General features: G+C 49.5%; 58 protein-coding genes and 5 pseudogenes (2 of these 63 running past the window's edge). 47 read left to right on the top strand and 16 right to left on the bottom strand.

Annotated features, from left to right (window positions below):
• The 7 genes from AWJ19_RS10255 to AWJ19_RS10275 all read left to right on the top strand — a co-directional run.
• A protein-coding gene (locus tag AWJ19_RS10255; RefSeq protein ID WP_241781677.1) for a discoidin domain-containing protein crosses the window boundary here: on the top strand, positions 1–1,601 show its 3' portion. It extends 1,078 nt beyond the left edge of the window; the window shows 1,601 of its 2,679 coding nt (coding positions 1,079–2,679); its start codon lies off the left edge, out of view; the stop codon is at positions 1,599–1,601.
• Between the two features lie 88 nt (positions 1,602–1,689).
• Positions 1,690–2,088: a hypothetical protein gene (locus tag AWJ19_RS36440; protein WP_241781678.1), complete on the top strand. Its 399-nt coding sequence runs from the start codon at positions 1,690–1,692 to the stop codon at positions 2,086–2,088.
• Positions 2,085–2,795, top strand: a complete 711-nt coding sequence (locus AWJ19_RS36445) for a hypothetical protein (RefSeq protein ID WP_241781679.1) — start codon at positions 2,085–2,087, stop codon at positions 2,793–2,795. The genes AWJ19_RS36440 and AWJ19_RS36445 overlap by 4 nt, the downstream gene beginning before the upstream one ends.
• Positions 2,796–2,912: 117 nt before the next feature.
• Positions 2,913–3,854, top strand: coding sequence for an AraC family transcriptional regulator (locus AWJ19_RS10260; RefSeq protein WP_198536534.1), 942 nt, complete (start codon positions 2,913–2,915; stop codon positions 3,852–3,854).
• Positions 3,855–4,031: 177 nt separating this feature from the next.
• The gene (locus AWJ19_RS10265; RefSeq protein WP_068723454.1) at positions 4,032–4,907 is read left to right on the top strand and encodes a DMT family transporter; all 876 of its coding nucleotides are present in this window, start codon (positions 4,032–4,034) and stop codon (positions 4,905–4,907) included.
• Between the two features lie 116 nt (positions 4,908–5,023).
• A complete protein-coding gene (cysK, locus tag AWJ19_RS10270) occupies positions 5,024–5,944 on the top strand; it encodes a cysteine synthase A (protein WP_068723455.1) in 921 nt (306 codons plus the stop codon).
• A gap of 20 nt (positions 5,945–5,964) precedes the next feature.
• The gene (locus tag AWJ19_RS10275) at positions 5,965–7,011 is read left to right on the top strand and encodes a hypothetical protein (protein ID WP_068723456.1); all 1,047 of its coding nucleotides are present in this window, start codon (positions 5,965–5,967) and stop codon (positions 7,009–7,011) included.
• A 475-nt stretch (positions 7,012–7,486) separates the two neighbouring features.
• Here the strand turns inward: AWJ19_RS10275 and AWJ19_RS10280 are convergent, their stop codons facing one another.
• From AWJ19_RS10280 to AWJ19_RS10295, 4 genes and pseudogenes are all read right to left on the bottom strand, one after another.
• On the bottom strand, positions 7,487–8,041 hold the full coding sequence (locus AWJ19_RS10280) for a VanZ family protein (protein ID WP_082707814.1): 555 nt from the start codon (positions 8,039–8,041) through the stop codon (positions 7,487–7,489).
• A 48-nt stretch (positions 8,042–8,089) separates the two neighbouring features.
• Positions 8,090–8,952 (bottom strand): annotated as a pseudogene (locus AWJ19_RS10285) (M15 family metallopeptidase).
• Positions 8,953–9,065: 113 nt separating this feature from the next.
• On the bottom strand, positions 9,066–10,160 hold the full coding sequence (locus AWJ19_RS10290) for a HAMP domain-containing sensor histidine kinase (RefSeq protein WP_068723457.1): 1,095 nt from the start codon (positions 10,158–10,160) through the stop codon (positions 9,066–9,068).
• Positions 10,153–10,848 (bottom strand): response regulator transcription factor, encoded by a 696-nt coding sequence (locus AWJ19_RS10295; RefSeq protein WP_068723459.1) that lies wholly within the window; start codon positions 10,846–10,848, stop codon positions 10,153–10,155. The genes AWJ19_RS10290 and AWJ19_RS10295 overlap by 8 nt, the downstream gene beginning before the upstream one ends.
• A gap of 256 nt (positions 10,849–11,104) precedes the next feature.
• Here AWJ19_RS10295 and AWJ19_RS10300 point away from each other — a divergent pair, with 256 nt between their 5' ends.
• From AWJ19_RS10300 to AWJ19_RS10355, 11 genes are all read left to right on the top strand, one after another.
• Positions 11,105–11,977: a histidine kinase gene (locus AWJ19_RS10300; protein WP_241781680.1), complete on the top strand. Its 873-nt coding sequence runs from the start codon at positions 11,105–11,107 to the stop codon at positions 11,975–11,977.
• Positions 11,974–12,639, top strand: a complete 666-nt coding sequence (locus tag AWJ19_RS10305; RefSeq protein ID WP_068723461.1) for a response regulator transcription factor — start codon at positions 11,974–11,976, stop codon at positions 12,637–12,639. Before AWJ19_RS10300 ends, AWJ19_RS10305 begins: the two co-directional genes overlap by 4 nt.
• A gap of 43 nt (positions 12,640–12,682) precedes the next feature.
• Positions 12,683–13,339 (top strand): DUF1775 domain-containing protein, encoded by a 657-nt coding sequence (locus tag AWJ19_RS10310; protein ID WP_241781681.1) that lies wholly within the window; start codon positions 12,683–12,685, stop codon positions 13,337–13,339.
• 444 nt (positions 13,340–13,783) lie between these two features.
• A complete protein-coding gene (locus AWJ19_RS10315) occupies positions 13,784–14,236 on the top strand; it encodes a hypothetical protein (RefSeq protein ID WP_068723462.1) in 453 nt (150 codons plus the stop codon).
• Between the two features lie 331 nt (positions 14,237–14,567).
• The gene (locus AWJ19_RS10325; RefSeq protein ID WP_068723465.1) at positions 14,568–15,017 is read left to right on the top strand and encodes a hypothetical protein; all 450 of its coding nucleotides are present in this window, start codon (positions 14,568–14,570) and stop codon (positions 15,015–15,017) included.
• 31 nt (positions 15,018–15,048) lie between these two features.
• The gene (locus AWJ19_RS10330; RefSeq protein ID WP_068723467.1) at positions 15,049–15,474 is read left to right on the top strand and encodes a hypothetical protein; all 426 of its coding nucleotides are present in this window, start codon (positions 15,049–15,051) and stop codon (positions 15,472–15,474) included.
• 35 nt (positions 15,475–15,509) lie between these two features.
• Complete coding sequence (locus AWJ19_RS10335) at positions 15,510–16,163, top strand: hypothetical protein (protein ID WP_068723469.1); 654 nt, start codon at positions 15,510–15,512, stop codon at positions 16,161–16,163.
• Between the two features lie 27 nt (positions 16,164–16,190).
• The gene (locus AWJ19_RS10340; RefSeq protein ID WP_068723470.1) at positions 16,191–16,667 is read left to right on the top strand and encodes a hypothetical protein; all 477 of its coding nucleotides are present in this window, start codon (positions 16,191–16,193) and stop codon (positions 16,665–16,667) included.
• A gap of 48 nt (positions 16,668–16,715) precedes the next feature.
• Entirely contained in the window at positions 16,716–17,114 is a 399-nt protein-coding gene (locus AWJ19_RS10345; protein WP_068723472.1) for a hypothetical protein, read from the top strand.
• A gap of 127 nt (positions 17,115–17,241) precedes the next feature.
• Entirely contained in the window at positions 17,242–17,604 is a 363-nt protein-coding gene (locus tag AWJ19_RS10350) for a hypothetical protein (protein ID WP_068723474.1), read from the top strand.
• A gap of 66 nt (positions 17,605–17,670) precedes the next feature.
• Entirely contained in the window at positions 17,671–18,213 is a 543-nt protein-coding gene (locus AWJ19_RS10355) for a hypothetical protein (protein WP_068723476.1), read from the top strand.
• Between the two features lie 215 nt (positions 18,214–18,428).
• Here the strand turns inward: AWJ19_RS10355 and AWJ19_RS10360 are convergent, their stop codons facing one another.
• On the bottom strand, positions 18,429–19,532 hold the full coding sequence (locus AWJ19_RS10360; RefSeq protein WP_068723477.1) for a PRK06851 family protein: 1,104 nt from the start codon (positions 19,530–19,532) through the stop codon (positions 18,429–18,431).
• A gap of 259 nt (positions 19,533–19,791) precedes the next feature.
• On the opposite strand from AWJ19_RS10360, the gene AWJ19_RS10365 reads away from it, so the two are divergent.
• The 6 genes from AWJ19_RS10365 (at position 19,792) to AWJ19_RS36455 (ending at position 24,485) form a co-directional block, all read left to right on the top strand.
• On the top strand, positions 19,792–20,343 hold the full coding sequence (locus AWJ19_RS10365; RefSeq protein WP_068723479.1) for a redoxin domain-containing protein: 552 nt from the start codon (positions 19,792–19,794) through the stop codon (positions 20,341–20,343).
• A 64-nt stretch (positions 20,344–20,407) separates the two neighbouring features.
• The gene (locus AWJ19_RS10370; protein WP_128083562.1) at positions 20,408–20,638 is read left to right on the top strand and encodes a hypothetical protein; all 231 of its coding nucleotides are present in this window, start codon (positions 20,408–20,410) and stop codon (positions 20,636–20,638) included.
• Between the two features lie 160 nt (positions 20,639–20,798).
• Complete coding sequence (locus AWJ19_RS10375; protein WP_068723483.1) at positions 20,799–21,323, top strand: hypothetical protein; 525 nt, start codon at positions 20,799–20,801, stop codon at positions 21,321–21,323.
• 303 nt (positions 21,324–21,626) lie between these two features.
• Positions 21,627–22,115, top strand: a complete 489-nt coding sequence (locus AWJ19_RS10380) for a hypothetical protein (RefSeq protein WP_068723484.1) — start codon at positions 21,627–21,629, stop codon at positions 22,113–22,115.
• A 1,120-nt stretch (positions 22,116–23,235) separates the two neighbouring features.
• Entirely contained in the window at positions 23,236–23,880 is a 645-nt protein-coding gene (locus AWJ19_RS36450) for a fibronectin type III domain-containing protein (RefSeq protein ID WP_241781682.1), read from the top strand.
• Positions 23,784–24,485, top strand: a complete 702-nt coding sequence (locus AWJ19_RS36455; RefSeq protein ID WP_241781683.1) for a metallophosphoesterase — start codon at positions 23,784–23,786, stop codon at positions 24,483–24,485. Before AWJ19_RS36450 ends, AWJ19_RS36455 begins: the two co-directional genes overlap by 97 nt.
• Positions 24,486–24,568: 83 nt before the next feature.
• Here AWJ19_RS36455 and AWJ19_RS35770 read toward each other — a convergent pair whose 3' ends face one another.
• Positions 24,569–25,348 carry a hypothetical protein gene (locus AWJ19_RS35770; protein WP_128083563.1) on the bottom strand — a complete coding sequence of 260 codons (780 nt, stop codon included), beginning with the start codon at positions 25,346–25,348 and terminating at the stop codon, positions 24,569–24,571.
• A gap of 695 nt (positions 25,349–26,043) precedes the next feature.
• Between AWJ19_RS35770 and AWJ19_RS10400 the strand changes: the two genes are divergently transcribed.
• Positions 26,044–26,667 carry a hypothetical protein gene (locus AWJ19_RS10400; RefSeq protein WP_068723488.1) on the top strand — a complete coding sequence of 208 codons (624 nt, stop codon included), beginning with the start codon at positions 26,044–26,046 and terminating at the stop codon, positions 26,665–26,667.
• Between the two features lie 87 nt (positions 26,668–26,754).
• Here AWJ19_RS10400 and AWJ19_RS10405 read toward each other — a convergent pair whose 3' ends face one another.
• Together AWJ19_RS10405 and AWJ19_RS10410 are read right to left on the bottom strand one after the other, a co-directional pair.
• Complete coding sequence (locus AWJ19_RS10405; protein WP_068723490.1) at positions 26,755–27,207, bottom strand: DUF3888 domain-containing protein; 453 nt, start codon at positions 27,205–27,207, stop codon at positions 26,755–26,757.
• Positions 27,208–27,264: 57 nt separating this feature from the next.
• Positions 27,265–28,004: pseudogene (locus AWJ19_RS10410) on the bottom strand (SDR family oxidoreductase).
• A 124-nt stretch (positions 28,005–28,128) separates the two neighbouring features.
• Between AWJ19_RS10410 and AWJ19_RS10415 the strand changes: the two are divergent.
• The gene (locus tag AWJ19_RS10415; protein ID WP_068723491.1) at positions 28,129–28,971 is read left to right on the top strand and encodes a LysR family transcriptional regulator; all 843 of its coding nucleotides are present in this window, start codon (positions 28,129–28,131) and stop codon (positions 28,969–28,971) included.
• 75 nt (positions 28,972–29,046) lie between these two features.
• Here AWJ19_RS10415 and AWJ19_RS10420 read toward each other — a convergent pair whose 3' ends face one another.
• Positions 29,047–29,664 (bottom strand): nitroreductase family protein, encoded by a 618-nt coding sequence (locus AWJ19_RS10420; protein WP_068723493.1) that lies wholly within the window; start codon positions 29,662–29,664, stop codon positions 29,047–29,049.
• 322 nt (positions 29,665–29,986) lie between these two features.
• Between AWJ19_RS10420 and AWJ19_RS10425 the strand changes: the two genes are divergently transcribed.
• From AWJ19_RS10425 to AWJ19_RS10480, 12 genes and pseudogenes are all read left to right on the top strand, one after another.
• Complete coding sequence (locus AWJ19_RS10425; RefSeq protein WP_068723495.1) at positions 29,987–30,430, top strand: DUF1641 domain-containing protein; 444 nt, start codon at positions 29,987–29,989, stop codon at positions 30,428–30,430.
• 45 nt (positions 30,431–30,475) lie between these two features.
• Positions 30,476–31,653 (top strand): annotated as a pseudogene (locus tag AWJ19_RS10430) (NAD(P)/FAD-dependent oxidoreductase).
• 239 nt (positions 31,654–31,892) lie between these two features.
• Complete coding sequence (locus tag AWJ19_RS10435; protein WP_068723496.1) at positions 31,893–32,522, top strand: SGNH/GDSL hydrolase family protein; 630 nt, start codon at positions 31,893–31,895, stop codon at positions 32,520–32,522.
• Positions 32,523–32,809: 287 nt separating this feature from the next.
• Complete coding sequence (map, locus tag AWJ19_RS10440; protein WP_068723498.1) at positions 32,810–33,556, top strand: type I methionyl aminopeptidase; 747 nt, start codon at positions 32,810–32,812, stop codon at positions 33,554–33,556.
• Positions 33,557–33,714: 158 nt separating this feature from the next.
• On the top strand, positions 33,715–34,299 hold the full coding sequence (locus tag AWJ19_RS10445) for a DJ-1/PfpI family protein (protein ID WP_068723500.1): 585 nt from the start codon (positions 33,715–33,717) through the stop codon (positions 34,297–34,299).
• A 26-nt stretch (positions 34,300–34,325) separates the two neighbouring features.
• Positions 34,326–35,114 carry a hypothetical protein gene (locus AWJ19_RS10450; protein ID WP_068723502.1) on the top strand — a complete coding sequence of 263 codons (789 nt, stop codon included), beginning with the start codon at positions 34,326–34,328 and terminating at the stop codon, positions 35,112–35,114.
• A gap of 61 nt (positions 35,115–35,175) precedes the next feature.
• On the top strand, positions 35,176–35,598 hold the full coding sequence (locus AWJ19_RS10455; RefSeq protein WP_068723503.1) for an Rrf2 family transcriptional regulator: 423 nt from the start codon (positions 35,176–35,178) through the stop codon (positions 35,596–35,598).
• 456 nt (positions 35,599–36,054) lie between these two features.
• The gene (locus AWJ19_RS10460; RefSeq protein WP_068723505.1) at positions 36,055–36,432 is read left to right on the top strand and encodes a hypothetical protein; all 378 of its coding nucleotides are present in this window, start codon (positions 36,055–36,057) and stop codon (positions 36,430–36,432) included.
• 163 nt (positions 36,433–36,595) lie between these two features.
• Entirely contained in the window at positions 36,596–37,459 is an 864-nt protein-coding gene (locus tag AWJ19_RS10465) for a VOC family protein (RefSeq protein ID WP_068723507.1), read from the top strand.
• A 14-nt stretch (positions 37,460–37,473) separates the two neighbouring features.
• Positions 37,474–38,109: an NAD(P)-dependent oxidoreductase gene (locus AWJ19_RS10470; RefSeq protein ID WP_068723508.1), complete on the top strand. Its 636-nt coding sequence runs from the start codon at positions 37,474–37,476 to the stop codon at positions 38,107–38,109.
• A 116-nt stretch (positions 38,110–38,225) separates the two neighbouring features.
• Positions 38,226–40,249, top strand: a pseudogene (locus AWJ19_RS10475) (Na+/H+ antiporter).
• 2 nt (positions 40,250–40,251) lie between these two features.
• Complete coding sequence (locus AWJ19_RS10480) at positions 40,252–40,782, top strand: GNAT family N-acetyltransferase (protein ID WP_068723510.1); 531 nt, start codon at positions 40,252–40,254, stop codon at positions 40,780–40,782.
• Positions 40,783–40,880: 98 nt separating this feature from the next.
• Here AWJ19_RS10480 and AWJ19_RS10485 read toward each other — a convergent pair whose 3' ends face one another.
• The 4 genes from AWJ19_RS10485 to AWJ19_RS10500 form a co-directional block, all read right to left on the bottom strand.
• On the bottom strand, positions 40,881–41,303 hold the full coding sequence (locus tag AWJ19_RS10485; RefSeq protein WP_068723512.1) for a threonine/serine exporter family protein: 423 nt from the start codon (positions 41,301–41,303) through the stop codon (positions 40,881–40,883).
• Between the two features lie 30 nt (positions 41,304–41,333).
• Entirely contained in the window at positions 41,334–42,101 is a 768-nt protein-coding gene (locus AWJ19_RS10490) for a threonine/serine exporter family protein (protein ID WP_082707817.1), read from the bottom strand.
• Positions 42,102–42,244: 143 nt separating this feature from the next.
• Positions 42,245–42,826, bottom strand: coding sequence for a YitT family protein (locus AWJ19_RS10495; protein ID WP_198536535.1), 582 nt, complete (start codon positions 42,824–42,826; stop codon positions 42,245–42,247).
• Between the two features lie 116 nt (positions 42,827–42,942).
• Complete coding sequence (locus AWJ19_RS10500; RefSeq protein ID WP_068723514.1) at positions 42,943–43,464, bottom strand: DUF3231 family protein; 522 nt, start codon at positions 43,462–43,464, stop codon at positions 42,943–42,945.
• A gap of 179 nt (positions 43,465–43,643) precedes the next feature.
• Here AWJ19_RS10500 and AWJ19_RS10505 point away from each other — a divergent pair, with 179 nt between their 5' ends.
• Positions 43,644–43,868, top strand: a complete 225-nt coding sequence (locus tag AWJ19_RS10505; protein WP_068723516.1) for a hypothetical protein — start codon at positions 43,644–43,646, stop codon at positions 43,866–43,868.
• Positions 43,869–43,943: 75 nt separating this feature from the next.
• On the opposite strand, the gene AWJ19_RS10510 is transcribed toward AWJ19_RS10505, so the two are convergent.
• Positions 43,944–44,705: an AraC family transcriptional regulator gene (locus AWJ19_RS10510; RefSeq protein WP_128083564.1), complete on the bottom strand. Its 762-nt coding sequence runs from the start codon at positions 44,703–44,705 to the stop codon at positions 43,944–43,946.
• Between the two features lie 237 nt (positions 44,706–44,942).
• On the opposite strand from AWJ19_RS10510, the gene AWJ19_RS10515 reads away from it, so the two are divergent.
• Together AWJ19_RS10515 and AWJ19_RS10520 are read left to right on the top strand one after the other, a co-directional pair.
• Positions 44,943–46,895: a beta-L-arabinofuranosidase domain-containing protein gene (locus tag AWJ19_RS10515; protein WP_082707818.1), complete on the top strand. Its 1,953-nt coding sequence runs from the start codon at positions 44,943–44,945 to the stop codon at positions 46,893–46,895.
• A 185-nt stretch (positions 46,896–47,080) separates the two neighbouring features.
• Complete coding sequence (locus tag AWJ19_RS10520) at positions 47,081–47,581, top strand: hypothetical protein (protein WP_068723519.1); 501 nt, start codon at positions 47,081–47,083, stop codon at positions 47,579–47,581.
• 391 nt (positions 47,582–47,972) lie between these two features.
• Here the strand turns inward: AWJ19_RS10520 and AWJ19_RS10525 are convergent.
• Positions 47,973–50,407: pseudogene (locus tag AWJ19_RS10525) on the bottom strand (glycosyl transferase).
• Between the two features lie 105 nt (positions 50,408–50,512).
• Entirely contained in the window at positions 50,513–51,571 is a 1,059-nt protein-coding gene (locus AWJ19_RS10530; RefSeq protein WP_068723521.1) for a LacI family DNA-binding transcriptional regulator, read from the bottom strand.
• A gap of 193 nt (positions 51,572–51,764) precedes the next feature.
• Here AWJ19_RS10530 and AWJ19_RS35775 point away from each other — a divergent pair, with 193 nt between their 5' ends.
• The 6 genes from AWJ19_RS35775 to AWJ19_RS10555 form a co-directional block, all read left to right on the top strand.
• Complete coding sequence (locus AWJ19_RS35775) at positions 51,765–52,094, top strand: hypothetical protein (protein WP_198536536.1); 330 nt, start codon at positions 51,765–51,767, stop codon at positions 52,092–52,094.
• Positions 52,095–52,099: 5 nt separating this feature from the next.
• Positions 52,100–52,903: a LytTR family transcriptional regulator DNA-binding domain-containing protein gene (locus tag AWJ19_RS10535; RefSeq protein WP_198536537.1), complete on the top strand. Its 804-nt coding sequence runs from the start codon at positions 52,100–52,102 to the stop codon at positions 52,901–52,903.
• 130 nt (positions 52,904–53,033) lie between these two features.
• Positions 53,034–53,882 (top strand): ABC transporter ATP-binding protein, encoded by an 849-nt coding sequence (locus AWJ19_RS10540; RefSeq protein ID WP_068723523.1) that lies wholly within the window; start codon positions 53,034–53,036, stop codon positions 53,880–53,882.
• Positions 53,879–54,589, top strand: a complete 711-nt coding sequence (locus tag AWJ19_RS10545) for an ABC transporter permease (protein WP_068723525.1) — start codon at positions 53,879–53,881, stop codon at positions 54,587–54,589. The genes AWJ19_RS10540 and AWJ19_RS10545 overlap by 4 nt, the downstream gene beginning before the upstream one ends.
• Before the next feature lie 210 nt (positions 54,590–54,799).
• The gene (locus tag AWJ19_RS10550; protein ID WP_068723527.1) at positions 54,800–55,831 is read left to right on the top strand and encodes an ABC transporter substrate-binding protein; all 1,032 of its coding nucleotides are present in this window, start codon (positions 54,800–54,802) and stop codon (positions 55,829–55,831) included.
• Between the two features lie 130 nt (positions 55,832–55,961).
• Positions 55,962–57,333: the 5' portion of a helix-turn-helix domain-containing protein gene (locus AWJ19_RS10555; RefSeq protein WP_241781685.1), read on the top strand. 218 nt of this gene lie beyond the right edge of the window; only the first 1,372 of its 1,590 coding nucleotides appear in the window; its start codon is at positions 55,962–55,964; the stop codon falls past the right edge of the window.

Consider the following 57,333-nt stretch of genomic DNA (forward strand, 5'->3'; position numbering starts at 1 on the left):
CATCTTCCAATCTGGCCATCGGAAAAGCTGTGAATGCCTCATCGTCTGTCTTTACCTTTGTTCCGGCCAATGCCAATGACGGCGATGTGACTACTTACTGGGAAGGAGCAGGCGGGAGCTACCCGAATACACTGAGCGTGAACCTGGGCGCCAACGCCTATATCACCTCAGTCGTTGTAAAGCTGAATCCGGCTTCTGTCTGGGCAACCCGCACACAAACGATAGAGGTACTGGGCCATAATCAGAATAACACATCATTCTCCACACTCGTTCCCGCAGCAGCCTATACCTTCAACCCTGCCACTGGCAATTCAGTGACCATACCGGTTACGGCTACGGCCAGCGAGCTGCAGCTGAAGTTTACTGCCAATACCGGTTCTAGCGCCGGGCAGGTGGCCGAGTTCCAGATCTTCGGAACACCGGCGGCCAATCCGGATCTGACAATAACGGGAGTGTCCTGGAATCCGGCAGCTCCGGTAGAGACCGACAATATTACACTCAGTGCGGTCGTCAAAAACACAGGCACAACGGCATCTGCAGCGACGAATGTGAACTTCTATTTGGGAGCAGCGCTTGCGGGCACTGCACAGGTGGGTACGCTTGCCGCCGGTGCTTCAGGCAATGTATCGGTGAACATCGGGGCGAAGGATGCAGGGACTTATGCGGCAAGCGCCAAGGTGGACGAAAGCAACACCGTAATTGAGCTCAACGAAGCGAACAACAGCTACACAAGTCCTTCTTCACTGACTGTTGTGCCGGTGTCCAGCTCTGATCTGATTGCCGGAGCGGTCAGCTGGTCACCGGGGAATCCAGCCGGCGGCAATATCGTAACCTTCACCGCAGCGATTAAAAATCAGGGGACTACTGCATCATCAGGCGGTGCGCACAATATTACGCTGACTCTGACAGATGCTGCGACGAATGCAGTCATCAAAACGCTGACCGGCTCCTATAGCGGCGTTATCAATAGCGGTGTTACCACAGCACCTGTTACTCTGGGAACATGGACTGCGGTGAACGGAAAGTACAACGTGAAAACACAAATTGCCGTTGACGGAAATGAGCTGCCGGTCAAGCAGGCCAACAACACCGAGACACGCCCGCTGTTCATCGGCCGCGGCGCTAATATGCCGTATGACATGTATGAAGCGGAGGACGGCGTTACCGGCGGCGGAGCAGTGAAGCTGGCTGCAAACCGTAATATCGGCGATCTGGCCGGCGAAGCGTCCGGCAGAAGAGCGGTAACGCTCAATACAACCGGCAGCTATGTGGAATTTACAACCCGAGCAAGCACCAATACGCTGGTAACCCGGTTCTCAATTCCCGATTCAGCCAGCGGCGACGGCATCAATTCAACCTTGAACATTTATGTTAACGGGGTCTTTACGAAGTCGATTAACCTGACCTCCAAATATGCCTGGCTGTACGGCTCCGAGACCAGTCCGGGCAACTCGCCGGGAGCAGGCTCGCCGCGGCATATTTACGATGAGGCCAATATTATGTTCGACAGCACCATCCCGGCCGCAGCACGATCCGTCTGCAGAAGGATGCTGCCAATACGTCACAGTATGCCATCGACTTTATCAGTCTGGAGCAGGTAGCGCCTATAGCTAACCCTGATCGGCCAAATATGCCGTTCCGGCCGGTTACACCCACCAGGATGTACAAAATGCCCTGGACAAAGTCCGGATGGATACAACCGGCAAGCTTGAAGGGGTGTATCTGCCTGCAGGCAATTATGAGACCTCTAACAAATTCCAGGTGTACGGCAAAGCCGTTAAGGTAGTCGGTGCCGGCCCGTGGTATACGCGGTTTTATGCACCGGCCAGCCAGTCCAATACCGATGTCGGCTTCCGGGCAACGGACTCGGCCAATGGATCAACATTCTCCGGCTTTGCCTACTTTGGCAACTATACCTCGCGGATCGACGGTCCGGGCAAAGTCTTCGATTTCGCTAACGTTGCGAATATAACGATCGACAACATCTGGACGGAGCATATGGTGTGCATGTATTGGGGCGCGAATACCGATTACATGACCATCCGCAACTCCCGCATCCGCAACACCTTTGCCGACGCATCAACATGACCAACGGCAGCACCAATAATCTTGTGTCCAATAACGAAGCCCGGGCAACCGGGGATGACAGCTTTGCGCTCTTTTCGGCCATTGATGCCGGCGGCTCGGATATGAAGGACAATGTGTATGAGAACCTGACTTCCATTCTGACCTGGCGCGCAGCCGGTGTTGCGGTATACGGAGGTTATGCAAACACCTTCCGTAATATATATATCGCTGATACACTGTGCTACTCGGGCATTACAATCAGCTCGCTGGACTTCGGCTACCCGATGAACGGCTTCGGTGCTTCGCCGACGACTAACCTGCAGAATATCTCCATTGTCCGGGCCGGCGGGCACTTCTGGGGCTCGCAGACCTTCCCGGCGATCTGGGTGTTCTCGGCATCCAAGGTGTTCCAGGGCATCCGGGTCAGTGACGTGGATATCATTGATCCGACCTACCATGGCATCATGTTCCAGACCAATTATGTCGGTTCAGCACCTCAGTTCCCGGTTGCGGACACGGTCTTCACCAACATTACCATTACCGGTGCCCAAAAAAGCGGCGATGCCTTTGATGCCAAATCGGGCGTCGGCATTTGGGCAAACGAATCGGCAGAGCCCGGCCAGGGTCCGGCGGTCGGCTCCGTTGTATTCAATAATCTGAAGATTACTAATACCGTGACTCCGATTAAAAACAACACATCGACCTTTACGATCACGGTAAATCCGTAGGCTGATGTACTATGCCTTGCCGTTTCCCTGTCTTCCGGGGAACGGCTTTTTTATAGGCCTGAAAGATTGATCAGTCCATTGCATGTACCGGCAGATTCTTGCTATGCTGGAAAGCAGATGACAGAAAGTGAGGAGCACCTGGTGAACAACGATTACAAGCTCCGGATTGGGGCAGTCCTGCAATTTATTGAAGAAAATATCGGCGAGGACATCAAGCTGGACATGCTCGCAGAGGTTTCTGCCTTTTCCAAATTTCATTTTTCCAGAGTATTCACCGCAATTATACATAAGAGTCCAATGCATTATCTGACGGAAAGACGGTTGCATCATGCCGTTACCTATTTGAGGACAACGAACAAGACAATGCTGGATATTTCCTCCCAGTGCGGCTTCAGCTCACTCTCCAGCTTCAATGCCGCTTTTAAAAAAGCTTATGGTACGACGCCAAGCGCAATGCGAAAATCTGTGCAGGAACACAGCAACATTCCGTCAGACACCGGCAATAAACCGGAAGAATTGTCCCCTCCTAAAGCTTATGATTTAAACCGTACCAGCAATAATTTTATAAGGAGAGTATGGGATATGAACATTGAGCTAAAGGAACTTCCGGTCTGCAAGGTGGCCTATGTAAGGCATGTTGGCAGCTATCTTGAAACGTATAAGGCGTGGGAAACACTAGGCGCGTGGGTGCGGGGCAGCGGTCTGCCGCCAACGGAAACTTTTATCGGCATATCGCTGGATGATCCTGCTGTAACCGACGAGAACTCCTGCAGATATGATGCCTGCATAACGGTACCGGAAGGGTTTCCGGAAACGGGGGATGCAAACATTGCGTACAGAATCTTGCCCGGCGGGTTGTATGCACTATATAAGTTCTACGACACTATCGACAAGCTGGCTATAGCTTACCAGAGCGTGTACGGACAATGGCTGCCTTCAAGCTCCTATGAGCCTGATGACCGCCATGCACTTGAGTTTTGTATGAATGATCCTTACTCGGACCCGGAGGGCAAGGCCAAGGTTGACCTGTATGTCCCGGTAAAACGAACCCTATCTTAATTCATAGCTTTCCTGTAAAATGTAATGAAATTATTCTTTGGAAAGCGGGTTGATACGTATGATGGCTGCACCACGGTTTGAGCATGATGTACCAGCAGTTCTTCTTCCTTAACGGCAGAAAACTGCAACTCCGTTAAGGACAAACAAGAGCTTGTCTAACAAACGGAGGGTACACAAATGAATAAGACGAAGGTATTGGCATCATTGTATTTATCGCTGGCTGCCAGCATCTGGGGCGGAATGTATGTTGTTGTAAAGCATGTGGTGGACGTTGTGCCGCCGCTCGAAATCGTGTGGATCCGCTATATGATTGCGATTGTAGCACTGCTGATTATCGGGACTGCGACAAAGCAGTCGTGGCATATTGAGAAGCGGGATATGCTGCTGATTGTCATGATCGGCCTGATCGGCAACACGGTCTCTATCCTGACCCAGGAAGCGGGCACGATGCTGTCTACTGCACAGATGGGGGCCATCATTACTTCAACGACACCTGCATTTATGGTGCTGTTTGCCCGGATCATCCTTAAAGAGCGGATTACGCTCAAAAAAGCATTGTCAATCGTGCTGGCCACCGCCGGCGTAGGTGTTATCGTAGGGACAGGAAGCATTGACCCGTCGCTGCAGCTTGGGGGCATATCCCTGCTTGTTGCCGCGTTAACCTGGGCGCTCATGTCCGTTCTGATTAAAAAAGTGCCGGGACAGTATTCACAGATTGTTGTCACGTTCTACAGCATCCTCGTTGCCGTTGTTGTGCTTACTCCGTTTACGGTGAGCCGGCTCCCAAGGCTTGATGTCGAGGCTATGCTGCACCCGTCGATCTGGGGTGGTCTCCTGTATCTGGGGATTATTTCGACAGCCTGCGGCTTTCTGCTGTGGAACCGCGGACTGCAGATGCTGAATGCTTCAAGCGGCGGATTGTTTTTCTTTTTGCAGCCGATCGTCGGCACACTGCTGGGATGGCTGCTGCTTGGTGAACAGATCGGTTTGTCTTTTTGGACAGGTACTGCATTTATATTTATAGGCGTATTATTGGTTGTCCGGGAGAAATGAGTGATCCGGATATTTAACGGCTAAGCAAACGGCGCGGTCAGGGACTTGTTGTACAGGTCTCTGGCCGCCGTTAATTGTATAATGTAAAGGATGAAGGATAAGGGGAGGACATAAACATGAAATCGAAGGTAGTGAATAATATTGCGGAGCTGATCGGGGACACGCCGGCTGTACGGCTGAACAGGCTGACCGGACCAGAAGACGCCGAAGTATACGTGAAGCTGGAAATGTTCAACCCCAGCGGCAGTGTCAAAGACCGCGCGGCCTACAATCTGATCCTCCAGGCGGAGCTGGACGGAAGGCTGCAGCCCGGCGGAACAATTATCGAGCCGACCAGCGGAAATACCGGTATTGGCCTTGCGATGAATGCCGCTGCCAAAGGCTATAAAGCCATTCTTGTGATGCCGGACAACATGACGAAAGAGCGGATCAATATCCTGAAGGCATACGGTGCCGAAGTGGTGCTGACCCCGGCAGCAGAGCGGATGCCGGGGGCGATTGCCAAGGCGCTGGAGCTGGGGGCAGCCATTCCGGGCAGCTTCATCCCGCAGCAGTTCGAGAATGCTGCGAACCCGGATATTCACCGCACGACGACCGCCCCGGAAATACTGGAGCAGATGGAAGGGCGGCTTGATGTGTTTGTCGCCACCTCGGGAACGGGAGGGACGATTACCGGGACCGGTGAGGTGCTGCGCCGGGAGCTGCCCGACATCCGGATCGTCGTCGTTGAGCCGCACGGCTCGCCCGTGCTGTCCGGCGGCCAGCCCGGACCGCATAAGCTGGTCGGCACAAGCCCCGGCTTCATCCCAGCCATCCTCAATACGGAGGTTTATGACGAAATTGTACAGGTAGAGGATGAAGCTGCTCTAGAAACCGTGCGGGCGCTGGCCAGCCAGGAAGGGATTCTGATCGGTCCCTCCGGCGGCGCGGCGGTCTGGACTGCATTGCAGGAAGCCAGACGGCTTGGCCCCGGCAAGCGGGTGCTGTGTATTGCACCGGATACAGGGGAACGCTATCTGAGTATGGGCATATTCTAACTCTCTGAGGAGGGAATGGGATGAAACATCATGTGAGAGCATACCGTCGCATCAAGATAGTAAGCATGTCCCATAGATTGAGGCCGGCTGCCGTACTGCAGATTGTCTTGGCTGTTTCGCTGAGCCTGGCTGGTTGTGCAGGTTCTGGCGGAGATCAGAACACTGAGCAGGGAGGCGAAAGTCCGGCTCCGGCAACTACGGCTGCAGCTACTGCCGCAGGCGGCGGTAATGGCGGAGCAGCTTCTACTCCGGCGGCAACACAAACGCCCGGGCCTGCTGTAGCGCCTGTCCCTGCGGCGGTGCTTGATCCGGCTGCGCTGCAGCCGGTATTCGGGTTTGCCGGGGTAGCCGGCAAGCAAATTCTCGTATCCAGGGAGAACAATGACTGGGAAGAGCAGATGCAAGCACTGGATATAGCTATTGGCAGCGGCGGACAAGTGCTCAAGGTGCGGTTCGAGAGCTGGCAGCCGGGTAACGAGCAAAGCAACGGCCGGGAGCTGGCAGGTAATCTGCCCAACTTGTCCGGCTATGTGTTCAAGGTTGTTGGCGGAGCGGCAAAGCCGGATGAAACCTATTATCTGGCTGATTCCTCAGCCTTTAATCAAGCGGCTCTCGTAACAGTGGAACCTGCACCAGCAGAGGCTGAACAGCTGTCTGAAGCTGACCCGGTGCGCAGTAGCATAGCGGAAGCCAAGCAAAGACAAATCATGTCCGCCTGGAAGCTGGCCTCCTTGCCGCCGGGCCGTGAGCTGTACCTCGTCCAGTTCGTCAGACAGAACCAGGATATGCTGTTCAGTCTGGTACTGGAGGAGGAGGGTAAGCTCAGCTTCATGGATTATCCGGCCGAGATCACGGGCAACGAGTATTCCGTCTGGCGTGTGGATGACGGCGGTGAAGTCATTCCGCAGATGTTCTCGCTGCTGTACGCGGCCAGGACAGCTGACGGACTGCTGCTTGGCATCAACTGGCTCGGGGCAGAAGGAATCAACAGCTTCTTTCTGGCGCAGAGCGGAGAAAGCTTCAAGGAGCTGGATATCCAGTATAGTCGCTATACTTCGCCGATGTAGATGGAGGGTGCAGGCGGGCTCCAGTCTCAACCGCAGCCCTGGCAAAACCAGTAGTACTAGTAGTACCAACAGAATCAGTAAAAACAGCAGTACTCGCAGTACCCGCAACACCAACACCAGCAACACCAACACCAACACCAGCAGCCCCAAGTATTAGTTGGATTTTCGGCACCTAAATTCAGCGTTTCCCGGATTTCGAGACTATTAAGTGGAAAAATGCTGCTTATTTCAGTCCCAAGCCCCGTCTAGGCGCAAAAGTGGTGAAATTAAGTATCATTTTTCAACTAGTCTTGGCCTCCGGGCTATTTACCCGGAAATAGATAGCAAATTTCCACTTAGTTTAATCCGCAACAGTCTGCGGAGTTACTTCATTAACTTCCCGGCAGGCGCCTTGGTACATATTTCTGATGCTTCTATACTTGCCCGCCGTTACGTGATTGCACCGGCTGGTCATTTTGACCTGCCCGCCCCTACTTTACTGTGACGGACGGGCTTTTTGGCCTGCCCTCAAGAGCCTGAACAGGCAATAGCCCAGCACGCCGCCTAAAGTATTCAGGAGCAGATCATCGACATCGAAGGTTCCGATCGAAAATAGTCCCTGTGCACATTCAAGCACAGCGCTGAGCCCGAGGGAGCGTAACATTACCCCGAACCAGGTAATTTGCCGGTTGGAGGACAGCAGGGCCATAAATATGCCGAACGGGATAAATAACGCGATATTCCCGGTCAGGTTCACCAGCTTGGTTACAGTAACCGGATCAAACGTATTGTAGACCGTTTCCAGCGGAGTGAAGTTACCCAGCTGCAGCTGGCGCAGGGTGGTGTCCGGGCTGCGCTGCAGCTGGTGCCACAGAAACCGGAAGTCGATCGGACTGAACTTGAACAGGATGATTTTGAAAAGTACATAAATATAGACAGCGAATAAGGCTTGCAGACCGGCTGAACGGAGCTTGGCAAAAGCGGCCGGGTGCTGCGCTGCACGCTCTGCTGGAGCAGTCTTTTTTTCGCGCATTACTCTGGTGTGGTCCATGGGATGACTCTCCTTTGCAAGGTGACGGATTTCCGGTGAGACCGGATATTACGGGTGTGAGGTTACGATTACTCCATCCATGTTGTTACCGGATATATCATATTGCTGCCCGGCAGGTATAGGGATAAAGGTGCTGCTGCCGGTAACGGGATAATAGGAGATGTTGTATACGATCCCCTTCACTTTCAGCGTAACCGATTGCTGCTCCTTCAGATAATCAAGGTACTCCTCCAGCGTGTAATTTTTGTCGCGCATAATTATGCTGTGGGGTAAGCCGACATAGCGGAAATGCCAGGGCTCGTACTGGATGCCGGTGATGTCCGATTTGTCCTTGGGATAACGCAGGATGAAGCCATAATCCCAGGCGTTGGCCTCAAGCCAGCGTCCTTCAGGTGCGCGGCTCATCTCCATCTGCGAGGACCCGATGTCCAGGGACAGGCCGAGGTTATGCTCGCTGTGGCCTGGCGGGAGGGCATAGTCTGCTCCTTTTTCCTCATAGAGCTGTTTCTGTTTGTCCTTATCGCGGTAGCCGCTGCTGATCAAAAACTGGCTGACTCCGTCCCCGCCTGCTGCTTCTATCATCTTGGCGAACTGCGTGGCAACTGTTTTGGACAGCTGGATGCTGTTATCAAGCAGCGCGTAGCCGGCAGTCAGCTCCCCGTGCTCTACCAGGCTGATAATATCGGACGTATCCCCTCCGGGTGCAACGCATAATCCTTGTTCACCAGCAGCAGATTGCCCTGGTAGATCCGGCTTGCGGAAATAGCAGTCAGATCAGATCGGCTGTTGTCTCCATTCATGACCTGTACCGGTTGCAGCCTGTTTACCCGTTCATCAGCCCCCGTATATTGATGCAGCACCTCCCATCCCAGCAATGCAATCATAACCGCACAAAAAACCCGCTTCTTCATTCCGGCTTCCTCCTTGTCCTGATAACTCAAGAATAAGGAGCAGCGTTTAAAAAGAAGCGGGGGAAAAATAAATTTTTTCTTAAAAAAAGGGTAAGGCAAAGGCTGGAGTCTGCTTACAAACCAAGCGGCAGCTTGACTTCAAAGCTTGTACGAACAGGATCGCTGTGTACGGAAATGGTGCCTTTATGCTGCTCGACTATGTTTTTGGCGATAAACAGGCCTAGTCCCGTGCTGCCCTCCTGATGGCTGCGCGCCCGGTCGCCGGTATAAAACATATCAAAGACATAAGGCAAATCCGCAGGCAGGATACTGCCCCCGTAATTGGTTACCCGGACGACTGCCTGTCCGTCTTCAGCATTACAGCTGATATCCACGTACTGGCCGTCTTTGCCGTACCGGACCGCATTGGTCAGCAGATTCTCGAATACGCGGGCCAGCAGCTCCCCGTCGCCTTGAATCTCCATGGCGGGAGCCAGCTCCAGCCGGGCGGTCAGCCCGTTGTTGTCCAGCAGCGGGTACAGCTCTTCATGCAGCTGGACGAGCAGTTCACTCAAATCGAGCGGGCTGCTGTCCACCTTCAGCATGCCGTAGTTCATCCGGGTAAGCTCAAACAGCTCATCGATCAGCCGCTCCAGCCGCCGCGATTTGGTATAGGCAATCGAGGTATAATGCCGGACCTGCTCGGCAGTTAATTCCTCATCCTTCAGCACATAATCGAGATAGCCAAGCACTGAGGTCAGCGGGGTGCGCAGGTCATGCGCCAGATTGAGCACCAGCTGATCCTTGCTGTTCTCGGCAAAATCCCCGCGTTCCACGGCCTGCTGCAGCTTGCCGCTGGCCAGATTCAGGTCGGCGGCAATATCCCCGAACTCATCCTTCGAGGGGATGATGATCCGGCTGCTGAAGTTACCTTCGGCCAGCTGGCGGATCTGCTGCGAGATTTCACGGAAATAGCGGGCGTAGGGCTGTGTAAACAAGTAGAAGAAGACAAGGGCCAGCGGGACAAAAAAGATCAGAAAAAAATTCAGGTCCCCGATGTTGCCGATCATATAGCGGAAGCGGGCCAGCGGGTCCTCGGCCAAGACGTTAGCGGTATAATACTGCTGCAGCATCTTGTACAGCGCATAGGTCAAGATGCCGGAGCAGAGCATACTCAGCGTGAGCAGGAAAATCATCTGGAAGCGGAAGCTGCGAAACCGTCTAGCCATTGAATGTATAACCTACTCCCCATATGGTTTTGATCAGTTTATTCTTGTCCTGCTCCTCGCCCAGCTTCTTGCGCAGGGTGCGGATATGGACCATAACGGTATTTCCGCTCTCAAAATAAGCCTCGCCCCACACCTGCTGAAACAGATTCTCCGCGCTGAATACCTTTTTGGGGTAGCTGGCCAGCAGGTACAGAATATCGAATTCTTTGGGCGTCAGCTCAATGTTGTTGCCAAACAGCTCTACCGTCCTGCGGTCCGGGTCAATGACCAGCCCGCCAGATTCCAGCACCGGCTTGCGTTCTGCCTGCGGCTGGTTAAGCTGCATGAAGCGGCGCAGCTGCGCGTTTACCCGGGCGACCAGCTCCATCGGGTTAAACGGCTTGGTCATATAATCGTCGGCTCCGATGACGAGACCGGTGATTTTGTCGAGGTCCGAGGTCTTCGCGCTCAGAAAAATAATCGGCAACTGATGCTGCTCCCGGATCTGCCGGGTCACCTCATGCCCGTCCAGCCCGGGCATCATGATATCAAGCACCGCCAGATCAATATGGCGGGACTGCACGGCTTGGACTGCGGCTTTGCCATCGGTCACCCTGACCGTGTGATAGCCTTCTTTTTCCAGATGCAGAGCTACCAGATCGGCAATTTCCGCATCGTCATCGGCGATAAGGATCGTTATCCGTTTCATTTCGTATTCGCTCCTGTACAAATGAACTTGGGTACGCGCAATTACAGCGCTGTGCTCCTAGTGTACCTTATCGGAAGTTGTTTCGCGAACAGGAATCGTGAATAATAGAATAGGTGTGCGTAGAAAACACCGGATTTGCAGATGGCCAGACGGTCTGCAGAGTGTGTCAGAGTATTTTTGAAATACTTAATTTTGTAACATTTAATGTTAAGGTATAGCCCGAAAGAGTCATGCCGGGGACTGGCGGACAGTGATAGTGTTAGAAACAGGATTTGAGGAGGGGACGGCAACGTATACAAGAATTAAGCTGCTGATTCTGCTGATACCCACTTTAATGGTCGGGATCTGGGAGTTTGTGCGCCACCAGTTTCTGATGCCGTACATTTCCATGGATATGGGGAATTATTTAACGCCGGTGCTTGTATTTGTGTTCAGCATTGTTTTGCTGCTGCCGCTGTTCCGGATGATGGAGCGCAATCAGCTGGAGCTGGAGCAGAAGCGGGCGGCTACCTCGGCAATGGAGGCCAGGGAGGGGCTGGCGAAGGAGCTGCATGACGGGATGGCGCAGTCTTTGTTTCTGTTGTCCGTCCGGATTGACCGGCTGGAGCAGAATCATAAGAACGGCACAGTCAGTACAGAGAACGTGGATCAGATTAAAAAAACAGTGCATGAGGTCAACCGCTATGTGCGCCAGGCGATCGCCAGCCTGAAGGTGCCAGTCTCGGGCAGTGCGGATTTTTCATTGGAACGGTCCGTACAGGAGCAGCTGGGCAGAATCGCCGCAGAGGTGATGATTGATGTCTCGCTGGACTGGCATCTGCCGGAGGATGCACTGAACAGTAAAGAACAGGCCGAGCTGCTGTCCTGCATCCGCGAAGCCATTATCAATGTGCGCAAGCATACGCGTGCCGGCCGGGTTGTTGTTAGTGCTGCAGGCGATAAGGACAGCTGGAAGGTAAGTGTAGCCGATGACGGTGCCGGAATAGAGTATGAAGACCCTTTTAAGGTGGCCGGCAGCTATGGTCTGCAGATTATGCGGGAACGGGTGGAAAGTATGGGCTGGCATCTCAGCTTGAGGTCCGGCCGGACGGAACGACAGTGGAAATTGCGAAAGGGGGCTGGCAGATGAACCACTGCCGGGTGATGATCGTCGATGACCATGCGCATGCGCGTGAAGCGATGACAGAAATCGTATCGCTGGATGAACGTTTTGAAGTAATCGGGGCAGTGGGCAGCGGAGCTGAGGCCATTGTTATGACCGGGCAGTGGATGCCGGACCTGATCCTGATCGACATTGAAATGCCTGGAATGGACGGGCTGGAGACGACGAGGCGCATCAAGCTGGAATATCCGTATGTCCGGATCGTCATCGTTACCGTCTCGGACGAAATTTCTTATCTGTTCGAAGCGCTGAAGCAGGGCGCACAGGGATACTTGCTGAAGAATCTGGCCCCGTCAACCTGGATTGAATATTTGCTGGCGATTGTCAGCGAGGAGGTTCCGCTGAGCCGGGAGCTGGCTTTTCAGATTCTGAAGGAGTTTGCTGTAACCTCGGTCAAGGAGGAGCGGGAAGCATTAACGGCGCGCGAGAAGGAAATACTGGGCTGTGTATCCTCAGGCTCCACAAATAAGGAGATTGCAGCCACACTCGGGATCTCCGAGCACACGGTCAAAAACCATCTAAAAAATATTTTGCAGAAGCTGCAGCTCCAGAACCGCACGCAGCTGACCCGTTATGCCCTGGAGCAGGGACTGGCCCCGAGGGAGCGGGATTTTCCGCGCAAAAGATAAATCATAACAGAAGATAAAGAACATCCATTGAGGGGGAACCAACTTGAATAAACTGCTTCGTAAACTGCTTACACTCGCTGCCCCGATGGCAGCTGCACTATCACTATTCGCCGCGGTAGCCAGTGCTCATGTAACTGTATCACCAGCTGAATCCACCACAGGTGCGTGGGAGACCTATACGCTCAAGGTACCATCGGAAAAAGACATTGCCACCACACAAATCGACCTGCGCATGCCGGAAGGCGCCGAGTTCAAGCAATATGAAGCTGTGCCCGGCTGGACAGTAACCGTCGAAGGTAACAAAATCAGCTGGATCGCTTCCGGGGACGGCATTCTGGCCGGCCAGTTCCAGCGCTTCACCTTCACAGCCAAGAACCCGGATACCGCCGGCGATATCGCCTGGGATGCCTACCAGCATTATGCTGACGGCAGTCTGGTCCAGTGGTCCGGTGAAGAAGGCAGCGATACGCCACACTCTATCACAGAGATCGTCCAGGCCGCAGCCGGCGACGACAGCCATTCCCACAGGGGAACAGGTGCGGCACACTCCGGTTCCATGACGATGGATGAGCATGAGGCAATCATGGAGAACGCAGAAAAGTCAGGAAACACCTCGCCAATGGTGTATATTACCCTGGGGATCTCTCTGCTGGCCTTCCTGCTGTCGGCGGTTGCACTGCTGCGGGGGAAGAAGGAGTAAGGCGGTTTGAGAAAACCGGATAGACGAACTGTTGGGAAAAACAACGGAATAACAGTTAAAAGATAAGTAACTGCGGATGGCTTTGTCCTGTACTGGGATGGAGTGTCCGCAGTTTTTTGTTGTGTAAAGATCGGGGATTGGATACATTGGTAATATGTGGAGTGTGGTAGTGAAGCATGAGGGTGCTGGTTGTATTTTGTACAACAGAACCAGCTATGAGTGGACTTAAATCTCATTCTATTGTATTTCATACAATTGATTACAAGGGATCGAGACGAAAAAGCCAATAATGCAAGATTCTAATGTATAAAATGCAATAGATCGGTTTTATCATAGTGATTTTATTAAGTTCTATTGTATGAAGTGCAATTGGAGGTAAGAGTTTTGATGTGTGATGATTTTCGGTGAAATGTAAAAAGTTGAGGTGGATGAAGGAGCGTTTGAATGAATTCCATTATTTATCGATGCAGGTATGTCGGGATTCTAATTCTGCTGATATTATCTTTTAAATTACTCTCTGTTACGCAAACGGGGCCAGGCTGGGAAGTTCCGACTTTTGTCTTTGATGAGATCAGAAAAATTCAGAACAAAATGATCATTCTATTTTTAGTGGAAATTGTCTTAATCATTTACGATGCCGTTAAGAAAAATAAACCGGGTACCTTAAGCCTTTTGCTGTACATCCCGGCTGTTCTGTTTTCTTTTATCATTTATTCCTATGGTTCGGAGCAGGTGATCTTTAATCTGCAAGGAGATGCCCCTATTTTATCGGCGATCGTATCTAATTCTCTATTCATTGGCGTCCCGGTAGCATGTTTGTTGGCAGGTACACTAACGTATCTTGGTTGGAAGCAGCACTTGGAATATAGAACAGGAGATCAATATGAGCGAGGTTAAAGTATATTTTTAGAGGATACGGAACTTGTAGAGTATGAGGCTGTGAACAAGGGCTTCCGAAATGATGTCTATGTAAAATTAGCGGATGGGCTTTTTAATGTATTGTTCTATGATAGTGTTCGTCTTCAACAGGATTTTGAATCGGAAGTTGAGAATTACGGTTTCTATTCAATAGATCCAAATTTGATCCTGGTTAGTGCAGTGAATAAAGAGGAAATAGTATTTGTAATAGAAAATCTGTACCGGCAGCAGTACTTTGAGAAGTTAAAACCTGCTAGCAATTGAAGCTTAGTGAGTATTTTGGACTGTAAATTGGGATGGAGGATGGAACTTGTCCATATCCGCATGGATTGATATTCATTTAAGCAGTAACGCCAATTTATCAGCCGTGGACTTAATCCGGCAGTTTGCAAAAGAAGGCTGGGATTACACAGGCCGCAACGGGAAAGTCACATTTCTGCCTTTAGGTGATGGCGACAATTTTAACTGGCTGAGTGAAGCAGTGGATAGCGCCCATATCATGAATATCATTGAAACGAAGCAGGCACAACGAGAAATCGTGGGCATCCAGCTGTTACGGAGAGATTCTGAAATCGGATGCGATATGCTGATGTTTAGCACGAATCAGATCGGATTCAATCTGTCTATAGCCAGAAAAAGTATTGAAACTCAGGGTGATATAGATATTACTGATTTTAGCTGGTACTTGGAAAGAATATTGCCAGTCTTTAAACATGCAGGATTGCGGGTTGAGCGGGTACAGTGTGAACAATTGGATTAAGAACTTGCGATTGGTGAGGGTGGAGAGCCGAATGCCAAAATATTATCTGGATAATATTTTTACAGGACGTAGTTACGGTATGGATTTCCTGTTGAGTGTTGTATACGGCTTTCTTGAAGAAGGGGATAAGTTGTATTTCGAGTATGGTTATTCGTACATAAATTCATTTCCTTATAAGAACGTTGAGAACTTCGAAGACTCGGTTAACCGGATCTGGTATCGTCCCAAGGACAAAGAAGAAGCTAAATCGATTATAGGTAATAATTTTATGATTAATTGTATCGTACTGGAAAGAGATAGAGACATGGAATCATGCAAGTACAGGCTTCTGGTAGTGGAAAGCATGGAATCCATTGAATTAATGGTTACCGAGTATGAAGAGGGTAGCTTTCAGAAGCTGCTCAAAACAAAGCTCAAACCGTTTCTGGAACAGGGCGTTAAGGTTTTGATTGACTGATATGCGCGAGTAGAAGTAGCAAAGGGGATTTACAGATGAACATCCACAACATCAATTTTTCGAGTGAATTCCCAGAGTATAAGATAGCCAACGAGAAGAACACTTTTTTTGCAAATAGACCGTCAAAGGAAATCAATATCGAATTTCTTGACCAGCAATTAAAGCTGATGATTGAGACAAACGGAATCAGACATACCTTTGCTATCAAACTATGGAATTTTACTTTAATTGAGTTAATGAACAAAGAATACAGGGATGAGGATGTTGATAAAAGTATCTCTGTAAATAATCAGATTTATTTTGACATTACCGCCCTGCTGACAAATAAACTGAATGCAGAACAAGTATTAGGCTTTCCGTGGTGCATCCCTAATGAGAAAATAAATCAAATTATTGATGATAAGAGCTATAGATCAAACTGTTTTCAAGCCATTTTAAAATTTATACATACATATAAGGCCCGTCCAAGTGAAGAGGATTTAACATTATTTTTGCTGGGAACAACAGGTGGGTTGTTAGCTGGATTTCTGTATGAACAAGGGGTGGCTGATTATTCCCGTGAAAAATATGGATACGCGCTAACCTTCAGAAACAGTCAGATTGCTACTGATTATTTTATTATGGAACTGATTGAATGTATCTGTCGGTTAGGTTTTGCGTGCCAAGCATTGGCGCTTGATTATATGTGAAATATTAGTAAGAAGGGGAACGGGCTAATGAACGTTCATTATCTGAGTAATATTATTCCGGCGTCAGAAGATAGTTCGAGTTTCTTGATGGAGCTCGTGTTTGCTTTTGCAGGCAGGGATGAGTTTTTATATTTGGAATATAATCTTCATGAATCTGATCCGCAGTATTCGAACGCTATAGAAAAATTTATAGGGAAATATAAACATGAGTGGTTCCGCCCGAAAAGTGTTCAGGAGGCTTTAGAAATAGAATGGAGTTTCCTGATCGAAGCGCTAGTTTTGACGAAAAATAAAGATATAGACTCATGGAAATTCAAGCTTAGTGTAGTTGAAAGCCCAGAGACTATTGAATTAATGGTTACTGAGAATTTTGAGGGGGATTTTCAAAAGCTACTGGGGAGAAGCTTAAAGCCGTTTCTGGATCAGGGAGTCAAGGTGCTGACAGAGGAAATGTATAATGACATGATCAAAGCACAGTATTTGAAATGCGGGATTCATATTTAAAACAAAAAGCTGAAATCATCGCACCCAAGGCGATTAAGGAGCAAATAAATGAAAAAGCCGATCTATACTTCAATAATTACAGCGGTGCTCTATCCTGTTGCTTTTATGTTGTATATGGAATTATCTATGTATGCATATAACCACGATTACAAAACGTTAGGGCGAGTTGTTGATTATGGATATTTTAATCTGGATTTTCTATTGATTATATTATTATCAATTCCAATTACTATTCATCATAGAGAAAACCTGATCCGTCATTGTTTAATAGTATTTTTTGGAAATGTTGTTTTCTGGCTTATTGTCACTGTGATTTCTTGGATTATGGGTGAGACTATTGAGTTTGGATTTGTGATCAAGATGGTTTTTATTAACGATATGACTATAGGTTTGCTTCTCGGACTATTGGTGAATCAGTTCATTAATTTATTTAAGCGTAGAGTCTGATAGTCCGCTGATGTATTGAGATGGTCAAAAAGTACTATGAGAAAATCAGCGTGAAATTATGATCTATCAAGGTCCCTGATCTGTTTATACTGTTCATACTGCGAATAATTAAAGGAGAATATGTACAATGAACAAATACAAAGCTCTCATATCCGATTTTGATCAAGCAAAAAGGAACTTCGGTTATTTAACTTCATTTAATTTATCACGTGGTACAGAAATAGAAGGATTCCAGACGTCTCTACAAATTACTCTAGCCCAATCAACGTTTGATTATGATGAACAATTATCGATAACATTTACAGGAGTGGAGGATCTGAAAGTAGGGGATCTAACGGGATTGATATGCTGGTTATATCTTGATATCACAGATATTTCTGAAGACCAGCTGGAGGATCTAAGGTACAAGGTTGTTGAATATGAACATAATGTTTTTAGCTTGTATTGCAGTCAGATCGCATTTGAAATCATAGGCCAGGAGCTGATGTAACCTAGTTCAGTAAAGCTAATGGAATTACACATAATCAATAAAGAATTTATTTTCTGGAGGTAACTTGTGAAAAAAATAGGGATTATATTAAGTGCTGTAATAATTACCATACTTGCAGGAGTGATCATGACTCATACGGACGAAGATAATTCTATTTATGAACCTGATTACTTCACAAAGCTAGGGTTAAGCTATAAAAAGTATCATTATGAATATAAATACGAAACGATGATCAAAGAATTGGGAGAACCAGCAAAAACAGATGAACATGATCATTATGTGAAATATATATATCCGGGCCTTATCTTTAGGTATGAAATAAATAACTCATTGGTTCAGGATAGGGATGGCAACTATGATTACAGTGTTTCTCCAGCCGCTACATATGTTAAAATCACTTCTGATACATACCGATTTGGTAAACATAATATTGGTGTTGGCTCTACAAGAGAGGAAGTGGAAAAAGCCTACCGCAAATCTATATTTAAAATCGTTGAAGAAGATTCAAGCGGTTTCCGGGACGGGGATTCTAATGATGAGCAGTGGGTAGAATATTATTTTGATAAAAATAATAGAGTTCTAGCGGTCGAATTAGGTTTAACGAGATAAAATTTATAAAAGAAAGAAGGGAATCAAATGGGACTGGTATTCCATAATGGTATTATCTGATTCCCGGTCTCGTTTAGATCTCAGAATTACATATTGTTTTCTGTTTTACTTTCAGCATTTATAGGAATGTAGTTGGATCTTCATTAACTTCGTATCCTCTAAACCTAAAGTGGTATCCGTAAAAGACTTTTTGTTCAAGTACTGTTATCACCAATTCATCCTTCCCGTCTTTCAGACCACTCCAACAGCTCACTACGTACACGGTCCGTCAGCTCATCCACTACGCGGAAATCCATGGCGGTGACATAAATTTTTTCTAACTGATCCCGGTGTACCTTCGCCTCGGCCAGAGCGGCTATGGCATCCTTCATTTTGGCTTTATATTGGGTGCTCACTTCGGCTAGCGGTCCGGCATAACGCTCATCCGTTCCTTCTGCGACAACGGTTTCATACGTATCGATGATCACGTCTCCTTCCCGGTCCGGAAAATATTCATGCGGACTCGTGCTGTCGAAGATCGCAAAACCAAGTTCACGCACAATGACCATATCCAGACTATGGGGATCAAAGCCGCAATGGTAAATTTCTGTATCCAGGCCGCGTTTCTCCGCTTCGGCGGCGATTTTTTTAAGCATAGTGGATTTGCCTGTTCCTGCCCGGCCCTTAATGAAGAACCGTCTGGACAGCCCTTCGGTCAAATTAGGCACAAAATCAACCGCCCCGGCAGGTGTAGCTGCTCCCAGAAACCGGTGCTTAACGATAGCACTCTTAGGAATGCTCATTTCGCCAAAAAGCTGCTCCAGCAACCCGGCTGTTAATTGATTCGCCTTGTGAAAATCCATGTGCGCAAAATAAATCTTTTCCCACTTGTCATGAATCTTTAAAGCTTCTGCAAATCCGCTGTACGCTGCTTTATAGGAATCCGCAACCCTCTGATTGAGCTCACTGATGACTTCCCTTTGGGCGATGAGAGCTCTCGAGTCCCAGGCTTCTCCGAGATTCACATATTCCTCAACCGCTCCAGGAGACTTGGGTTCAATCACATGAGGGGCCGTGCCGTCTACAATGGCTACACTTAGTGCCGGGATAATAACCCCGTCAATTGAATCCTTATCGGATGAACAATGAATCAGCTCAATATCATAACCACGCTCAGCCCACTCCGAGCCGATTGTTTTCATCAAAGAGGATTTTCCGGTGCCGGGACCGCCTTTTAAAATGAAGATCCGCTGAAGTCCCTGAAGGTTCGATTCGAACAAATTATAGAAACCATGAGCCGTATTGCCGCCTGCAAAATATCTTAAAGTCCGTGCAACCACACATCCACTTCCTTTCACGTTGTCGCCCGGTAGGCTATACCCTACAGTATGCGTCAGGTATTTGTGAGGTGCCCAGAGGCTGGGCAGCAGTCAGAACTCTCTAGTAAGGAAGAGTAAGATATTAGTGCTGCACTAAGTTAACGAGCTGGTTTGATATATTTGTTTTTCCTATAGATATAATTGCATTTATATATTAGACCAATAAGATAATTCACCATACTATGTCACTATAGAATACTAACGCAGGGGGATGGTTCTGTTGTCTATTTATGATTTTAAAGTAAACACAATAGATGGTAAAACTGTTGAATTGTCAATGTACCACAAAAAAGTACTCCTTATCGTTAACACTGCCAGTATGTGTAGTTATTCTCGCCAATTCACTGAACTTCAGAAGCTTTATGAAAACCATACTAAACAGGGATTTGAAATACTCGGTTTTCCGTGTAACCAGTTTAATGAGAAAGAGCCCGGAAACAACTCGGAAGTGCAGGAATATTGTAAAAACAATTTTGGAGTGACTTTTCCGTTATTTGAGAAAGTGGAGGCTAGGGGACAGACTGCTCATCCATTATTTGAATTTTTAACGAAGCAAGCACCGTTTCAAGGTTTCGATACCCAGACACCGAACGGTGAATGGATGCAGAATTTCCTGCAAGAAAAGTATCCTGCCATATACGCGGGGGATGGGGTTAAGTGGAACTTCACGAAGTTTTTGATCGACCGGAACGGACAAGTATATAACCGATACGAAACAACTACGGAACCATTTGAAATACAGCCGGCAATTAAAGGGCTTCTGTTAGAGTAAATGAAGTGTTTTGGTCATTAAGGTAACGGGCAAGGTAAGAATTAGTGAGAATATGGATGAATACTTGAAAGCTTCATGGGATGAAGCGCCTTTTAAGATTTGGTTAGATATAATTAAAGGGTACCCTGATATGCGTAAATGGGTAGCACATAAAAAGTCAATTCCCGTTGAGATCATGGAAATTCTCGCTGGTGATGCAGACGATAGGGTAAGATTTATCGTTGCAGCCAAGAATCGACATCCCGGACAATTAAAACTAGCAAACGACTCAGGAAGCTCAGTTAGGATTGGCTAAGAACAGAATTGATGAAGGAAGATACAAGTAAGCATTATTATTACGCTAATTGAAAACTATAGTTGAACTGCCAAGGTGTTGTCCTTATTTTGTTAAAGTAACGGTTAGGGTTAAACAGGATGTTGTTGATTAATAAACTTGGAAGAATGGTAGTGCTCCTATGATTGATTGGCGTTGGGCTGAAGTTGATGCCTTAGAAAGTCAAGGTAAGTGGAATGAAGCAAAAGAATTACTAATTAATCACTGGTCTCTTAATCCCGATGTAAAAGCCACCATCCGTCTTGGCTTTTTTTGCTGGTATCTCCTTGTAGAAGATGGTCCTTTGGAATTAGGCATAGATATTGATTTTAATGGGTTAGAGAGTTTTTTGCATCAGGTCACGGCTTTTGGTTTAGCTAACTTTATGGATAAGGAAGATTTCCTGTGGTGTTTTGGTTATATCATTACACTGTTTCCGTATTTCTTTGGTGAGTATGAGCTATGGGAGGAGAAAGGGAAAGAATTGTTAAAGGAGGCACATAAGCTTGATCCAGATGAACCAGTGTATAAATACTCATACTTGTGGTCGCTCCCCATTTCTCGTGACAAAAATGACGGTGAATTTGAAGAGGTTCGAGCTGTCCTGGAAGAACGGTTTCAAGGGGAAGGTGTTCTATCGAGATATTTCAAAAGCGTTTGGTATTGATGTAGTTGATATTCTTACTAAAGTACATAAGGAGTTTTTTTTCTTGTGATGAAATTATGTTGGGAATGAGAAGTTGACCGACAATAACGATAAGGCCTTTTCAAAAAAAGGAAAAAGTGACGTTGAGTAATGAGATCATGTTTTGGAGGATGATTAAGCTAATATGGATTTATCTAAACTCATTGCTAACAAAATGATTTTTCCTGGTCCAGAGGATGAAGAATTAAACATCCTGGAATACTCCAGTGTTGAGGTTTTCATTTCAAAACCAGATCGGTATGGAGCTACAATTTAGAAACAGATGTGAAAAAGGAAGTTATTCCATATGCTGAATTTGACATTAATGATAGTTATCTAGCCGGAAATTACCTGTATTATGTAAAAATCGTTGATGAGGATAAAGATGGCCTACTGCTTGAAAATGATTATCTAACCGGAGAAATGTGGAGATTAAATAGAACAACGCTTAATAATGAGTTCTGCTTCAAAGTAACTCCTTTTTATTTTCACCGTTTTTTATCGGCTAATGATGCTTATGTAGTTTTTGTTTCGGAAGACCGTATTCCTGATATTACTGAAATCGTCTTTTATGACTTGGCTGCAAAAAAATATGCTGTATTAAATAATAGGTATGATAAGAATTGGTACGATTATAGATTAGTCAATAACCAAAATGGGGAACCGGATTATTTCATCTACAAAAAGGTGAAAGGAAAAATACCTGGAAAAGATCTGTCTGATGTGCAGATGCTTAAATGGTGCGAGCTAATAATGCAACTGCAGTGGGAATAAATCCCTGATTAGGAGGTAGCATGCAGAATCTATGTCTTGTGTGTGGTTACGGACAATTGTATGAGCCGCCAGTAGATGAAAGAGGTACTTCATCTGATGAGATCTGTCCTTGCTGCGGATTTCATTATGGGTTTGATGATGACGATATAAGGGATGGAATAAACGTATACGAGATATGGAGAAAGGATTGGGTAAGCGGAAGGTGTATGTGGTTTTCCGAGGGCAGGAAACCACCTAAAGATTGGAACCCTGTCAGACAACTTCAAAGTGTAAGAGGGTCTCTAATACGCTGACTGTTGAATTACCTTTATCCATCATTAAACAAGTAATAACTAAGGCATGGAAAAATACTGTGCTTTTCTTTGTAGCTTCGTTTGCTGTTTTATTGATCGTTATTACAGCACAGAGCACATATCAGTTAACAAAGGATATTATCTCTGGATATCGGGAAGCAAATGTAGCTGTATTAAGCCGTCAGTCAGAGTACCGATCCATGGACAAAGTTTTGGTTGATGATAATAGTGCGACTAGTACATATAAATTAGCTCCGGGATACGTTAAGGTACAGACTGGTAAACAGTACGCTGTACGGATTTTTCAAAATTCAAAGATAATAGTGCCGGTTGATGAAGCTGAATTATAGTATGCGGACCGGCAGATTAATACTAAGTGGAAAATCGCCATCTAATTCTTATTAAACTGCAGGTGAGAGAATATTAGATGGAAAAAGGACACTTAATTTCACTGTTTTCGCGGCAAAAGGTCTTTGGGTACAAAATAAGTGGCGATTTTCCACTTAAATCTTAGAAATCATAAGAAACGATGAAATTAGGTGGCTATTATCCAACTAAATGTGCATGCGCTTGGAAAACGAACATAAATACACCTCAGACGGAAAATCGTCCGAGGTGTATTCTTTTTTATCTAGTGTTACCATGCAAACTGGTGAGTCTAGAGCCGTTTCCGTTTATAAAATGAACTGAACCCATCATACGGGACAGACCTTATAATTGTCTTAAATCTGGCTGAACGTCATCTGAAAGTAAAGTAAAGTTGACTTTAAGGCTTAATGAAGGCTATCTTTGTAAACACAGTAAAGTAGCTTTCAGGAGGGACCCGGGTGAAGGATTTGAATTTCGTGCTCATCATCGGAATTATATTTTTAGTGTTAATAGTGGCAGCAGTGGCTTTCGAAAGACTGAAGGCGGAGCGGGCAGAAGCCGGGCTGTTACCGGGAACTCCGTATAATCTGGTTACTACGTTCAAAGGAGCCGCGGCAACGAGCCGCGCTTTTACCTGGTATACAGAGGATACTGCCGCTTCCGGGTGGCTGGAGGTTGTAAAGGGGGAGAATGCCTCTTTTGACGGTACTTCAGTAATCAGGGTGCAGGCGGAAGATACTACGATCAAGACAGATGCTGGAAAAAGAGGTGTGCATAAAGCGGAGGTCAGCGGTCTTGAGCCGGGTACCGTGTACACCTACAAAGCAGGCTCAGGAGAGGAGGGGGAGTGGAGTGCTGAGGCCAGCTTCACCACTGCGGAAGCGGACACTGACGAGGTAGCCTTTATTAATGTGACCGATTCGCAAGGGATAACGGCAGCGGATTTTGCGGTATGGGGGCGGACGCTGAACAAGGCGTTTGAGACCTTCCCGGCGCACAATTTATTGTGCACAATGGGGATTTTACGGAGGAAGCAGAGGATTCTGCGGCGTGGAACAGCTTTTTCAGCAATGTTGACAGTCTCGTTACCCGTATTCCCCTGATGCCTGTAACCGGCAACCACGATGAGGTGGATGAACAAGCGGCCGAATTCACTTCCCATTTCAACGTCCCGGATAACGGTGCCAAAGGATCAATTGCCGGTACGTCGTACTCCTTCGACTATGGGCCAGTGCATGTTACCGTGCTGAATACAGAGAGCAATATAAAAAAGCAGACCGAATGGCTGAAGAAGGATCTGGCCGGTACGGACAAAGCCTGGAAAATCGTTGCGATGCACCGTCCGGCTTATGGAGGCAATACCTACAAGAAGCTGGACGACTGGGTAGAGCTTTTTGATAAATACGAGGTTGATCTGGTACTGCAGGGACATAATCATGAGTATTCGCGGTCTTATCCGTTGCTGGGCGGGAAGATTGTAACGGAGAAGCAAAAGACGGCTGGAGCGGCTAGAGGGACTGTTTATGTAGTGACAAATGCTTCCGGCAACAAGTTTAATGAGAAAAAAGAGGACCAGTTCTACCATGCTGTGCATTTTCAGAACAACAAGGCGATGTTTGCGGGTATTACTATCAGCGGCAAGGTGCTGAGTTACCAGGCCTACGATGTGGACGGCAATAAGCTGGATGAATTTACACTGGCACACTAACGGCAAAGAGGCGGCTGAACGGGTTCAGCTGCCTCGTTCTTTTTGTGTAGCAAGGCTGGTTCTGTAACATTCGGCGATAATGTTCAGAGCCCGGACTGACGCTTTAGGGTAAAGGTTTTTACGATCTGCGGAACTTCGTCATTGACCATGCGTTTCAACAGGTGGATCTCCCGGCCGTATTTCTTATAATCATAGTCGTCACCGGACTTGTTGAGGAATTCATCGGGCAGCTCCTCCGGCACCGTGTAGGCATAAATTCTTCCGCCCCGGGCGGCCAGGAAGCTGTATGGGGAATCGTCATATCCTTCGTCATGCCACTGCTTCAGGGTCATTTTGAAGACGAACAGGCTCAGGACATCATCATATAATTTCCCCTTGTATTTAAAACGGAAAAATACGCCGTATTCTGCATCCTCCAGCCGGTTGCTCCGCTCAAGCGTAGTATAGATTTTCCAGGAGCGGGGGAGCTTTAGCGTGAAGCCAAACCGGGGGTCCCGGTAAATGTATGATTTTGCAGATTGTGACCTGTCGGCAGGGCGTTTCAGGCGTTTTCGGGTACGAAGAAGCGTTTGGGGTGAACGTTTACGGTGTTTTCCAGGGCTCCAGGAGGTACTGGTTGAACGTTTGAGACGTTTTCCGGTGCGATGGGTGGTGCCGCTTGAGTGCTTAAATGGTTTGCCTGTACGTGAGGACCTGACAATTTTGGGTTTTAACCTTTTTCCTGTTACTCTCGGGCTGCTGTCAGTGCTCTTTTGACTGAGTGACCTGCTCTTAAAGCTGGTACTGCCTGGTAGATTTTCTGGTTCTGCGGATAACTGCGTTACCATTGTCCTTTTTTGTCTCCAGATCCTGCTGTTCATCATGATCACATCCCTGCATATGGTTATCCCGGTTACAGACATAGGCATAATAACCAGGATATTCATGCCTTAGGGGATGTGACTGGACAGCTGCCCGGTCTGCAGGGAAAATAGTGGCTGAAACACAAGTAAACCCCTATCATTGATTTGCATCAATAATAGAGGCTTACGTTGTTTGCACTATACCCATGTTATGCTCAGACTCCTTATCCTACACTCTTTGAACTCAGCCGGGTAGAAATCGTCCGAGGCGGCAGTAAATTTGCCTATCCTGAGCGGTAAATCTTCTCTAATTCATCCTCTGCCACGAGTGGACTGCTGTTTAACCTTCGAGCTTTAAGAAGCTCATACCATTTCGTTCGGGGATGGATTGAAAGCTTTAGCGCCAGAATCAAAGATATAGTCTCAAGCCCAGGGATTACAGCTGCTCAGGATTGCTGCGGATAAAATGTTGCTTCCCGTCAGACGTTCCTTCTAGCGGTGTAAGGTTCCCTTGAGTTGATGTCTTTAGTATACCCGGGGATGGCTGGGCTGTAAAAAGCGCTAATCCTTAAAAATGGTACTATTTTTCAATTTATCCTCTTGTAAGCGCTATTATTTTGCTGTGTTCTTAGTTTTTCATTATTCGCGGCTTGTACCCTGGGTAATACCTAATGGGATCTATAATGTATAATGTAGCAAATAGAGGAGGAGTATCAATGAAGCTGTTTCAGATGAAAACATCGCCGCTGGGCGTGGAGCGGATTGCAGAGTTTCTGGAGAATAACTATATTTGTATCGGGTATCCGGGCACCGGAAATCTGGAAGCGGCCAGTCCGGAGGAAATGCTGGTCAGGCTGCTGAAGAACGGGGCTTATCAGGGGCAGGAGCTTGAGACGGCAGTTGCCGATCTGAATCTGTTCGTGCATGAGATGCAGGACGGGGATTATGTGCTGGTTGCCGACGGGCAGTGGGTGCATCTCGGAGATTTGGGGGATTATTTCTACGACGACACTTATGATACAACAGATGATGGACGCTGCCACCGCCGGGGAGTAACCTGGCTGAAGAGCATTCCGCAAAGCGCGCTAACCCCGGAAGCAGCTGAACTGCTGGCAGAGGAGGCCCAAATCTCCCGGTACCGTGGCAACTTGCCTGCGGCCAGAATAGAGCTGTGGATTGAAGGGACGGGCATGGCTGATTTAGAAGCAGGAGGAAAACGTGCGCTGGTGGATGAGGTAACGGTTCTCAAAGCAGTGGCTGTCCTGAAAGAAGCTCTGCATTCGGAAGACGCCGACCGGCGTGAACGGGCAGCCATTGCCATTCTGCAATACGCAAAATAGGCAGATGATCAGAAAAACCTGCTAAGGGGTGTTCGCTATGCGGCCACCTCTTATTTGAACTCTCGACTAGCTTCCCGGATAGCCCGGTTATCGCGCAGGCTTCTTCACAATGTACTGCCAGTGCGGAGGGAGCGGATAGCTTTTTAGGTGTGTGTAATGTACCAGCTTGATCTCAGGGCCTGCCGAGATTTCAAACACTAACCGGTCTTCTCCTACAGAAATATGGGGCCCTACTACAGGCGTAACGTCTAGTGTTACGGACAACCTGAAGCCGCGAAACCCGTTTAACCGCTTTGAACCGGTTACATGGACAAAATACGGATAAACAAGCGGCGGCTCTAGCAAGAATTGCCGGTAATAATCCTGCACAGCAGCATTGATATACGGAGTTAGAAAATTCATAAGCATATCCTGCACTCTGAGTTCGCCGGAATCACTTAGCGGTTTATTGTGAACGGATTCAGCGTATAACCGCGTTGGAGATGACAAGCTCAGTGCAGCAGATACAACTATAACTATGAACAGTCTTGATAGACTCATAGTGAACACCTCACCTTGGTTTACAGGTAGAGTGTCCGGTTTGTCATAAGATTACCCTCATAACGTCTGTCCGTTATCGACAGTAAACACCTGACCGGTAACGGAATCCTGCGTCAGCTGAAAAAGAACGGCCCCGGCAATATCGTCTGGCGTAGAAATTCTCTGCAGCGGCAATTTTCCGGCAAGCTGGTGCATCCGTTCCTCGTTGCCTGCCCACCATCTGGTATCGACAGCGCCTGGAGCAATGCTGTTCACTCTGATGTAAGGTGCAAGCGCGATGGCCAGTGATTTTGTCATCGTGTGGATGGCTGATTTGGTCGCTGCATACGGGATAGAAGAGCCAATCCCGGTGATTCCGGCAACACTGCCGAGATTTACGATAGCGCCGGATGTTTGCTTTTTCATATAAGGGACTACTGCCTTTACACAATGAAACATCCCTTTCACATTGACATTAAAAAGCGAATCCCATACCTCATCAGTCACATCATCCAGGTTGTCCATCGCAATCTGCGCTGTAATACTGGCGTTGTTTACCAGGCCGTCAATGGTTCCATAAGCCCCGGCAATATAGGCAACCATAGCGTCAACTTCCTTTGCGGACGCCACATCCGCTTTATACGCAAACCTCTTCCGCCCGTACTTTCAATCTCACGCACCACCTCTAGAGCTTCTTTTTCAGACCGGCTGTAATTTACAGCGACAATGGCCCCTCTGGCAGCCAGCATTAATGCCGTTGCTCTTCCCACACCCGTACCGCCGCCGGTAACGAGAATCACTTTATTATTTAACTCCATAGCTGATCATCCCCGCTTCAGATTTCTTCAGGAACATTATACTTTTACGAGAAGGTAAGGTATAATTCGGAAAAGTGAAACGGGTATCATTCTAAATGATATCAGGGAAAGGTGCGGTTATTTTATGGAAAGCCAGGATTTAAGGATTTTTAAAGCTGTTGCGGAGCTGCAGTCTATTTCCAAAGCGGCTGACAGATTAGATTACGTCCAGTCGAACATCAGCCAGCGGATAAAAAATCTGGAGGATGAGCTCGGTGTCCCTTTATTCAGCCGCAATAACCGTGGGGTGACCCTGACAGAGGAGGGAAGCAGATTACTGGACTATACCGATCAAATTTTAGGCTTAATGGAGGAGGCCAGATCGTCAGTCAATCCGGAAAAATGGAAAACTACACTGGCTATAGGTGCGCCGCAGACGCTCTCTGCTGTCCGTATTCCCCGGTTATTGTCTTCCTTTTTACAGGATAACAGGATCGATATCAGGATGAAAACGGATCGTGCGGAGCGGTTACAGGAAATGCTCCAATACGGGGAGGTAGAGGGGATTTTTGTAAATGGTACATTCAATAACGTACTCTTTACGCCGGTATATACTTATGATGAAAGAGTGGTAGTCATTTCCCCAAAACCTGGTGAGCACAGTAATGAGCTTCCCGGGGATCATTTGATCATTAACAGTGATCAGAACTGCGTGTACAGAAGGAAGTTATTGGATGTTTATATGGAAAAAAAGGAATCCAATAGGACGGTTATGGAATTTGACTCCCTTGAAGCTATTCTGCAGGCGGTTAATGACGGACTGGGGATCAGCGTTATTCCGGCAGACGTTGCCTACAGCCGTAAAGAGCTTCAGTCCGTTCTAATGGAGGAGCTTACTGATCCGGTCAGGGTCAGCTTTATAGTAAAGCAGGGCAGAAAACAATCCCGGCCGCTAAAGCAGTTCATCCGTTTTTTAGAGGGAATCTAAACAGGAAAAAAAGCCTTCCGCGTCATGACGGAGGGCTTTTTGGCATATCCTACAATTCATATAAAAGGAACAGAATCAGATGAATTCCACAAATTCATTAACTGGCTTGCGGTAGCCGCGCGGTCTGATTTTGTGCTTGTTGTCCTTGCCGATTGTTATCATCAGGACGGGAACAAGATTGTCCGGCACATTAAGTGTTGCATTAACCGCCTCCGGTACAAATCCGATCATCGGGCATGTATCCCAGCCTCTATCCTTGGCGATCAGCATGAACTGCATAGCGGACAGGGAGGCATTGCGGATCGCTTCATCGCGCTGGAAGGCTTCGTTGCCTTCATAAGCATTGTTGATAGACTGGATGGTGGTGTCATACTCCTCCTGGCTCATTGCGCCAAGCAGCTTCAGACCGCTGTAGATCTCCGGCGCCTGCAGGTAGGCATTTTTGTCCCCGTAGACGAGGATGACCGCTGAAGCGGTATGTACCTTGTACTGATTATAAGCATCCTTGCGGAGCTGCTCCTTGACGGCCGGATCGGTCACCACCTTGTAATGGGCGTGCTGAAGGTTGTTGCTGGAAGGGGCCAGGCGGGCAAGGGAGAACATTTCCTCCAGCTCGGATTTGCTAATCGTAACACCTTCAACAAAATTCATGGCGGATCTGCGGGCTTGAACCAAATCTGAAAAAGTACTCATTGTTATGCCTCCGTTAGCTTATGTATTGGTTAATAAAAATCAATAGCTGATGTTTTATAATAAACTTACATTTAGTTACTTGCTAAAGATAGCATGGCGTGTGTGGATCGTCAATGCTTTTAAGCGTGAATTCATAAATATTTTTATAAAAAGAAGAAAATTCGAGAAAATGACATTATAGAAGTGATTATTATCACAAAATAAGGCTATATGGGTAAAAACTTTGTGACATATTTAACAAGAACGGTGGTATAATAGGCACACTGACTTTGTGAGTTAGATTAGAAAAACGCAGTTATGTCAATGTGAAGGAGAGACTAAAATGTCAGAAACGATTACGCAAACAGTGCCTGAACAGGAGCAAGCGGCAGCCGCAGCAAAGAACCCTAAGGAGGATCTGCTGGAGCAGCTGCTGAAGCCGGAGGTTCAGGAATCGCTGACGCTGCTGGTGCAGGAGCTGCCTAAGCTTACCCAAATGGTCGGAGTATTATCGAAATCCTTTGATTTTGTACAGGCGGTTGCAACGGATGAGGTGCTCAAGAATGATACAGTTGGTGCTATTAAAGAAATCGCCGAGCCGGTAGTAGGGTCGGTTAAAAACATGGCAGCTACTGTTATTGAAGCAAAAGACCGGGCCGAGGCAAGTACGGAAAACATCAGCCTGTTCGGCATGATGAAAATGATCAAGGACCCACAGGTGCAGAAGATGCTCCGTTTCATGAACGCTTATCTTCAAGTCAGCGGCGAACGCAGCACACAGAAATAGCCTGAATACTTAAATAATTACACATGTATGGACGGAGGAAATAGAATGTCAAAACATATCGTTATTCTGGGTGCAGGGTACGGCGGCTTGCTGAGCGCGCTGACTGTGCGTAAATATATGAGCAAAGCAGAAGCAAAAGTTACCGTGGTCAATCAATATCCGACCCATCAGATCATTACGGAGCTTCACCGCCTGGCTGCCGGCAGCATCTCGGAGAAGGCCATTGCCATGCCGCTCGTTAAGCTGTTTGCCGGCAAGGATATTGATCTCAAAATCGCCAAGGTAAAATCGTTCTCTGTGGACAACAAGCAGATCAGCCTGTCAGACGGCTCAACCCTTTCTTATGATGCGCTTGTTGTCGGACTTGGCAGCATAACCGCTTATTTCGGAATTCCGGGTCTGGAGCAGTACAGCATGGTCCTGAAATCGGCAGAGGATGCCAAAAACATTCATGCCCACATTGAAAATAAAATTGCTGAATATGCGAAAAGCAAAAATCCGGCGGATGCAACCATTCTGATCGGCGGCGGCGGCCTTACGGGTGTCGAGCTGGTTGGTGAAATTGCCGATGTACTGCCTAAGCTGACCAGAAAGTACGGGGTTGATCCTAAGGAAATCAAGCTTTTGCTCGTTGAAGCCGGTCCTAAGATTCTGCCGGTACTGCCGGATCACCTGATCGAGCGTGCGACAACCAGCCTTGAAGCACGCGGAGTACAGTTCCTGACAGGCCTTCCTGTAACCAACGTTGAAGGCAACACCATTGACCTCAAGGACGGACAAAAGATCGTTGCCAATACCTTCGTCTGGACCGGAGGCGTGCAGGGTAATCCGCTGGTCGGCGAATCCGGACTTGAGGCAACCGCGGCCGGGCGACCGTCAATGATTATCTGCAGTCCACCTCACACAAGGATGTATTCGTCGCCGGAGACAGCGCCGTTTACTTCGCGGCTGACGGCCGTCCATATCCGCCGACTGCCCAGATCGCATGGCAGATGGGTGAGCTGATTGGTTATAATCTGTATGCAGCTCTGAACAACAAGTCGCTGGAAACCTTCAGCCCGATTAACTCGGGGACACTTGCCAGCCTTGGCCGTAAAGACGGAGTAGCTATTATCGGAGGCAGCTCGACTCCGCTCAAAGGCCTGCCTGCAACCATGATGAAGGAAGCCAGCAACATCCGTTACCTGACTCACATTAAAGGCCTGTTCAGTCTGGCATATTAATTCTTTGCCGTGCTGTAATCCTTAAGGCATCTATACAGCCCCCTCAATCATCCTGCCCCCTCAATCATCCTGAAAAATGCATGCCTGTACATGCGCAGGAGGATAAGAGGGGGTTTGTGTTTTAGTTAGCTTGTTATTGTATTTCCGGGTTATGGAAAATATCCGCTGTACTATTCTGCTCCCTTTGCTATAATAGCCTTGTTTATATCAATCTAATTCCGTATAGGAGGATTTGAGATATGGGGTTCAAAGACAATGATGTGATTATATTTATCGGCGACAGCATTACGGACTGTGGACGGGATTACAATGATGCCGGGTCGCTTGGAAACGGTTACGCGTTGATGGCAGCCGCCCGGCTTGGACTGCAGTATCCGGAGAAGAAGCTGACGGTATATAACCGCGGGATTAACGGCAACCGGGTGACTGACCTGCAGCGCCGCTGGGACAAGGATTGCCTGGAGCTGAAGCCGGATTGGGTATCGGTCTATATCGGAATAAATGATACATGGCGCTGGTATGATTCAGGCTTTGAGACAACGGCGGCGGAATTTGAAGCCGCTTACCGGGATCTGATTGAACGGACCAAGGCGGCGACGGATGCCCGGCTGGTGCTGATTGAGCCGTTCGTCCTTCCCGTGCCGGAGGACCGGAAGGGCTGGCGCACGGATCTGGACCCGAAAATTCATGTAGTGCGATCGCTGGCAAGGGAATACGGTGCAGTGCTTGTCCCGCTGGACGGCTTGTTCGCGGCCGCCTCAGTCAAGGCGGAGCCTGCATTCTGGGCAGGTGATGGCGTTCATCCTTCTCCAGCCGGCCACGCTCTGATCGCCGAGGCCTGGCTGAAAGCGGTTGGAGCAATCCAATAGCCTCATACAGCTTCGAATGACACAAGACTGATCCGTTAGAGGTAATGCTGCGGACCGGTCTTTTTTTGACTGGCAGCCCGGCGTTTACGGTGTTTATTTTATTATGCTGCCTGAGACTGTTATAATGGATGGATACATATGGACTTGGAGCCTGTGAGACGGCTTCTGCACACTTTTCCATTGAGCAATCAATATAATGAAGAATTAGCGTTCGATCATTTGTTTGCGGTGGAATACGGCAATAGAACGTTGACGGCCAAGCCATATCATTAAAGGAAGTGGACTAGATGACAAGCGATAATGCACAGGATTTGCAAGGCCTTCAGGCAGCAGGTAAAGTGGTCGGACATACAATTGCCGAGATGAGGAGGCAGGTAGTGCCCGGAATGACCACAGCTGAGCTTGACGGAATTGGCGCAGCGCTGCTGGAGCGGTTCGGCGCGAAGTCGGCTCCAAAAGTAACCTATGATTTTCCGGGGAGCACCTGTATCAGTATCAACGATGAAGTGGCCCACGGGATACCCGGCCCGCGGGTGATCCAGCCCGGAGACCTGATTAACATTGATGTCTCGGCTGTGCTGAACGGATATTATGCGGATGCCGGAGTTTCTTTTCAGCTTCCGCCCTATAATGAGAAGCTGCTTCACCTGTGCCGCAGTACAGAGGAGACTATGATGAGTGTAATCAACCATCTGCGGGCGGGAATGAAGGTGAACGAGATCGGCCGTGTGATGGAGCTGGAAGCCGGTAAACGCGGCTATAAGGTCATCCGCAACCTATGCAGCCACGGGATCGGCAAAGCGCTGCATGAAAAGCCGTTTGAAATCCTGCCGTTTTATAATCCGCGTGTAACGACGGTGCTGAAAGAGGGCCAGGTCATTACAGTGGAACCTTTCCTGAGTACCGGCGATGATTTTGCGGAACAGCAAAGTGACGGATGGACCCTCAGCGTCAAGGGAGGAAGCCGGGTTGCCCAGTTTGAGCATACGATTATCGTGACCAAAGGCAAGCCGATTATTTTGACGAGCGCGTAAGAACCGTACTCTACAAGCCAGCGTGAAGTTTACAGATATGCATTTGGGGCTGTACCGGTAGTCAGATTAAAGGCTGTCCGGGGCAGCCCCTGCTGTTTTACTGTAAAGCATCATTTATATAAGAACCATAAGCAGCTGGTTGGAAAGGAGTGTTGAGCGTGAAAATGGCTTTTATTCTTTTCGATGGAGTTACGTTTCTGGATTTCGCAGGCTTCTATGATGTGATCTACCGTTTGGGGCAGTTTGAGGCCGGGCAAGGGCTGGAATGGGAAATTTGCGGCATGCGGGAAGAAGTTTCGGATGAATTGGGTTTAACAGTCAAAGTAGGACGGGTGCAGCCTGATTTATCAGCTTATGACCTGATTTTTGTACCGGGTGGTCTTGGAACCAGAAAGCTCAGGAATGATGCTGATTTCATAAAATGGCTTCAGAGCGCAGCGGAGGTTCCCTACAAAATTTCTGTATGCACCGGTTCGCTGCTGTTAGGCGCCGCCGGTTTTCTGGCTGGACGCAGTGCAACCTCACATCCGTCTGCCTATGAATTGCTGGCGCCTCACTGCAGCAATGTTGTGAAAGCCCGGATCGTTCATGACGGTAACATCATAACTGGCGGAGGGGTCTCGACATCCATTGATCTTGGATTATATGTGTTGTCACTGCTGGCCGGTGAGGAGGCTATGCTGACGGTGAAGCAGCAGATTGACTACCCCTACGTTACACAGGGGATCGTACAGAGGCAGTGATAACATTTCGTGAAGGGATGATAGAGATGCGAGATAAGCAGGAGGATACCGTGCCGTTACAGGAGTGGATCCAAAACCGCGAGAGCTGGCCGCTGCTGGAGGAATACTTACAGCTCCGCAGCGGACTGCCCGGACCGCGGGCCAATCTGGAGCTGGCTGCCCGGTTCGCCCGCGAGTATGCAAGATCGGAAATATCAGATACGGCATGGATTCTGTTGACCGGATGGGCGGAAGAGTCCGGCGAATATTTACCTTTCTGTGCGGTCCAGGCTTGTGCAGCCCATTATTCTTTTGCAGACAGCCTTCGGCGCAGCCGGATTAAGAAGATGCTTAAACAGGCCATGAATGATGCGAGATGGCGGGTCCGTGAGTCGGCTGCAATAGGACTGCAGTATGTTGGTGAGTATAATTTCCCGGTGCTGCAGGAGCTGCTGGACAGCTGGCGGCCGGAAGCCACGATGCTGGAACAGCGTGCTTTTTTGGCCGGTCTGGCTCATCCGCCGCTGCTCAAATCCAAGGATCAGGCTAAATACAGCCTAGGTTTGGCTGCTGAAATCACAGGTGGAATCCTGGAAGGCCGGGCAGCAGGCTATGATCCTGAACATTTCCGGGTATTGTCCAAAGGGCTGGAATATAGCCTCAGCCTGTTCGTAGCCGCTGAACCAGAAGCGGGCTTCGCCATGCTGGACAGGCTCGCGGCAAGCGGTGATGATCGCATGATCAGAATCGTGAAGAGTAACCTGTCAAAATCCAGACTGTCCAAAAAGTATCCGGGGCAGGTGGAAGCGCTGCTGGCGGGATTGACTTCTGTTTAAAATGTAACTATTATAGTTGCATCTATAGCTTTTGTCTGAAGGCTTCAAAGGAGAGATACCCATGAACATCAGCACCCGATTTGCGGTCGCTATTCATATTTTGACGTTAATAGACAGCAATAAGGAAGGCAAGAGCACATCCGAATGGATTGCCGGCAGTGTGAACACCAATCCGGTGGTAATCCGGCGGCTTACCGGCATGCTGAACAAGGCCGGACTGGTGGAGGTCCGTCCCGGTGTGGCAGGTGCCAAGCTTACGCGCAGTGCGGCAGACATTACTCTTCTGGACATATACCGGGCTGTAAATGCTGTAGAGGAAGACAGCCTGTTCTCCGTGCACGACCATCCCAATCCGGAGTGTCCTGTCGGCAAGAATATCGCAGGTGCGATTGTACCGGTCTTTTCCATGGCCCAGAAGGCAATGGAGAAGGTGCTGCAGGAGGTTACGCTCGATCAGATTGTGGACCAGATCCCGGCTGTCTGATAGAGGCTTGGAACTATGTTCCGGTCCCCATGCAATTCCTCTAAAAGTAATTGTAGCAAAAATGTGACATTTTCTAAATTTAAGTTGGCTTTCAGCAGGATTTTATCTGATTTTAAGGTTTGGGTAGTATAGTTGAGTTCTCCACCCCCCAGTGGATGCATTATCGTTAGATCCTGTCGTGCCTCGGCAGGGTCTATTTGTTTTTGTAACAGATGAATTATTCTTTTTATCAAACCTTTACCTGCGGTTCATGTTAATTTAAGCTTCGGTTATTATAGTAATCACATGACCCCCTTATAATAGACTTTGACCCTGCCGGACGCCGGCGGGGTCCTTTTTTTGACTGGAAAACGTGAGGGTATACATATTATTCCAAAACCTGTAAACTGGCACAAGGGAAGCGGAAATTGCTGACCGAATATGCCGGAAGAATGGGATAAGGAGAACAGGATACATATGAAAAGTAACACGTTTGTGATGCTGGGTGCGAGTCTGATGCTGAGCCTTTCTTTTATTACAGGATGCCTGATTATCAGCAATGAAAGAACTGAAAGTGCCGAGAGTGAGCGGATGGAAAGGACGACGGCGGACGGCAAAGAGATATTGACACTCCAGGAAACGGCGCAGCTCTTGAATCTGCAGGAAGAACAGGTGACCAACATTATTAAGGCCGAGAATGCCATTCTAAGTAATAATGGCGTGTTTATCGGAAAACGGCTGCCTTACTATAGGATCGATAATGAATTTATGTTCAGCAGGACGGAGCTGTTGGGCTGGGTACGAGCAGTAGCCGCGGAGAACCGGATTTATCAGGGAAACAAAATGATCAGATAGCATTTCATGAAAGTAATTGACAAACTTTTGGGTCGCAACTATACTAAAGTTAGTTAAAGTGTAACGGTAACAGTTACAAGTGCATGGCAATAGTAGCTGAGGTTAACACTAAGCCGTAGAATACCGGATTTAACGGAAGCGGCTATTTCAGGAGGAGTTTACCATGACGGCAACAGCAGTTTTGCATGAGGATACACAGATTGGTCTGGTTCAGATTAGAGTAAGCAATCTTGAGCGGTCGCTCGCTTTTTATCACAATGTAATCGGATTTCAGGTTTTGCGCCAAAGCGGCCGGGAAGCAGAATTGACAGCGGACGGGCAGCAGGTGCTGCTGGTGCTGCGGGAGATTGAACACCCGCAGGTGTTAAGCCGCAAGCAGGCAGGCTTGTACCACTTCGCTATTCTGCTTCCGGACCGTCCTAGTCTTGGACTGGTGCTTCGCAATCTTATCGCTTCCGACATAGAGGTAGGGCAAGGTGACCATCTGGTAAGTGAAGCGCTCTATATTCAGGACCCTGACGATAACGGGATCGAGCTGTACCGGGACCGCCCGCGTGATACGTGGAAGCGTGATGCTGCCGGAGATTACATTATGACAACTGATCCCGTGGATGTGGACGGATTGCTGGCCGCTTCGGAAGGCTTAACGTGGAATGGGCTGCCTGCAGGAACTGTAATCGGGCATGTGCATTTTCATGTAGGCAGCCTTGCGGAAGCGGAGAAATTTTATGTTACTGCGCTTGGATTTGAACCGACCACCCGCTACGGTAATTCGGCACTGTTCATCTCGGCCGGCGGGTATCATCACCATATGGGACTTAATGTATGGGCAGGCCAGGGGGCGCCGGCTACTCCGCAGAGTGCCCCGGGAATTGATTACTTCACCCTGCAGCTGCCTGACAGACAGGAAATTGCGGCTGCAGCGAAGCGGGTGCGCGAGGCCGGATATGATGTGACGGAGACGGCAGAGGGAGCCGTTATAACAGACCCATGGAACATTGGAATTCATTTAATTGTTCAGAACTAACAGGAGGAATTAATATGAAAATTGCAGTTATCGGAGCAGGCGGCAAAGCCGGAAGTGAAATTGTAAAGGAAGCACTCCAAAGAGGACATGAAGTAACAGCCATTGTGCGGAGTGCCGCGAAGGTAACGGATAACAGAGCCGCTGTATTGGAAAAGGATGTTTTTGACCTGTCAGCCGGCGATCTGAAAGGATTCGATGCTGTTGTGAACGCCTTCGGTGCTCCGTTTGGCGAGGAGCATCTGCATGTGGATGCCGGAAATGTTCTGATTAGCGCACTGAAGGATGCTCCGGGAACACGGCTGATCGTTGTGGGCGGGGCAGGCAGCCTGTTTGTTGACGAAGCCAAAACGACCAGAGTTGTAGAGACACCGGGGTTTCCTGACTTTGTTAAGCCAACAGCGCTGAACCAAGGCCGAAATCTGGAGATTCTGCAGGGCACGGAAGGCCTGAAATGGACCTTTGTCAGCCCGTCCGCGAACTTCGCCGTTGGAGCCAGAACAGGCTCCTATGTGAAGGGCAAGGATCATCTGCTGGTTAACTCTAAAGGCGAAAGCTATGTCAGCTATGCTGATTATGCGATAGCCATAGTAGATGAGATAGAACAACCGCAGCATGTCGGGGAACGATTCACCGTTGTATCGGAATCATAATCCGCATACATTGAAGAAATAATTTGATTGCAGGAGGCATAGCCGGGTGATGCGGTTATGCCTTCTTTTGGGATATAATAAGATGAAAAAATCATTGGGATCGGAGCTGATGCAGCTTGGAGACTTTTCTTGCCGTGCTTTTACTGCTGGGACTGATTGCGGTATCCAATGTTGTGAACAGGTTCATTCCGTTTGTGCCGATTCCCCTGATCCAGATCGGGCTTGGTGTCATTGCGGCACTGGTCCCGACGGGGATACATATGCATTTTGAACCAGAGCTTTTCTTTGTGCTGTTTATTGCTCCGCTTTTGTACAATGACGGCAGGCGGACGCGCGCGGTGAGCTGTGGAATTTGCGGGCACCTATTCTGCTGCTGGCGCTTGGCCTTGTCTTTGTGACCGTTGTTGTGGCGGGATACGCGATCAACTGGATGATTCCGTCGATTCCGCTGGCGGCAGCCTTTGCACTGGCGGCCATACTGTCGCCGACCGATGCCGTTGCGGTCAGCTCGCTGGCCGGAAGGGTGCATCTGCCGGGCAGCATCCACCGGATTCTGGAGGGGGAATCGCTGATGAATGACGCCTCCGGTCTGGTCGCCTTCAAATTTGCGATTGCCGCTGCAGTTACCGGCGTGTTCTCACTGCCCAAAGCGGCATTAAGCTTTGTGCTGATTGCAGCAGGCGGGCTGCTGCTGGGAGCGGTGCTGTCTTTTCTGCTGATCCGCCTGAGCGTTTTTTTGCGCCGGTTCGGCATGGAGGACGTTACTATGCATGTGCTGCTGCAGATTCTTACGCCCTTTATCATCTACCTGATCAGCGAGGAGATTGGGGTATCCGGTATCCTTGCTGTTGTCGCCGGCGGTGTCGTCTATGCGATTGAGAAGGACCGGGCGGCTTCACCGCAGTATAAACTCCAGCTTGTGTCGGCCAGTACCTGGTCGGTGCTGCTGTTTGTCCTGAACGGTCTGGTCTTCCTCATCCTAGGGGTGTCAGTGCCGGATGTAATAGAGGTCATTTACCGGGATGAATCGCTTAATAATTTCATGGTGTTCGGTTATGTTTTGGTTATTACTGCACTTTTGATCGTGCTGCGCTTTGTCTGGGTCTATCTCTATTCCCTGATTGAAAGTCTAAGGTTCAAAGAGAAACGGACACCGCTCAAATCCCTGCTGATTACCTCTATTTCCGGGGTCCGGGGAGCCGTTACACTGGCGGGGGCATTTTCGATACCGCTGGCCCTTGGAGACGGAACGCCATTTCCGGAGCGTGATCTCATTATAGCGCTGGCTGCAGGCGTCATTCTGATGTCGCTTGTTATTGCCAGCATCCTGCTTCCGCTGCTGGCAGGCGAAGAAGAAGAAACGGTTCTCCAGGCACCAGGCAGGGGGAATGCCGAACTGGCGGCAAGATCGGTAGTCATTGATGCCGGAATGAGCATGCTGCGCAGTCTGGTCACCGAGACAGGTGAGCGTGCGAACCAGCCTGCCCTGCTGGAGTTCACTGACAAGATTGACCGCATTTGTGCGCTCAGGGCAGACAACGATCCGGCTGCCGAGAAAATGCGCCGCCAAAGCGTAGAAGCCCGGCTCAGCGGACTTGAGGCGGAGAGGACCGAGCTGCGGCGGATGACTGAGAACGGGACCATTCCGGCACCTGTCGCGGTGAAGATGGAGGAAATGCTGGACCATACGGAGTCCATTTTGTGCCAGCGTTTTGATACGCATGTGAAGTTTTCACTTGCCGAGCTCCAGCGGCTGTTCTCCGGCTTGTTTACCGGACGGCTGGGCGGTGAGGACCGGCGGCAGGCCATCCAGAATGCCGAAGAAGCCCGCAAAGCCAAGATCGCCATGTGCCAGGCGGCAGTCAATGCTGTCAGCAGCGGCATCAACGCAGAGAACCGTGAAGCGGCGCAGCGGGTTATTAATAAGTATGAGCAAATTGAATCACGCCTGGAACAGGGCGAAGGCTGGAGCAAAGACGGGGTAATTGACGATCAGAAGCTGGAGCTGAAGCTGAAGGCAATCCAGGAGCAGCGTGACACGGTGCAGCAGATGTACCAGACGGGGGCGATCAATCTCAAGATTGCCGGCAGGCTGCGGCGGTTCGTAGATCAATTAGAGACATCAATCTGGGAGGATTAACTGTGGGGGAAAGAGCAATCGCTGCGGGTGGTCTGGCTTTTGAGGAGATCACTGAAGAGCATCTGGCCGGTGTGCTGGATATTTATAATTATTATGTGCTGAATACGACCATTTCGTTTCATACGGAGCCTCAGACGCTGGAGGAAATGAGACAGTCGGTGTTAAGCGGTGATCCGCGCTATAAATCATATGCCATCCTCCAGGATGGCAGCTTGGCGGGTTATGTGCTGATTGCCAGACATAAGAACAAGCAGGCCTATGATACATCCGGTGAGATTAGCATCTATCTGCAGCCGGGGAGCGGCGGACAGGGCATAGGCGGTCAAGCGCTAAGGTTTATTGAGCAAAAAGCGGCTGAACTCCGGTTCCACGTGCTTGTCGCCACCGTCTGCGCAGATAATGAGCCCAGCCGCCGCTTGTTTACAAGACACGGCTATGAGCAGAGTGCCCTGTTCAGAGAAATCGGCCATAAATTTGGCAGATGGCTGGATATCGCCAGCTATCAGAAGATTATAGGGCAGGCTTCGATCTGACCGGAAGCAGTTGCAGCCGTTTAGAAAGCAAATCCGAATAAAGTCCGCCTGCAGCCGGGGAGTATTCCCTGCCTGCAGGCGGACTTATTTGCGTGTCTCTATACCCTTCTCCGGCGGAACATCTGACCCAGCACCTCGCTGAGCACCAGACCGGTAGCGATCGCGCCAGAGAGCAGCAGAGCCTGTACACCGTATTGAATCGCCTGATTATTGTCGTTCTCTACAAACTTGCGCATGGCATCATAAGCCAGTCCGCCGGGGACGAGCGGAATGATACCGCCCACGCTGAAGATGATGACCGGCATTTTGTAGGTGCGGGCAAAAAACTGGCTGATTACCCCGACAACGACGGTAGCCAGGAAGGTGGCGACCACCGTATCGAGCTGCTTGTCCAGCTCCAGATACAGCACCCAGCCAATCATTCCGGCGAACCCGCACTGTAGCAGCGCCCGTGCCGGTGCATTGAACAGGATGCAGAAGGCTGCAGCTGCGAAAAAGCTGGTAACGAATTGCAGAATCATGAACGATAGACCTCTTTCACCCCGTATATTTTAGAAAAGCGACAGCACAAGCCCGATGCCGGTTCCGATGGCGAACGCGGTCAGGAAGGCGTCAGCCCCCTTGGACAGGCCGGAAACCAGATGGCCTGCCATCAGATCGCGGACTGCGTTCGTAATAAGCAGCCCGGGAACAAGCGGCATTACCGAGCCGATTATAATCTTGTCCATTTCCTGGCCGATTCCGGCTCTGACCGAAAGGAAAGCCAGCAGGCCGATCAGAAAGGAGGCGGAGAACTCGGCGAAGAACCGGATCTGCACAAGCCGGTGCAGCCAGGTTGCTGCAGCAAAGCCCAGTGCGGAAACCAGCAGGGCCGGGAGCGCGTCCCAGAGGCTGCCCTTGAACATGACAGTGAAGCAGGAGCCGGTCACGGCAGCAGCTGCGATCTGCATCCAGGCCGGATAGGCATGGGCGGCGTCATCCACGGCCCCCAGGCGTTCGCGGGCTTCGGCTGCTGTCAGCTGGCGCTCACTCAGCCGGCGGGAAATATCGTTGACCTCCGATACTTTCTTCAGATCGGTAGTCCGTTCCGCAATCCGGAACAGCTTCACCGGCTCTGTCCTGCTTGTAGTGAACATGATAACTGTCGGGGTCACATAGCTGTGGGCTCCCGGAAATCCCAGGGCTGCAGCCATCCTGGACATGGTATCTTCCACACGGTAGGTTTCCGCCCCGCTTTGCAGCATGATTTTACCGGCCAGCAGGCACAGGTCGACGATGTCATGTGCGGAAGTGTTGCTGATATTGCTAGTGCTGTCCAACTTCGTTAGATCCTCCCCTGGAATGTTATATATCCGATTGTCGCCGCAATTCCGAAAAAGATCAACCCTTAATCATCTCCATTAGGAAAAAGAAAAAATTTAACGGAACAATTTTGATTAATTATGCTGGAGTGACCGCTCATTCATTTATCCAGAGTCCATAACCCTGTTGCTACGCCGCCGGCTATAATGGTGAGAAGGGAGTGGAAAAAGGTTTCCTTGGAAATCAGAAGCCCGCCCGCCCCGATAATTACTATATCGCTCAGAAAAATAAGCACCCCGACATTAAGCGGGATATACCGTCTCATAAACTTGGCCAGCAGATCTGTCCCGCCTGTACTGGCTTTATAACGCAGCATCAGCCCCAGACCGCTGCCCATAAGAAAGCCGCCGATGATTGCGCTGGAGATGGAGCCGATCTCGATATAATACAGAAAGTAATACTGAAGCGGTGCGAGCAGCTCAATCAAAAAGGATGAAACCAGGAGGCCGGCTATGCTGTTGTAAAAAATATCCCTCTCTTTAAGCCAGGCGAGCAGAAAAATGGGGAGGCTGCAGCAGATAACAGCCAGTCCGATCTTGATGCCGCTTATGTAATTGATAATCAAGGCTATGCCGATTACTCCGCCATCCAGTATTTTGTAGGGGACCAGAAAAAAGTTGGTACCGGCTGCAATAAGCAGGCTCCCCAGCATGATAACCGCAAATCGTAATAATGGGCGCATATTCAACATCTCCACAAATAAGGCATGTCTTAATGAATATGCAGGTAAATGGAAAAAAATAGCCGGAATACAAAAAATCCTGCTTGCGCAGGATTATCAAGTGACAGGTTTCATATTCAGACGAGCGCATGCTCCCTTGGTTTAAGCTTAAGCGGCGGGGGTACCAGCCAGCCTTTCTTTTTATGCAGATGGAGCAGTGCAAGCCCTAGTGCGGTCATTTGCGAATGGAACTTCATGTACATGGCTCCGAGATCCTCGCGGATTGACATACCCGCGGCCTGGCTGCAAACAACCAGTCCGGCTGCAGCAGAGGATGACATCGCAGCGGCAATTTCCGGATCAGTAAATCTGGCTCCGGCCGGAATGTCTTCGAGCCTTGCCGATGGACGGTCAGGCAGCTGCGGAGGCGCCATGAAGCCGTTCACCTTCAGCAGCTTGTCACATGCTTTGATTTCCCGGTGCACCTGATCGATGAAGTCATCAATAATTTCTTTCAGCTCTTTGTCTCCGGCGTAGTAATGGAAGGTCTGAAAAGCGGATAATGCCATTTTGGCTGACGCGGAAAATTGCCACAGGCCATAGATTTCCCCGTAATGAAGCGGCTCGTCCTGCGGGCTGCCGCTGAGCACTCCTGACATATGCACATCTCCTTATATTATATAATTAGGAACGTGGCTTTAGGTTGTCCGGCATAGCCTGTTTTATACAAAACCATAATAAACGAACAAATAAAACTTGCAGCCAACCATAAAAACAACTATATTAATAGTAATTATTACGGATAATCTGAATTTTTAATAAAGCAGGTGAACAGCGGATGGATTATACATACAAAGTGCTGCAGAGCGATCTGGATCTTCTGGCAGCCGCCTTATCAGAGATACCGGTTGCAGTAGCTGTTAAGGAATATGAGGATGATATTCTGGAGGATGGTGACCGGATCAGGGAATACACGCCGAACTCTGTGAGAATAGGCGGTTTATCTTACTGCCGTAAGCTGTATGAATTCCGTGCTTATCCGGCTGACATACGACAATCATAAGCTCCGCAGCTTTTATATACCCCCATTACTTGTGTCTGCATATACTCAGATGCCTGGTATGGGGGTATTATGCTGCTAACGTGAATACCGCTTGCGGTAGCGCAGCGGAGAGATACCGACCTTGCGGGTAAAGCGCCGAGAGAAGTAGGCGGTGCTCTCAAACCCGGTCCGTTCAGCGATACCGGCAACAGAAATTTCGGTCTTCAGCAGGAGCAGCTTGGCCTGCTCCAGCCGGTAGTCGGTCAAATATTCCATCGGCGTCAGGCTATATACGCGCTTCATACAGCGGGCCAGATAATTGTAATGAAAATGCAGCTCCTCTGCCAGGACATTGTTAGTCAGCGGTTCGGCATAATGATTGCGGATATAAGCCTCCGTCTGCTCTGCGATCTCCACGGCATGGCTGCCGGCGGTATCCTGCTGCGTCAGATCCAGCATCCGCAGCATTTCTTCGAATATCCGCTGCTGCTGCCATACTGCGCTTGAACGTCTGGCCCGGTTCAGCTGGATCAGCAGCTCAGCCTGTCCGCTCCGCTCAAACGGGTCCGGCAATGCGCCAAACTGCGGCACCCGGATCGTGTAAGGATGAGTAAGGAACTGGCTGAAATGGGCGTCGCGGTCAGCATAGACCGGCTCGCCTTCCGCTTCGGCCCATTCTCCGACGGTATGAAAGTGAACCCAGAAAAACGAAGTCTTCTCCTCGCAGGGTTTGGCCGAATAGTGATAACGGTCCGGCAGCAGCAGCAGGCTATGGCCAGCGGGCACAGCCCATTGTTTATGCTCTTCCCCGATATACAGACACCCTTCCTCGACAAAAATCAGGTCGAATTTGCCCATTGCCCTGCGGTTTGGATGCTGGTCACCACGCTGATAGACAGTCCGGTCACATTCCAGAAAATAAGGGAAGGGCGGCGCGCCATGTGGATATATGAAGGTATGGTTGTCATCGGACTGCCCCTTTTATTAGTGTGAAATAGTACAAAAACAGGGTTGCTTCTGATCCTGTTTTTGTTTTATTTTACCGTCTATAATGGCAATTAGCGAGGAGAAATATTTAGCGGAGGGAAGAATAAAATGAACAAAATAACTCAGACAAAGAATACGCTGAAGGGCAAAACCTCAATCAAAGACGAATTCTGGGGTCGCTATATCAGGCTGGTTCAGGATGTTGTTATCCCGTATCAATATGAAGCGCTGCATGACCGTGTGCCGGAAGCGGAGCCGAGCCATGCCATTGCCAATTTTGAAATCGCTGCCGGCAGGCGCACCGGTGAATTTAAGGGCTGGGTATTCCAGGACAGTGACGTGGCCAAATGGCTGGAGGCCGTTGGTTATTCCCTGAGTATTAAACGTGATCCGGAGCTGGAGCGACGTGCGGATGAGGTGATCGAGCTGGTCGGTGCAGCACAGCAGCCGGACGGTTATCTGGATACTTATTTTATCATTAAAGAACCCGGCAAACGCTGGACCAACCTGCAGGACTGCCATGAGCTGTATTGTGCAGGCCATTTTATCGAAGCAGCAGTTGCTTATTACGAAGCCACAGGCAAAGACAGGCTCCTGAACATTGTCCGGAAGCTGGTTGATCACATCGCTTCCGTATTTGGACCTGAAGAGGGCAAGCTTAAAGGATATGACGGACATCAGGAAATCGAGCTGGCCCTGGTGAAGCTATACAAGCTTACCGGTGAGCAGAAATATCTCGAGCTCAGCAGCTTTTTCATTGACCAGCGCGGGCAGGAGCCTAACTTCCTGCGCAAGGAGTGGGAGGACCGGGGGCAGGTTACCCACTGGAGCGGTAAAACGGACAAGACTGATCTGGCCTATCTCCAGGCGCATCTTCCGGTCCGCGAGCAGAGTGTGGCCGTAGGCCATTCGGTCCGGGCAGTCTATATGTATACTGCTATGGCAGATTTAGCAGCGCTCACCAGTGACGCCGGGCTGCGCGAGGCCTGTGAACGGCTGTGGCAGAACATGACGCAGAAGCAGATGTATATTACCGGCGGGATCGGCTCTACCCATCACGGGGAAGCGTTCACCTTTGACTACGATCTGCCTAACGACACGGTTTACGCTGAGACCTGCGCTTCCATCGGCCTGATCTTTTTTGCAAAGCGGATGCTGGAGCTTGAACCCGATGCCAAATATGCGGATGTAATGGAACGTGCGCTGTATAACAATGTGCTTGGTTCCATGGCCCAGGACGGCAAGCATTACTTCTACGTCAATCCGCTGGAAGTATGGCCGCAGGCCTGCAGCTGCAATCCCGGCAAGCATCATGTCAAAGCAGAGCGCCAGGGCTGGTTCGGCTGTGCCTGCTGCCCGCCGAATGTGGCGCGTCTGCTGACCTCATTGAACCAGTATATCTATACTGTGCACGGAGATACCTTGTATACGAACCTTTATATCGGCAGTGAATCCGTCTTTACACTTGGCGGACAGGAGGTTTCTGTGAGCCAGCAGAGCAATTATCCGTGGGAGGGTAAAGTGCAATTAAAGGTGGAGCCGGCTGCGGCTGCAGAGTTCGGTATTGCGGTGAGGATTCCTTCCTGGAGTAAAGGCTTTGAGCTGACAGTGAACGGTGAAGCGGTAGATTCCGCTACTGAGCAGGAGCAAGGGTATGCTGTCATCCGCCGAGTATGGAACGCCGGGGATGTCATCGAGCTGAACCTTCCGATGCAGGCAAGCCGAATCTATGCCCATCCGAAGCTGCGTGCGGATGCCGGACAGACAGCTATACAGCGGGGACCGCTCGTCTATTGTCTGGAGGAAGCGGACAACGGCGGGACGCTCAGCTCCCTGTCATTGAATGGATCCGGAGTGTTATCGGAGAGCTTCGATGCTTCGCTGCTGGGCGGAGCCGTCATTGTGAAGACTGACGGCTTCCGTGTAGACGAGGCGAGCTGGAACGGTGAATTATACGGCAGTATTAAGGCCGAGACCAAGCCTGTCGAAATTACGGCTATTCCATATTACCTGTGGGGCAACCGCGGCAGCGGCGAGATGAAGGTATGGATCCGGGGTTAATGCCCGAAATGCAGATGATAAGCTCAGCCTGCTGGGCAACGGCTATCCAAGAAGCAGATTAGGCAGCTAATCATTACTTTGGGCAGCGGGCGGACGGAAGGGCACTGCTGTAGCTTCATGTGTTAAACAGCAACTTTATGCACAGCGTAGGCGTCTCATAAGTATCCGGTTAAAGGAGGATACTTATGAGACGTTTTTATATAATGCTGCCTGTACTTGCAGCACTGCTGCTGGCAGGCTGCGGAAACAACGGGCAGCTGGACGGTGCAGAGGGACAGGGCGGAGAGGCAGCACTGCTGCAGGAAGGAACTCCGGAGGCGGATTCAGCGGAATATAAACGGGAGATTGCCTTTGACATTGATGCCATCTCTGATCCGATTGTAAACGACGAGATTAAGGCGAGCCTGAAAGCCGCACTTGAGGGGATCGTTAATGAGGATCTTGAGCAGTTCAACAGTGCCTTTACAACGCCAGATCTGGCCAAGGCGAATGAGTACGGCTTCAAGACCGGAGGGGGAATTACCTTCACTGGAGTGGATTATATCTCTAACCAGCCGGAAGGCAGAGTAGTGATGAATGTGAATTACAACTGGATTACCGCAGACGGTGAAGAGAGGGCAGACAGCCCGAACTACTGGTTTATGCAGAGCAAGGAAGGCAAGTGGGGGTTGGTCACTATTGACTGATCCTTCTAACCAGACTGTGAAGCGGCTCTCAGCTATCATTACTAAGGTGTTTAACTGTACTTTGTGCAACTAAAACACCTGTTTTTTGCGGAAATGGAGTATAGCTGCACTTTGTACACTTAAAAGCACTGAAAATCTCTGAATTAGGCTATCCTGCCTGTTTTAGTTGCACGGAATACACTTAAAGCGCACAAAGGCAACTATTTACCGGATTTAGTTGCATAAACTGCAGTTAAACCGGTTTACTCGTTACTCCCGGCAACATAAAACTCCCAGCAATTCTGAACCCGGCAGCCTTACACACAAAGAACCCGGTTACGCCGCAGCAGCGGATAACCGGGTTCTTTTACATCCAAAAGCTTACGTCCGCCTAAGCGGCCTCAGCAGCTAATTAGCCGAGCTCAACAACGACCTGGTGCACAGCGCCGTCGCCAACCGGTGTAATGATGTTGCCATCAACAGCAGCGCCGTCGAGAGTCAGGCTGGCAACGCCCTTGCACACATGGTTCGGGTTCTTGATCGTGATGACATAAGTGTCGCCGCGGAAGACGCGGGTAATTTCGAAGCCGTCCCACTCGGAAGGGATACAAGGATCAACCTTCAGACCGGCAAAATCAGCCTGGATACCAAGGATCGACTGGGTAATCGCTACATAGTTCCATGCAGCTGTACCTGTCAGCCAGGAGTTCTTCGCTTCACCGTGGCGTACAGCGTCTTTACCGGCGATCATCTGGGAGTACACGTAAGGCTCCATGCGGTGTACTTCACTGATGTCCTCCAGGTAGGCCGGAGCGATTTTTTTGTAGATTTCGAACGCTCTGTCCCCGTGTCCAAGCACAGTTTCAGCGATCATGATCCACGGGTTATTGTGGCAGAAGATACCGGCATTTTCTTTGTAGCCCGGAGGATACGTGGAAATTTCGCCAAGGTTCAGGTAGTACTTGGAGTAAGCAGGCTGCTGCAATACGATACCGTATTCAGTATCCAGGTGCTCCTCTACAGAAGTCAGAGCCTTAGCTGCCTGGCCGCCTTCTACACCGATACCTGCCATAACGCAGATACCCTGCGGCTCGATGAAGATTTTGCCTTCTTCATTTTCGTTGCTGCCGATCTTATCGCCGTAGTGGTCGTAAGCACGCAGGAACCAGTCTCCGTCGAAGCCGTGGGTCAGCGTGATTTCACGCATGTTGTCGATCTTCGCTACAGCGTCTGCAGCGAGCTCGTCAAGTCCGCGCAGGCGGCAGATTTCTGCATAGTCCGGTCCAACGAAGACGAATAGTCCGGCGATGAACACGGATTCTGCTGTGCCGCCAGCGATATTCTCGGTTGTCTGGAACGATTCGCCCGGAACAGTGGAGAAGCAGTTAAGGTTGAGGCAGTCATTCCAGTCCGCGCGGCCGATCAGCGGCAGGCCATGAGGTCCGAGGTTGTTGGTAACATGCTCAAAGGACAGCTTCAGGTGCTCAAAGAGGGTAGCAGTATGGTCCGGATTGCTGTCAAAAGGAACCTGCTCATCAAGAATCGAATAGTCACCGGTTTCCTTAATGTAAGCAGCTGTTCCCGAGATCAGCCAGAGCGGATCATCGTTGAAGCCGGAGCCGACTTCGTTGTTGCCTTTTTTGGTAAGCGGCTGATACTGATGATACGCGCTGCCGTCAGGGAATTGGGTAGCAGCGATGTCGAGAATACGTTCTCTGGCACGCTCAGGAATCTGGTGAACGAAGCCGAGCAAGTCCTGGTTGGAATCGCGGAATCCCATACCACGGCCGATACCGGATTCGAAGTAGGAAGCGGAACGGGACATGTTGAACGTAACCATACACTGATAAGGATTCCAGATGTTAACCATCCGGTTCAGCTTGTCGTCACCGCTCTGGATCTGGTATTTGGACAGCAGGTTATCCCAGTGTGCAGCCAGTACAGCAAGTGCAGCGTCAACCTGCTCGTCTGTTGCGAACTGATCGATAACAGCCTGTGCCGGTTTTTTGTTGATAACATTCAGTGCTTCCCATTTCTCATCTTCAGGGTTCTCGATATAGCCGAGTACGAAGATAAGGGACTGCTGTTCGCCCGGTTCAAGCGTAATATCCAAAGCGTGGGAGCCGATTGGCGACCAGCCGGAAGCTACGGAGTTGCTTGCCTGTCCGGAAGCGACTACCGCAGGGTTGTCCAGGCCGTTGAACATGCCAAGGAAGGATTCACGGTCAGTGTCGAAGCCGGCCAGCGGTTTATTAACAGAGTAGAACGCGTAGTGGTTTCTGCGCTCACGGTATTCGGTTTTGTGATAGATAACGGAATCCTTGACTTCAACCTCGCCAATGCTCAGATTGCGCTGGAAGTTGGTCATATCATCATGGGCATTCCACAGACAGAACTCGGCAAAGGAGAACAGCTTAACTGTTTTCTTCACATCGCCAGTGTTCTTAACGATGAGGCGGTGTACTTCGGCATTGTGGCCCATCGGTACAAAAGCAAGCTGGTTAACGGAAATACCGTTACGCTCACCAGTGATGGAAGTGTAGCCAAGACCGTGGCGGCACTCGTAGAAATCAAGATCGCGCTTAACCGGCATCCAGCCCGGAGTCCAGAAATCACCATCGTCATGCAGGTAGTAATAACGGCCGCCGTTGTCCAGCGGAATATTGTTATACCGGTAACGGGTAAGTCTTCTCATACGGGCATCGCGGTAGAAGGTGTAACCGCCTGCAGTATTGGAAATAAGACCGAAAAATTGCTCGTTACGAGGTAGTTGATCCATGGATAAGGTGTTTTAGGGGTGTTGATTACATACTCTTTGCGAGTGTCGTCAAAAGTTCCGAATTTCATTTAGGAGAGTCTCCTTTCGATTGTGAACGCGCGTTTACGGGAGTCAGAAAAAATTCCCTCGGGGCAAAGGGAGTTTCTCTTGATAAATCAGATATGATATGTTCTTTAAGTTGCCTTCGGCGGCTGACAGGAATCTCTTTCGACCAGCCTGGCCGGAAAGCTGATGGTGCTGAAGGTCGGCTGCTGTGAATCACAGAGCTCAATAACCTTCTCGACGGCAGCCTTGGACATTTCATAAATCGGCAGGCGCACAGAGGTCAGCTTGGGATGAATGCGTGCAGCGAGCTGCACGTCATCGAATCCGGCAATGGAGATGTCCTCAGGTACGGAAATACCGTGTTCAGCGAACGCTTCCATAGCGGAAATCGCCATATCGTCGTTGGAGGAGAAGAAAGCGGTCGGCAGCGGACTGCCTGAAGCAATCAGCTTCTTGACCTCCTCATAAGCCTTCTCCTTCAAAAAATCGCCCTGAAGAACAAACTGCTCATTTGGAGTTAACCCGTGGCGCTTAAGCGTATCCGCATAGGCCATGTAACGTTCCCTGCCGGAATAAGTGTTCATCCGTCCGCAAATCATGCCGATTTCCTTGTGGCCAAGTCCGATCAGATGCTCAATGGCTTCGACCGTGCCCTCATAATCCTTGGAATTAACGATAGCCAGATGATTGCGGTCCAGGTGCTCGGCCATGATCTCCGAAATATCATAGTCAATCAGCACAAGCGGGGAGTCCAGACCTACCATTTCCCGCACGATATCGATGTCCTTCTGGGTACCGACGATAATGCCGCCGTCAATCCGTTTCTGCAGAAAAGCCTGCTTGACCTTCAGGAAATCATCGGGGGAGTAGACGGTGTGGATCAGCACATAACAGCCTCTGGCATTCGCCGTGTCGACAACGGCATCGACGAAGGGCGCAAAGTAGTTATTCTGGTAGATCCGGGTCGTGTTCTCCTTCTCGTTCATGCTGATGGCGAAAAGCCCGATCGTATCGGTCTTCTTGCCGGCCAAAGCCCTGGCAAAGCTGTTGGGCTCATACTGATGCTGTTCAATAACCTTCAGCACCTTGGCCCGCGTCTCTTCAGGGACATTGGAATAATTGTTGATCACACGGGACACCGTGCTCCGGGATACCCCTGCGAGCCTCGCTATATCTTCGCTGCGCATATTGCCCCCTTTTTGCTTGTAAACGCGCGTTTATGAGTTCATTGTAAAATATAATGTCCCGGAAATCAATCCTCTATTTGCAATTCTCTTTTTGAAAAAGAAGTGAACAGACGCTACTATTATAGAAGAGTTTTAATAAATAAAATATTTGGAAACAAAACTATAAACAAACGGGTCAGGTGATGAAGTGACGGTGCTGGTAATCAGACAATTAGAAAGTTATTCCGAGCATTCCGTTGTATTTCCCGCATTTACAATGGAATTAAACCGCCATGAGGCGGTCGCGCTTCATACAGGCATGAACGCAAGGATTGTGCTCCTGGGTATGTTTACAGGCAAACTTCCTGTTACCGGAGGAGAGATCAGCATTAATGGTCATACCTATACAGGACGTATCAGAGAGGCGGCCCCGGACACCGGTTTTCTGCTGCTGGAGGAAGGTCAGTATACGAGATTGACGGTAAAAGAGAACCTGCGCTTTTATAGCAAGCTGTATGGCTCCGGCGGCCGGTGGATGAGGTAATCCGGATGGTCAGGCTCGATGCCAAGGCTGGTGTTCGGCTAGCTGCTCTGAGCCATTCCGAGCGAAAACGGGTGCAATATGCCCGGCTGATTATCCAGGACCCGCAGCTGCTGATCTGTGAGGAGCCGGACCAGAATGTCGATAATGAAACGAAGCTTGTATTCCGGCGGCTTGTGCAGCAGCTGTGTGAAAGCGGCAAAGCGGTGCTTATTATAACAGGTAACATGGAAACGGCGCTTAGTGTGACGAACCGGGTGTACCGGCTGGATGAAAAGGGACTGCAGGCTTTTGATATACAAGCTGAGGAGGAATCGTCAACCAAGTCAGCGGTAAGTAAGCCGGATACGGATACATACAGACAATCTGCGGATGAAGCAGAACCATTGCCGGAGGAAGGCAGTCAGCCGGATTCTGGAATGTTAACAGAGGACGAATTGCCGGATGAAGCCGGGCAGACGCTCCAGCTGTTCCGTTTTGAAAAAATCCCTACCCGCATGAACGACAAGATCATTCTGTTTAACCCGCCGGAAATAGACTATGTGGAAAGCAGCGACGGACAGACCCGGCTCTCGATCGGCGGTGAGCTCTATCCGACAGCCTTTAAAATTAATGAACTGGAGGAGCGTCTGCATTCCTACGGATTTTTCCGCTGCCACCGTTCCTATCTTGTTAATCTCCAGAAGGTCCGTGAAGTCATCACATTCACCCGCAACAGCTATAGCCTTGTACTTGATGATGCAGCGAAGACCTCGGTACCCTTGTCCAAGACCAAAATGGCTGAATTAAAGGAAATGATGGGGTTGAAATAGTTCCATTCAGGTATACATATGCTCCATTCACGCTCGTTTGTGCTCCTTTCACGGTGATTATAATGCGCTGCTGCAGCGTTTACCGTACGATTTGGACATAGACAACAGAAGGGCGGAGGATGAGCAGTCGATGGAGAACATTATTGAAGTCACTTCATTACAGAAAGCATTTGGAGCTTCCCAGGCGCTGAAGGATGTCACGTTCAATGTAAAAAGAGGAGAGATATTCGGCTTCCTTGGCCCCAGCGGCTCCGGCAAAACAACTACTATTAAAATCTTGACTGCCCAGCTCAAGCCGACGGGCGGAAGCGCATATGCTTTTGGAGTCAGCACTGAACAGTTAAACTCCGAGAAGTACCGGCAAAAGGTCGGAATCATCACAGACAACACTGCCTTGTACGGAAGGCTGAATGTCTACGATAATTTGAAGCTGTACTGCGATCTTTACGGCGTGTCTTATCAAAGGATTGCTGAGGTGCTGCAGATGGTCAATCTGGCGGGTGAAGAGAAGAAGGCAGTTTCCAAGCTGTCCAAAGGGATGCTGCAGCGGATCACGCTGGCCAGGGCATTCCTGCATGAGCCGGAGCTGCTGTTCCTGGACGAGCCGACTTCGGCGCTTGATCCGGTTAATACGAAGCATATTCACGAAGGACTTCTTCACTTAAAAGAAAAAGGTACGACGATTTTCCTGACTACGCATGACATGAACGAGGCCGAGGCGTTATGCGACCGGGTTGCGTTCCTGAACAACGGGGAAATCAGGCTGCTGGACAGTCCCAAAAAGCTGCGCCAGCAGCGGGGGGAGCCCACTCTGACGGTCGAGTTAGCCGACGGCAGTATGGTCATTGTGCCGAAGGGGCCTGAAGGAGCTGACCAGATGTTCCGCTATATGAGCACGGGCCAGCTCGTATCCGTGCAATCGAATCATCCGACATTAGGCGATATATTTGTAGAAGTGACAGGGAGGAAGCTGGCATGACCTTTTCAACGAGAAGAATATTTGCTATTTTGCAAAAGGATTATAAAGACCTGTCGCGCAATCTGTATGTAACAACTACCTTGTTCATGCCGCTCCTGATGGCTGCTTTGTTCGGGCGTATGGGGATGGGCACAATTAGTTCCTATTATATAGTTATTAATATGGGTTTTATCCTTGTCGCTACTTATGTCCAATCCGCACTGATTGCCGAGGAGAAGGAGAAGAATACGCTGCGCGGACTGATGCTGTCTCCTGCCAGCACGATGGAAATCTTTTGCGGAAAAAGCCTGCTGAGCTTCATCGCGACAGCGGTAGTCGTCACCGGATCAATTCTGCTTAGTAACTATAATCCCCGGAATATGGCTGTGATTGCTATTGCGCTTTTGTTATCCGCCGTGTTCTATGTTGGATTAGGCACGCTGATCGGATTGTTTACCAAATCGGTCATGGAAGCATCGGTAGTTATCGTTCCGGTCATGCTTATCTTCACCTCCGGCTCCCTGCTTATCCCGCTCATTGAGAAATATCCGGTGCTGGCTGTTGTAGAATATATGCCGAATCTCCAATTGCTGGAGCTGGCGAACCGTGTAGAGACAGGGGCCGGACTGGGCGATACGCTGCTGCATCTGCTGATCATCCTGGCATGGGTGCTCGTGATTCATGCGGTTGCCGCCTATGTTTATAAGAAGCGGATGGTTGATGAATAGAGCTTATAAGGTTAAGAGAGGGGCAGTCTGTGACCTGCATTATTGGTTACGGCTGTCTCTGTCTGCTGCTGAGTAGTGCTTAAATAAATGAGTTTGTATAAAAAATCCGCCGAGAAAGTGCATTGAAACTTCGCTCAGGCATGCTAGTATTGAGAATATGATTATTGAGAATGATAATCAATCACAATAATGTCGGGAGTGGAAAGTTCAATGGTACAACGGGGTCGGAAATATATCTGGGCGGTAATGCTCATAATGGTGATGGCGGTTATGGCAGCCTGCGGAACAAATGACAACGCAGCCAGCGGTAATGCCGCGCAGACAGAGAATGCGGCAGAGGCGGCAGCAAGCAGCACACCTGATGGAAATACACCGGCAGCAACTGACAGCACCGGCGGTGATGAAGGCGGAACGCGTACTGTTACCGGAGAATTCGGCGATGTAGAAATTCCGGCGCATCCGCAGCGGATTGCGGGTATTTATGTGGAGGATTATCTGAAGGCGCTTGGCATTACTCCGGTGGTGCAATGGTATCATCCAAGCTGGGGCAAGCAGGATTATCTAGGGCTGGACGTTCCTGAATTTGATATAACCGGCAGCATGGAGGCCTTGCTGGACCAGAATCCGGATCTGATCATTCTGGATGGCGGTGCGGATCAGGCCGCCTATGAGAACTATTCCAAGGTGGCACCGACTTACCGGCTGCCGGAGACGGTTCTTCAGGATTCCAGGCTGATGCTTGGTGCAATTGCGGATGCTCTGGGCATTCCCGAAAAAGCGGAGAGTGTGCTGGCTGAATATGACGCTAAAGTGTCCGACGGCAAAGCCAAGCTGCAGCAGGCAATCGGCCAGGAAAAGGTCGCCGTAATCCGGCTCAATGTAGCTGATAAGTCATTTGCCTTATTCGGAGTCAAAAACCGTTACACTGGTGTAATCTATGACCAGTTCGGGCTTACGCCTGTCGATATGGCTGCCGAGATGACAGACTACCAGTCGATTATCTCTGAAGAGGTGATTCCGGAGCTGGACGCTGATCATATTATTGTGTTCCTGGATAACGGGGACTGGGATACGCCTGAGAATCAGGATGCCCTGAGTATTCTGGACGGACCGCTCTGGAAGAACATCCCGGCTGTGAAAAACGGAAATATCTATAGAATGGAACGCTCGCACTGGCAGTCCGGAGCCATTACAGCAAATTCCATGAAGCTTGATGATTTGCTTAAGGCAATAGTTAAATAAGGCCGGTCCCGGCCTGCAAATAATATTGAAGAAGGTCTATCAGGCATGGTTGATAGGCCTTCTTTTTTGTTTTACACTGTATTAATGAAAATGATTCTCAGTTGGGGGCGGAGCAATGGAGGAAAGGGCATTGGATAATACTTACCCTTACAAGCAGTTATACAATCTTAATAGTATAGAGACGGCAACGCGTTCTTTGTCAGACAATAATCAAGCAGCCTTCTTTCCGGTTCCGGCTCTGATTATAGTCACTGACGGGCAAGGCTGGATTGAAATGGACGGGCAGCGCTATCTGCTGGACAAGGGGGCCGGATTCCTGTTTGAACGCGGAGCAGTAGACCAGATCTGCGCAGGAGAGCAGGGCTTGAGTTTTTACCGGCTTGATTTCGAAGTTTTTGCGGCCGGTGAAAACAGGATGCTTGCTATGCAAAGCTTGTCTGAGGACGGGCTGCTGCATCCGGGTCCGTTACAGTGCCGTCCCTTCCCGCAAATCATTCTGCTGCTGGAATCGATTCTGCAGAGCCAGCGGAGCGCGGAGGGAATTGAACGGTTTGCCGCCCACAGCCGGTTCCAGGAATTACTGCTGCTGCTCATGCGTGCCAATCCCTGTGCCGCCGTGCCCGAAGATGAGCAGGCTGCGGTTCAGCGTTCTATTCAATATATGCAGGAGCATTTCAATGAAACGGTAACGGTCGACGGTCTGGCGGAGATTGCCGGCCTGGGGCGCAGCCGCTTTACCAGACTGTTCAAAGAACAGACCGGCCGGATTCCGCTGGAATACCTTAACGGACTGAGAATAGAACGGGCACAGCAGCAGCTGCTAATGAGTAAAGACCGTCTGCATGAGATTGCTTTGGCGGTGGGCTATAGTAATGAGTACTATTTCAGCCGGCGTTTTAAAGGAAGTGTCGGAGTTACACCAGGCAAGTACAGAAGCCTCTATCAGGAGGGAACACGGATTTTCGCCCCGTTTCTGGAGGATTATCTGCTGGCACTGGGTATCACACCTGTTGCCCAGTATTGCCACGCGGATTGGGGCAAGCAGGATTATCTTGGGCTTGATCACATTCCGGCGTTTGATATTTCCACCGGCGACTGGCAGGATCTGTTCCGTTACACGCCGGAGCTGATTATGCTCGACGACGGTTTCCAGCGCTGGCATCTTGAGGAATGCCGTCAGGTGGCACCGCTGTTCAAGCTTCCGTTTCACCAGGAGAACTGGCGTGCCACACTGCGTTCGGCTGCAGTGATTTTCGGATTGACGGGACGCGTACAGGAGGTAATCAGCAATTATGAGCAGAAAGCCCTTGCGGCCAGGCAGCTGCTAAGCCGTTCCGCAGGCAACCAGACTGTAGCGGTGCTCCGGATTTATTCCGAGGGGATTATGCTGTACGGATGTGACGGACTGGGTTACACGGGAGAGGTGCTGCACCGCGATCTTGGACTGCAGCCGCATCCGCTGGTCCGTCAGCTGTGCCGGGGAAGGAAGCAGGTAAATCTCA

The organism is Paenibacillus sp. DMB5, assembly GCF_001517085.1.
Taxonomy (GTDB): domain Bacteria; phylum Bacillota; class Bacilli; order Paenibacillales; family Paenibacillaceae; genus Paenibacillus_AQ.

What these genes read in the sequence shown, in the direction of transcription:
- AWJ19_RS36440 (WP_241781678.1), top strand. Translation starts at nt 1,690, where the DNA reads ATGGATACAACCGGCAAGCTTGAAGGGGTGTATCTGCCTGCAGGCAAT.
- AWJ19_RS36445 (WP_241781679.1), top strand. Translation starts at nt 2,085, where the DNA reads ATGACCAACGGCAGCACCAATAATCTTGTGTCCAATAACGAAGCCCGG.
- AWJ19_RS10260 (WP_198536534.1), top strand. Translation starts at nt 2,913, where the DNA reads ATGACAGAAAGTGAGGAGCACCTGGTGAACAACGATTACAAGCTCCGG.
- AWJ19_RS10265 (WP_068723454.1), top strand. Translation starts at nt 4,032, where the DNA reads ATGAATAAGACGAAGGTATTGGCATCATTGTATTTATCGCTGGCTGCC.
- cysK (WP_068723455.1), top strand. Translation starts at nt 5,024, where the DNA reads ATGAAATCGAAGGTAGTGAATAATATTGCGGAGCTGATCGGGGACACG.
- AWJ19_RS10275 (WP_068723456.1), top strand. Translation starts at nt 5,965, where the DNA reads ATGAAACATCATGTGAGAGCATACCGTCGCATCAAGATAGTAAGCATG.
- AWJ19_RS10280 (WP_082707814.1), bottom strand. Translation starts at nt 8,041, where the DNA reads ATGGACCACACCAGAGTAATGCGCGAAAAAAAGACTGCTCCAGCAGAG.
- AWJ19_RS10290 (WP_068723457.1), bottom strand. Translation starts at nt 10,160, where the DNA reads ATGGCTAGACGGTTTCGCAGCTTCCGCTTCCAGATGATTTTCCTGCTC.
- AWJ19_RS10295 (WP_068723459.1), bottom strand. Translation starts at nt 10,848, where the DNA reads ATGAAACGGATAACGATCCTTATCGCCGATGACGATGCGGAAATTGCC.
- AWJ19_RS10305 (WP_068723461.1), top strand. Translation starts at nt 11,974, where the DNA reads ATGAACCACTGCCGGGTGATGATCGTCGATGACCATGCGCATGCGCGT.
- AWJ19_RS10315 (WP_068723462.1), top strand. Translation starts at nt 13,784, where the DNA reads ATGAATTCCATTATTTATCGATGCAGGTATGTCGGGATTCTAATTCTG.
- AWJ19_RS10330 (WP_068723467.1), top strand. Translation starts at nt 15,049, where the DNA reads ATGCCAAAATATTATCTGGATAATATTTTTACAGGACGTAGTTACGGT.
- AWJ19_RS10335 (WP_068723469.1), top strand. Translation starts at nt 15,510, where the DNA reads ATGAACATCCACAACATCAATTTTTCGAGTGAATTCCCAGAGTATAAG.
- AWJ19_RS10340 (WP_068723470.1), top strand. Translation starts at nt 16,191, where the DNA reads ATGAACGTTCATTATCTGAGTAATATTATTCCGGCGTCAGAAGATAGT.
- AWJ19_RS10345 (WP_068723472.1), top strand. Translation starts at nt 16,716, where the DNA reads ATGAAAAAGCCGATCTATACTTCAATAATTACAGCGGTGCTCTATCCT.
- AWJ19_RS10350 (WP_068723474.1), top strand. Translation starts at nt 17,242, where the DNA reads ATGAACAAATACAAAGCTCTCATATCCGATTTTGATCAAGCAAAAAGG.
- AWJ19_RS10375 (WP_068723483.1), top strand. Translation starts at nt 20,799, where the DNA reads ATGATTGATTGGCGTTGGGCTGAAGTTGATGCCTTAGAAAGTCAAGGT.
- AWJ19_RS35770 (WP_128083563.1), bottom strand. Translation starts at nt 25,348, where the DNA reads ATGATGAACAGCAGGATCTGGAGACAAAAAAGGACAATGGTAACGCAG.
- AWJ19_RS10400 (WP_068723488.1), top strand. Translation starts at nt 26,044, where the DNA reads ATGAAGCTGTTTCAGATGAAAACATCGCCGCTGGGCGTGGAGCGGATT.
- AWJ19_RS10405 (WP_068723490.1), bottom strand. Translation starts at nt 27,207, where the DNA reads ATGAGTCTATCAAGACTGTTCATAGTTATAGTTGTATCTGCTGCACTG.
- AWJ19_RS10415 (WP_068723491.1), top strand. Translation starts at nt 28,129, where the DNA reads ATGGAAAGCCAGGATTTAAGGATTTTTAAAGCTGTTGCGGAGCTGCAG.
- AWJ19_RS10420 (WP_068723493.1), bottom strand. Translation starts at nt 29,664, where the DNA reads ATGAGTACTTTTTCAGATTTGGTTCAAGCCCGCAGATCCGCCATGAAT.
- AWJ19_RS10425 (WP_068723495.1), top strand. Translation starts at nt 29,987, where the DNA reads ATGTCAGAAACGATTACGCAAACAGTGCCTGAACAGGAGCAAGCGGCA.
- AWJ19_RS10435 (WP_068723496.1), top strand. Translation starts at nt 31,893, where the DNA reads ATGGGGTTCAAAGACAATGATGTGATTATATTTATCGGCGACAGCATT.
- map (WP_068723498.1), top strand. Translation starts at nt 32,810, where the DNA reads ATGACAAGCGATAATGCACAGGATTTGCAAGGCCTTCAGGCAGCAGGT.
- AWJ19_RS10450 (WP_068723502.1), top strand. Translation starts at nt 34,326, where the DNA reads ATGCGAGATAAGCAGGAGGATACCGTGCCGTTACAGGAGTGGATCCAA.
- AWJ19_RS10455 (WP_068723503.1), top strand. Translation starts at nt 35,176, where the DNA reads ATGAACATCAGCACCCGATTTGCGGTCGCTATTCATATTTTGACGTTA.
- AWJ19_RS10460 (WP_068723505.1), top strand. Translation starts at nt 36,055, where the DNA reads ATGAAAAGTAACACGTTTGTGATGCTGGGTGCGAGTCTGATGCTGAGC.
- AWJ19_RS10465 (WP_068723507.1), top strand. Translation starts at nt 36,596, where the DNA reads ATGACGGCAACAGCAGTTTTGCATGAGGATACACAGATTGGTCTGGTT.
- AWJ19_RS10470 (WP_068723508.1), top strand. Translation starts at nt 37,474, where the DNA reads ATGAAAATTGCAGTTATCGGAGCAGGCGGCAAAGCCGGAAGTGAAATT.
- AWJ19_RS10485 (WP_068723512.1), bottom strand. Translation starts at nt 41,303, where the DNA reads ATGATTCTGCAATTCGTTACCAGCTTTTTCGCAGCTGCAGCCTTCTGC.
- AWJ19_RS10495 (WP_198536535.1), bottom strand. Translation starts at nt 42,826, where the DNA reads ATGCGCCCATTATTACGATTTGCGGTTATCATGCTGGGGAGCCTGCTT.
- AWJ19_RS10500 (WP_068723514.1), bottom strand. Translation starts at nt 43,464, where the DNA reads ATGTCAGGAGTGCTCAGCGGCAGCCCGCAGGACGAGCCGCTTCATTAC.
- AWJ19_RS10505 (WP_068723516.1), top strand. Translation starts at nt 43,644, where the DNA reads ATGGATTATACATACAAAGTGCTGCAGAGCGATCTGGATCTTCTGGCA.
- AWJ19_RS10510 (WP_128083564.1), bottom strand. Translation starts at nt 44,705, where the DNA reads ATGGGCAAATTCGACCTGATTTTTGTCGAGGAAGGGTGTCTGTATATC.
- AWJ19_RS10515 (WP_082707818.1), top strand. Translation starts at nt 44,943, where the DNA reads ATGAACAAAATAACTCAGACAAAGAATACGCTGAAGGGCAAAACCTCA.
- AWJ19_RS10520 (WP_068723519.1), top strand. Translation starts at nt 47,081, where the DNA reads ATGAGACGTTTTTATATAATGCTGCCTGTACTTGCAGCACTGCTGCTG.
- AWJ19_RS10530 (WP_068723521.1), bottom strand. Translation starts at nt 51,571, where the DNA reads ATGCGCAGCGAAGATATAGCGAGGCTCGCAGGGGTATCCCGGAGCACG.
- AWJ19_RS10535 (WP_198536537.1), top strand. Translation starts at nt 52,100, where the DNA reads ATGGTCAGGCTCGATGCCAAGGCTGGTGTTCGGCTAGCTGCTCTGAGC.
- AWJ19_RS10540 (WP_068723523.1), top strand. Translation starts at nt 53,034, where the DNA reads ATGGAGAACATTATTGAAGTCACTTCATTACAGAAAGCATTTGGAGCT.
- AWJ19_RS10545 (WP_068723525.1), top strand. Translation starts at nt 53,879, where the DNA reads ATGACCTTTTCAACGAGAAGAATATTTGCTATTTTGCAAAAGGATTAT.
- AWJ19_RS10550 (WP_068723527.1), top strand. Translation starts at nt 54,800, where the DNA reads ATGGTACAACGGGGTCGGAAATATATCTGGGCGGTAATGCTCATAATG.